At 69.5% G+C, this 55,908-nt stretch carries 56 protein-coding genes and 4 tRNA genes (1 of these 60 running past the window's edge); 38 read left to right on the forward strand and 22 right to left on the reverse strand.

Annotated elements, in window-relative coordinates:
* Positions 1–28 precede the first annotated feature (28 nt).
* On the reverse strand, positions 29–931 hold the full coding sequence (locus BW982_RS02195) for a sulfurtransferase (RefSeq protein ID WP_076490456.1): 903 nt from the start codon (positions 929–931) through the stop codon (positions 29–31).
* 117 nt (positions 932–1,048) lie between these two features.
* Here BW982_RS02195 and zapE point away from each other — a divergent pair, with 117 nt between their 5' ends.
* From zapE to BW982_RS02210, 3 genes are all read left to right on the forward strand, one after another.
* Positions 1,049–2,086, forward strand: coding sequence for a cell division protein ZapE (gene zapE / locus BW982_RS02200; protein ID WP_076490457.1), 1,038 nt, complete (start codon positions 1,049–1,051; stop codon positions 2,084–2,086).
* A gap of 168 nt (positions 2,087–2,254) precedes the next feature.
* Entirely contained in the window at positions 2,255–3,526 is a 1,272-nt protein-coding gene (locus tag BW982_RS02205) for an ammonium transporter (RefSeq protein WP_076490458.1), read from the forward strand.
* Between the two features lie 96 nt (positions 3,527–3,622).
* Positions 3,623–4,159, forward strand: coding sequence for a type II toxin-antitoxin system PemK/MazF family toxin (locus BW982_RS02210; protein ID WP_076490459.1), 537 nt, complete (start codon positions 3,623–3,625; stop codon positions 4,157–4,159).
* Between the two features lie 27 nt (positions 4,160–4,186).
* Here BW982_RS02210 and BW982_RS02215 read toward each other — a convergent pair whose 3' ends face one another.
* Positions 4,187–4,540, reverse strand: coding sequence for a hypothetical protein (locus tag BW982_RS02215; RefSeq protein ID WP_076490460.1), 354 nt, complete (start codon positions 4,538–4,540; stop codon positions 4,187–4,189).
* Positions 4,541–4,621: 81 nt separating this feature from the next.
* A tRNA-Val gene (locus tag BW982_RS02220) sits at positions 4,622–4,697 on the reverse strand.
* Between the two features lie 152 nt (positions 4,698–4,849).
* Here BW982_RS02220 and BW982_RS02225 point away from each other — a divergent pair.
* The 3 genes from BW982_RS02225 (at position 4,850) to BW982_RS02235 (ending at position 5,158) form a co-directional block, all read left to right on the forward strand.
* Positions 4,850–4,922, forward strand: a tRNA-Gly gene (locus BW982_RS02225).
* A gap of 64 nt (positions 4,923–4,986) precedes the next feature.
* Positions 4,987–5,057 (forward strand) — tRNA-Cys (locus tag BW982_RS02230).
* 26 nt (positions 5,058–5,083) lie between these two features.
* A tRNA-Val gene (locus BW982_RS02235) sits at positions 5,084–5,158 on the forward strand.
* A 104-nt stretch (positions 5,159–5,262) separates the two neighbouring features.
* Here BW982_RS02235 and BW982_RS02240 read toward each other — a convergent pair.
* Positions 5,263–5,751 (reverse strand): hypothetical protein, encoded by a 489-nt coding sequence (locus BW982_RS02240; RefSeq protein WP_139327303.1) that lies wholly within the window; start codon positions 5,749–5,751, stop codon positions 5,263–5,265.
* Between the two features lie 92 nt (positions 5,752–5,843).
* Between BW982_RS02240 and BW982_RS02245 the strand changes: the two genes are divergently transcribed.
* Positions 5,844–6,284, forward strand: coding sequence for a hypothetical protein (locus BW982_RS02245; protein WP_076490462.1), 441 nt, complete (start codon positions 5,844–5,846; stop codon positions 6,282–6,284).
* Positions 6,285–6,976: 692 nt separating this feature from the next.
* Here BW982_RS02245 and BW982_RS02250 read toward each other — a convergent pair.
* The 7 genes from BW982_RS02250 to BW982_RS02280 form a co-directional block, all read right to left on the reverse strand.
* On the reverse strand, positions 6,977–7,462 hold the full coding sequence (locus BW982_RS02250; protein WP_076490463.1) for a hypothetical protein: 486 nt from the start codon (positions 7,460–7,462) through the stop codon (positions 6,977–6,979).
* Positions 7,459–7,668 carry a helix-turn-helix domain-containing protein gene (locus BW982_RS02255; protein WP_076491756.1) on the reverse strand — a complete coding sequence of 70 codons (210 nt, stop codon included), beginning with the start codon at positions 7,666–7,668 and terminating at the stop codon, positions 7,459–7,461. Before BW982_RS02255 ends, BW982_RS02250 begins: the two co-directional genes overlap by 4 nt.
* A gap of 37 nt (positions 7,669–7,705) precedes the next feature.
* Positions 7,706–7,894: a helix-turn-helix domain-containing protein gene (locus BW982_RS18630; protein ID WP_083696482.1), complete on the reverse strand. Its 189-nt coding sequence runs from the start codon at positions 7,892–7,894 to the stop codon at positions 7,706–7,708.
* 277 nt (positions 7,895–8,171) lie between these two features.
* Positions 8,172–9,086 (reverse strand): NAD(P)-dependent oxidoreductase, encoded by a 915-nt coding sequence (locus BW982_RS02265; protein WP_303046671.1) that lies wholly within the window; start codon positions 9,084–9,086, stop codon positions 8,172–8,174.
* Between the two features lie 123 nt (positions 9,087–9,209).
* Positions 9,210–9,572: a DoxX family protein gene (locus tag BW982_RS02270; RefSeq protein WP_076490465.1), complete on the reverse strand. Its 363-nt coding sequence runs from the start codon at positions 9,570–9,572 to the stop codon at positions 9,210–9,212.
* A gap of 39 nt (positions 9,573–9,611) precedes the next feature.
* Positions 9,612–10,514 carry an oxidoreductase gene (locus BW982_RS02275; protein WP_076490466.1) on the reverse strand — a complete coding sequence of 301 codons (903 nt, stop codon included), beginning with the start codon at positions 10,512–10,514 and terminating at the stop codon, positions 9,612–9,614.
* Between the two features lie 68 nt (positions 10,515–10,582).
* Positions 10,583–11,404, reverse strand: coding sequence for an SDR family NAD(P)-dependent oxidoreductase (locus BW982_RS02280; RefSeq protein WP_076490467.1), 822 nt, complete (start codon positions 11,402–11,404; stop codon positions 10,583–10,585).
* A 78-nt stretch (positions 11,405–11,482) separates the two neighbouring features.
* Between BW982_RS02280 and BW982_RS02285 the strand changes: the two genes are divergently transcribed.
* Positions 11,483–12,109 carry a TetR/AcrR family transcriptional regulator gene (locus BW982_RS02285; protein WP_076490468.1) on the forward strand — a complete coding sequence of 209 codons (627 nt, stop codon included), beginning with the start codon at positions 11,483–11,485 and terminating at the stop codon, positions 12,107–12,109.
* 132 nt (positions 12,110–12,241) lie between these two features.
* Here BW982_RS02285 and BW982_RS02290 read toward each other — a convergent pair whose 3' ends face one another.
* The gene (locus BW982_RS02290) at positions 12,242–13,429 is read right to left on the reverse strand and encodes a tyrosine-type recombinase/integrase (RefSeq protein WP_076490469.1); all 1,188 of its coding nucleotides are present in this window, start codon (positions 13,427–13,429) and stop codon (positions 12,242–12,244) included.
* Between the two features lie 299 nt (positions 13,430–13,728).
* Positions 13,729–14,085: a hypothetical protein gene (locus tag BW982_RS18090; protein ID WP_076490470.1), complete on the reverse strand. Its 357-nt coding sequence runs from the start codon at positions 14,083–14,085 to the stop codon at positions 13,729–13,731.
* A 162-nt stretch (positions 14,086–14,247) separates the two neighbouring features.
* Here BW982_RS18090 and BW982_RS02300 point away from each other — a divergent pair, with 162 nt between their 5' ends.
* Entirely contained in the window at positions 14,248–14,661 is a 414-nt protein-coding gene (locus BW982_RS02300; RefSeq protein WP_076490471.1) for a PPOX class F420-dependent oxidoreductase, read from the forward strand.
* Positions 14,662–14,832: 171 nt separating this feature from the next.
* Positions 14,833–15,216 carry a DUF7882 family protein gene (locus tag BW982_RS02305; protein ID WP_076490472.1) on the forward strand — a complete coding sequence of 128 codons (384 nt, stop codon included), beginning with the start codon at positions 14,833–14,835 and terminating at the stop codon, positions 15,214–15,216.
* A gap of 11 nt (positions 15,217–15,227) precedes the next feature.
* Here the strand turns inward: BW982_RS02305 and BW982_RS02310 are convergent, their stop codons facing one another.
* A complete protein-coding gene (locus BW982_RS02310) occupies positions 15,228–16,376 on the reverse strand; it encodes an SLC13 family permease (protein ID WP_139327304.1) in 1,149 nt (382 codons plus the stop codon).
* An 81-nt stretch (positions 16,377–16,457) separates the two neighbouring features.
* Here BW982_RS02310 and thrS point away from each other — a divergent pair, with 81 nt between their 5' ends.
* Together thrS and BW982_RS02320 are read left to right on the forward strand one after the other, a co-directional pair.
* Positions 16,458–18,467, forward strand: a complete 2,010-nt coding sequence (thrS, locus tag BW982_RS02315; RefSeq protein WP_076490473.1) for a threonine--tRNA ligase — start codon at positions 16,458–16,460, stop codon at positions 18,465–18,467.
* Positions 18,464–19,030 (forward strand): HIT family protein, encoded by a 567-nt coding sequence (locus BW982_RS02320; RefSeq protein WP_175611011.1) that lies wholly within the window; start codon positions 18,464–18,466, stop codon positions 19,028–19,030. Before thrS ends, BW982_RS02320 begins: the two co-directional genes overlap by 4 nt.
* A gap of 96 nt (positions 19,031–19,126) precedes the next feature.
* On the opposite strand, the gene pdxY is transcribed toward BW982_RS02320, so the two are convergent.
* Both pdxY and BW982_RS02330 read right to left on the reverse strand, forming a co-directional pair.
* Entirely contained in the window at positions 19,127–19,978 is an 852-nt protein-coding gene (pdxY, locus tag BW982_RS02325; RefSeq protein WP_076490474.1) for a pyridoxal kinase PdxY, read from the reverse strand.
* Positions 19,975–21,315 (reverse strand): aminotransferase class I/II-fold pyridoxal phosphate-dependent enzyme, encoded by a 1,341-nt coding sequence (locus BW982_RS02330; protein WP_076490475.1) that lies wholly within the window; start codon positions 21,313–21,315, stop codon positions 19,975–19,977. The genes pdxY and BW982_RS02330 overlap by 4 nt, the downstream gene beginning before the upstream one ends.
* A 95-nt stretch (positions 21,316–21,410) precedes the next feature.
* Between BW982_RS02330 and pdxS the strand changes: the two genes are divergently transcribed.
* The 10 genes from pdxS to BW982_RS02380 all read left to right on the forward strand — a co-directional run bounded on the left by pdxS (position 21,411) and on the right by BW982_RS02380 (position 31,592).
* Positions 21,411–22,295 carry a pyridoxal 5'-phosphate synthase lyase subunit PdxS gene (gene pdxS, locus BW982_RS02335; RefSeq protein WP_076490476.1) on the forward strand — a complete coding sequence of 295 codons (885 nt, stop codon included), beginning with the start codon at positions 21,411–21,413 and terminating at the stop codon, positions 22,293–22,295.
* Positions 22,285–22,905, forward strand: a complete 621-nt coding sequence (gene pdxT, locus BW982_RS02340; protein ID WP_076490477.1) for a pyridoxal 5'-phosphate synthase glutaminase subunit PdxT — start codon at positions 22,285–22,287, stop codon at positions 22,903–22,905. The genes pdxS and pdxT overlap by 11 nt, the downstream gene beginning before the upstream one ends.
* Before the next feature lie 10 nt (positions 22,906–22,915).
* The gene (locus BW982_RS02345) at positions 22,916–23,674 is read left to right on the forward strand and encodes a YebC/PmpR family DNA-binding transcriptional regulator (RefSeq protein ID WP_076490478.1); all 759 of its coding nucleotides are present in this window, start codon (positions 22,916–22,918) and stop codon (positions 23,672–23,674) included.
* Between the two features lie 48 nt (positions 23,675–23,722).
* Positions 23,723–24,328: a crossover junction endodeoxyribonuclease RuvC gene (gene ruvC / locus BW982_RS02350; RefSeq protein ID WP_076491762.1), complete on the forward strand. Its 606-nt coding sequence runs from the start codon at positions 23,723–23,725 to the stop codon at positions 24,326–24,328.
* Positions 24,329–24,337: 9 nt separating this feature from the next.
* Positions 24,338–24,958 carry a Holliday junction branch migration protein RuvA gene (gene ruvA / locus BW982_RS02355; protein WP_076490479.1) on the forward strand — a complete coding sequence of 207 codons (621 nt, stop codon included), beginning with the start codon at positions 24,338–24,340 and terminating at the stop codon, positions 24,956–24,958.
* Positions 24,951–26,000, forward strand: a complete 1,050-nt coding sequence (gene ruvB / locus BW982_RS02360) for a Holliday junction branch migration DNA helicase RuvB (RefSeq protein WP_076490480.1) — start codon at positions 24,951–24,953, stop codon at positions 25,998–26,000. The genes ruvA and ruvB overlap by 8 nt, the downstream gene beginning before the upstream one ends.
* Positions 26,001–26,078: 78 nt before the next feature.
* A complete protein-coding gene (yajC, locus tag BW982_RS02365) occupies positions 26,079–26,528 on the forward strand; it encodes a preprotein translocase subunit YajC (protein WP_076490481.1) in 450 nt (149 codons plus the stop codon).
* A gap of 48 nt (positions 26,529–26,576) precedes the next feature.
* Positions 26,577–28,286, forward strand: coding sequence for a protein translocase subunit SecD (gene secD / locus BW982_RS02370; RefSeq protein ID WP_076490482.1), 1,710 nt, complete (start codon positions 26,577–26,579; stop codon positions 28,284–28,286).
* Positions 28,286–29,272: a protein translocase subunit SecF gene (gene secF, locus BW982_RS02375; RefSeq protein ID WP_076490483.1), complete on the forward strand. Its 987-nt coding sequence runs from the start codon at positions 28,286–28,288 to the stop codon at positions 29,270–29,272. The genes secD and secF overlap by 1 nt, the downstream gene beginning before the upstream one ends.
* Positions 29,273–29,339: 67 nt before the next feature.
* Positions 29,340–31,592: a RelA/SpoT family protein gene (locus BW982_RS02380; protein ID WP_076490484.1), complete on the forward strand. Its 2,253-nt coding sequence runs from the start codon at positions 29,340–29,342 to the stop codon at positions 31,590–31,592.
* Positions 31,593–31,604: 12 nt separating this feature from the next.
* Here BW982_RS02380 and BW982_RS02385 read toward each other — a convergent pair whose 3' ends face one another.
* From BW982_RS02385 to BW982_RS02395, 3 genes are all read right to left on the reverse strand, one after another.
* Positions 31,605–32,144 (reverse strand): type IV toxin-antitoxin system AbiEi family antitoxin, encoded by a 540-nt coding sequence (locus BW982_RS02385; RefSeq protein ID WP_076490485.1) that lies wholly within the window; start codon positions 32,142–32,144, stop codon positions 31,605–31,607.
* Positions 32,145–32,208: 64 nt separating this feature from the next.
* Positions 32,209–33,813, reverse strand: a complete 1,605-nt coding sequence (locus BW982_RS02390; protein WP_368483019.1) for a DUF349 domain-containing protein — start codon at positions 33,811–33,813, stop codon at positions 32,209–32,211.
* 81 nt (positions 33,814–33,894) lie between these two features.
* The gene (locus tag BW982_RS02395; protein WP_076490486.1) at positions 33,895–34,182 is read right to left on the reverse strand and encodes a dioxygenase; all 288 of its coding nucleotides are present in this window, start codon (positions 34,180–34,182) and stop codon (positions 33,895–33,897) included.
* A 107-nt stretch (positions 34,183–34,289) separates the two neighbouring features.
* Between BW982_RS02395 and BW982_RS02400 the strand changes: the two genes are divergently transcribed.
* The 11 genes from BW982_RS02400 to BW982_RS02450 all read left to right on the forward strand — a co-directional run bounded on the left by BW982_RS02400 (position 34,290) and on the right by BW982_RS02450 (position 46,983).
* Positions 34,290–35,669, forward strand: coding sequence for a replication-associated recombination protein A (locus BW982_RS02400; protein WP_083696483.1), 1,380 nt, complete (start codon positions 34,290–34,292; stop codon positions 35,667–35,669).
* 218 nt (positions 35,670–35,887) lie between these two features.
* Positions 35,888–36,517, forward strand: a complete 630-nt coding sequence (rpsD, locus tag BW982_RS02405) for a 30S ribosomal protein S4 (protein ID WP_076490487.1) — start codon at positions 35,888–35,890, stop codon at positions 36,515–36,517.
* A gap of 353 nt (positions 36,518–36,870) precedes the next feature.
* The gene (locus BW982_RS02410) at positions 36,871–37,155 is read left to right on the forward strand and encodes an ATPase (protein ID WP_254845509.1); all 285 of its coding nucleotides are present in this window, start codon (positions 36,871–36,873) and stop codon (positions 37,153–37,155) included.
* Positions 37,156–37,215: 60 nt separating this feature from the next.
* Positions 37,216–39,885: an alanine--tRNA ligase gene (alaS, locus tag BW982_RS02415; protein ID WP_076490488.1), complete on the forward strand. Its 2,670-nt coding sequence runs from the start codon at positions 37,216–37,218 to the stop codon at positions 39,883–39,885.
* A complete protein-coding gene (ruvX, locus tag BW982_RS02420; RefSeq protein WP_076490489.1) occupies positions 39,882–40,355 on the forward strand; it encodes a Holliday junction resolvase RuvX in 474 nt (157 codons plus the stop codon). Before alaS ends, ruvX begins: the two co-directional genes overlap by 4 nt.
* A 1-nt stretch (position 40,356) precedes the next feature.
* A complete protein-coding gene (gene mltG / locus BW982_RS02425) occupies positions 40,357–41,985 on the forward strand; it encodes an endolytic transglycosylase MltG (RefSeq protein ID WP_083696484.1) in 1,629 nt (542 codons plus the stop codon).
* A complete protein-coding gene (locus BW982_RS02430) occupies positions 41,979–42,815 on the forward strand; it encodes a shikimate dehydrogenase family protein (RefSeq protein WP_076490490.1) in 837 nt (278 codons plus the stop codon). Before mltG ends, BW982_RS02430 begins: the two co-directional genes overlap by 7 nt.
* Positions 42,816–42,819: 4 nt before the next feature.
* Positions 42,820–44,046 carry a chorismate synthase gene (gene aroC / locus BW982_RS02435; protein WP_076490491.1) on the forward strand — a complete coding sequence of 409 codons (1,227 nt, stop codon included), beginning with the start codon at positions 42,820–42,822 and terminating at the stop codon, positions 44,044–44,046.
* The gene (locus tag BW982_RS02440) at positions 44,033–44,569 is read left to right on the forward strand and encodes a shikimate kinase (protein WP_076490492.1); all 537 of its coding nucleotides are present in this window, start codon (positions 44,033–44,035) and stop codon (positions 44,567–44,569) included. The genes aroC and BW982_RS02440 overlap by 14 nt, the downstream gene beginning before the upstream one ends.
* Positions 44,566–45,642 (forward strand): 3-dehydroquinate synthase, encoded by a 1,077-nt coding sequence (aroB, locus tag BW982_RS02445; RefSeq protein ID WP_076490493.1) that lies wholly within the window; start codon positions 44,566–44,568, stop codon positions 45,640–45,642. The genes BW982_RS02440 and aroB overlap by 4 nt, the downstream gene beginning before the upstream one ends.
* A gap of 102 nt (positions 45,643–45,744) precedes the next feature.
* Positions 45,745–46,983 carry a heparan-alpha-glucosaminide N-acetyltransferase domain-containing protein gene (locus tag BW982_RS02450; protein WP_083696485.1) on the forward strand — a complete coding sequence of 413 codons (1,239 nt, stop codon included), beginning with the start codon at positions 45,745–45,747 and terminating at the stop codon, positions 46,981–46,983.
* Positions 46,984–47,034: 51 nt separating this feature from the next.
* Here BW982_RS02450 and BW982_RS02455 read toward each other — a convergent pair whose 3' ends face one another.
* The 3 genes from BW982_RS02455 to BW982_RS02465 all read right to left on the reverse strand — a co-directional run bounded on the left by BW982_RS02455 (position 47,035) and on the right by BW982_RS02465 (position 49,999).
* Positions 47,035–48,354 carry an MFS transporter gene (locus tag BW982_RS02455; RefSeq protein ID WP_076490495.1) on the reverse strand — a complete coding sequence of 440 codons (1,320 nt, stop codon included), beginning with the start codon at positions 48,352–48,354 and terminating at the stop codon, positions 47,035–47,037.
* 13 nt (positions 48,355–48,367) lie between these two features.
* Positions 48,368–49,249, reverse strand: a complete 882-nt coding sequence (locus BW982_RS02460) for a shikimate dehydrogenase (protein WP_076490496.1) — start codon at positions 49,247–49,249, stop codon at positions 48,368–48,370.
* 117 nt (positions 49,250–49,366) lie between these two features.
* Positions 49,367–49,999, reverse strand: a complete 633-nt coding sequence (locus tag BW982_RS02465; RefSeq protein WP_076490497.1) for a TetR/AcrR family transcriptional regulator — start codon at positions 49,997–49,999, stop codon at positions 49,367–49,369.
* 50 nt (positions 50,000–50,049) lie between these two features.
* On the opposite strand from BW982_RS02465, the gene BW982_RS02470 reads away from it, so the two are divergent.
* The 5 genes from BW982_RS02470 to BW982_RS02490 all read left to right on the forward strand — a co-directional run.
* Positions 50,050–51,876: a sugar phosphate isomerase/epimerase and 4-hydroxyphenylpyruvate domain-containing protein gene (locus BW982_RS02470; RefSeq protein ID WP_076490498.1), complete on the forward strand. Its 1,827-nt coding sequence runs from the start codon at positions 50,050–50,052 to the stop codon at positions 51,874–51,876.
* A 13-nt stretch (positions 51,877–51,889) separates the two neighbouring features.
* On the forward strand, positions 51,890–52,348 hold the full coding sequence (locus BW982_RS02475; protein WP_076490499.1) for a type II 3-dehydroquinate dehydratase: 459 nt from the start codon (positions 51,890–51,892) through the stop codon (positions 52,346–52,348).
* Positions 52,349–52,429: 81 nt separating this feature from the next.
* A complete protein-coding gene (gene efp / locus BW982_RS02480) occupies positions 52,430–52,990 on the forward strand; it encodes an elongation factor P (RefSeq protein WP_076490500.1) in 561 nt (186 codons plus the stop codon).
* Positions 52,991–52,992: 2 nt separating this feature from the next.
* Positions 52,993–53,403: a transcription antitermination factor NusB gene (gene nusB / locus BW982_RS02485; RefSeq protein WP_076490501.1), complete on the forward strand. Its 411-nt coding sequence runs from the start codon at positions 52,993–52,995 to the stop codon at positions 53,401–53,403.
* A gap of 274 nt (positions 53,404–53,677) precedes the next feature.
* Positions 53,678–55,908: the 5' portion of a DEAD/DEAH box helicase gene (locus tag BW982_RS02490; protein WP_076490502.1), read on the forward strand. The gene runs 718 nt beyond the window's last position; 2,231 of the gene's 2,949 nt are visible here — the first part of the coding sequence; it begins with the start codon at positions 53,678–53,680; its stop codon lies off the right edge, out of view.

Genomic DNA, 55,908 nt, shown 5'->3' on the forward strand with positions numbered 1-55,908 from the left:
CAGTCTCCCACGCCCGCGACGCGCGGGATCAGCGCACCGGGACCTCGCCCGGCTCTGCTCCCGCAACGATCGGCACGCGCACGGCGCTGCCCCATTCGGTCCACGACCCGTCGTAGTTGCGCACGTCCTCGAAGCCCAGGAGGTGCTTGAGCACGAACCACGTGTGGCTGGACCGCTCGCCGATGCGGCAATACGCCACGATCTTGTCGCCGTCTTTCAGACCCGCGCCGTCGCGGTAGATGGCATCCAGTTCTTCGCGCGACTTGAAACCGCCGTCCTCGGCCACGGCCTTCGCCCACGGAACGCTCTGCGCACTCGGGATGTGACCGGCGCGGAGCGCGCCCTCTTCGGGGTAGGCGGGGGCGGAGGTGCGCTCGCCCGAGTACTCCTCGGGGGAGCGCACGTCGATCAGCGGGTTGCCGAGGTGGGCGAGGACGTCGTCCTTGTAGGCGCGGATCAGGGCGTCGTCGCGCTCGACGATCGGGTACTCGACGGGCTCGCGCGTGGTCGGCTCGGTGGTGAGCGGGCGACCCTCGGCGATCCACTTGTCGCGGCCGCCGTCGAGCAGGCGCACGTCCTCGTGTCCGAACAGGGAGAACACCCACAGGGCGTACGCGGCCCACCAGTTGTTCTTGTCTCCGTAGATGACGACGGTGTCGTCGCGGGCGATGCCCTTGCGGCTCAGCAGCTTCGCGAAGCCCTCGCCGTCGAGGTAATCCCGGACGACGGGGTCGTTGAGCTCGGTGTGCCAGTCGAGCTTCACGGCGCCCGGGATGTGACCCGTCTCGTAGAGCAGCACGTCCTCGTCTGACTCCACCACCACGAGGCCGGGCTGGCCGAGGCGTTCCTGCAGCCAGTCGCCGGTCACGAGACGGCCGGGCTCTGCATACTCGGCGAACTTGGGGGAGGTGGTGTCGAACTCGACGGTCACGATGTCTCCTCGGTCGGGGTGGGGGAGCAGGCGGCGTAGGGTGGAAGCCGCCCTTCGACCCTAGATCCGCCGCGTCGGAGCAGGTGTCCCTTTGTAAGACTGCGACACAGGACGGCCATGACCTCCACGCCCGCGACGACCGGTGTCGTCCACCTCATCGATCGCGAGCCGGCCATCTCTGGCGCCGAGATGGTGAGTGCGCTCGTGCCGCCGCCGCAGTTCGACGGTGCGACGTTCGACTCCTATCGAGCGGATGCCGCCTACCCCTCGCAGCAGGAGGCGAAGGAGCTGCTGCAGGCTTTCGCCACCGGCCACAGCGCACCCGTGAAGAAGAGCGGCTTCTTCCGCCGCGCCGAGAAGACCCCGCCGGTCAAGCCCGGGGTGTATCTCGACGGCGGATTCGGTGTCGGGAAGACCCACCTGCTCGCGTCGATCTACCACGCGATGCCCGCCCGTCGGAAGTACTTCGGCTCCTTCATCGAGTACACGGCGCTCGTCGGCGTCCTCGGCTACGCGAAGGCGGTGGAGCTGTTCCGCGGCTCCGATCTGCTGTGCATCGACGAGTTCGAGCTCGACGACCCGGGCGACACGATGGTGATGACCCGGCTGCTCGGCGAGCTCGTGGCATCCGGGACCCGTCTCGCGGCGACGTCGAACACCCCGCCCAACGCCCTCGGCGAGGGACGTTTCGCCGCGCAGGACTTCCTCCGCGAGATCCAGTCGATGGCCGACAGCTTCCGCACGATCCGCATCGACGGCACCGACTTCCGTCAGCGCGCGATCGACGGCGAGGCCCGGGTCCTCACGGACAGCGAGTACGCCGAGGCGATCCGGGATGCCGCGGCGCGCGGCGTCGCGACCGACGACGAGTTCGCGGGTGTGGTGGCGCACCTCGCCCGCGTGCACCCGTCCCGCTTCATCCGTCTGATCGACGGCGTCGACACGATCGGGCTGCGCGACGTCCAGGTGCTGCACGACCAGTCCGCGGCGCTGCGACTGGTCGCATTCGTCGACCGCGCCTATGACGCGCAGATCCCGATCCGCGCCACCGGCGTTCCCCTGAACACGGTGTTCGCCGACGAGATGCTCGCGGGCGGCTACCGCAAGAAGTACCTGCGTGCCGTGTCACGTCTGGTCGCGTTGACGCACTCCTGACCGACCGTTTCATCGCCGCTTCGCGGCAGTCCGAAACGTGATGTTTACACTGTCGTCGCTGCTGTAACGCGTTCGAAACACGAGTCGAACGGCGATGGAAACCGGGACTGTGAACACTGAGGGGACCCGACGCTACACCTGCGTCCCTGCAGAGAGGTTCCCTCCGAGATGGATCAAGGCAACACCGCATTCATCCTGCTAGCAGCGGCACTCGTGCTGCTCATGACGCCCGGCCTGGCGTTCTTCTACGGCGGCCTGGTGAAGGCCAAGAGCGTCATCAGCATGATGATGATGAGCTTCGGCGCCATGGGACTCATCGGAGTCCTGTGGGCGCTGTACGGCTACGCGATCGCATTCCCCGCCACGGACGCCGGCGTCACGCAGGCTCCGTGGGCCATCGACTTCAACGAGCTCGGCCTCACGGGCGTGCTCGAGACGCCTGAGGGCGCCGCCTACCCGCCGCTCGCTTTCGTCGCCTTCCAGGCCACGTTCGCGATCATCACCGTCGCGCTCGTCTCGGGCGCCATCGCCGACCGCGCCAAGTTCGGCTCGTGGATGGTCTTCGCCTTCCTGTGGTCGACGATCGTCTACTTCCCGGTCGCCAGCTGGGTCTTCAACTTCGGCCTCGCCGAGGACGGCTCGTTCTCGTACGGCGGCTGGATCACCAAGGGCATGCAGGACGTCTTCGGTGTCGGCGCGATCGACTTCGCCGGTGGTACCGCCGTTCACATCAACGCCGGTGCCGCAGCACTCGCCCTGGCGCTCGTTCTCGGCAAGCGCGTCGGCTTCCAGAAGGGCGCTCACGCCCCGCACAACCCGCCCTTCGTGCTCCTCGGTGCCGGTCTGCTGTGGTTCGGCTGGTTCGGCTTCAACGCCGGTTCGGAGCTCGCCGCGGACGGCACCGCCGCCCTCGCCTTCGTCAACACGATCATCGCTCCGGCCGCAGCCCTGCTCAGCTGGCTGCTCGTCGAGAAGATCAAGGACGGCAAGCCCACGTCCGTCGGCGCCGCCTCCGGTGCCGTCGCGGGTCTCGTCGCGATCACCCCGGCCTGCGCCGCCCTCGACCCGATCTGGGCGATCGTCCTCGGCCTCCTCGCCGGTGCGGTCTGCGCCCTGGCGATCGAGCTGAAGTTCAAGCTCGGCTTCGACGACTCGCTCGACGTGGTCGGCGTTCACCTGGTCGGCGGTCTCCTCGGAACCCTGTACCTGGGCATCTTCGCCCGCGGCACGGGCCTCATCGAGAGCGGCTCGTTCAACCAGCTGCTCGTGCAGGCCATCGCGGCCTTCTCGGTCCTGATCTACTCGTTCGTGCTCGCCTACGTCATCGGCTTCGCGATCGAGAAGACGATCGGCTTCCGCGTGAAGAACGAGGACGAGATCGCCGGCATCGACACCGTCGTGCACGGTGAAGAGGGCTACGTCCTCACCGACGCCCGCTGATACGCACTCCCCGGGACGGGGCGTCACGGATTCGTCCGTGGCGCCCCGTCCTTCTCTGGGTCCGGGTGCCGCGGGGCGCTGTCTAGGGTTGTGCGTATGGGAACCGCCGCGCGCCTCGTGTCCGCCCTCCTGCGAGCCTTCCGGCCCTCGAGCCGCGCCCTGGCGCCCACGGCGCCGAGAAGCCGCAGCACGGCCTCAGCGCCCCTCACGCCCGGTCAGGGCAGCGGAGAGTCTGCGACCGTCGAAATCGCCCCACCGCGCAGGCTGACCCTCTCGTACGCACCCCAACGGGACGGCGCCCCCGACGGCGGCGAGATCGTATGGACCTGGGTCCCGTACGAGGAACGCGACGGACGCGGCAAGGACCGTCCGGTGCTCATCATCGGACGGGCGGATGCCACCCGCTCCTACGCCGTGCGCCTCACCAGCAAGCCCCACGCCGGCGATCGCGACTACCTGGCGCTCGGCACGGGGGAGTGGGACCCGCAGCGACGCCCGTCGTGGGTCGATATTGAGCAGCTCTATCTGGTGCACGACGCCGGCATGCGCCGCGAAGCCGCGACCCTGGACCGGCGCCGCTTCGACGCCGTGGCATCCGCTCTGCGAGCCCGCTACGGGTGGACGCAGGGCTGAGGGGCGCGCGTCGCCCCGCGAGGGGCGTCAGACGCCGACGGAAAGCCGCTGGAGCAGCATGTCCGCGGCGAACGAGAGGTTCGACACCTGCCACGCGACGATCATCGCCGCGAACACACCGAACCAGACGGTGTCGCGGAGAGGACGACGGCGGATGATCCGGTGAATGAAGAGGCCCACGGCCGTGATCATCGCCACCACCGCTCCCGCGACCTGAGCGAAAGCCATGCGGACGTAGTCGTGCGCATCCGGCGAGGTCCAGCTGGTGAAGGCGACGGTGATGGCCATCGGCACGATGAGGACGCCGACGACGAGGACGACCGCCGAGGAGAACCCGCGCAGTCGAGAGCCGGGCACGGGACGGGCGGCGGTCTGCTCCATGGGCAGAGCCTAGGGGAGCGGATGCCGTCAGCCCAGGCAACGCCAAGAAACGACGAAGCCCCCGGCGAACCGGGGGCTGTGTGGTGGGCGATGCCGGACTCGAACCGACGACCTCTTCCGTGTGAAGGAAGCGCGCTACCAACTGCGCCAATCGCCCATCGTCCCGAACGGGACTCGACCACCTTACCCGATCCGCGCGGCCCGATCGGACCACCCGGGCGGACACGCGCGGGCCGCGTCCGGTTTTGCGGACGCCCGGGAATCGGGTAATGTCTTACGAGTGCTCGGGGCAAGCCCCGGGAACGAAATGCGGATGTAGCGCAGTTGGTAGCGCACAACCTTGCCAAGGTTGGGGTCGCGAGTTCGAGTCTCGTCATCCGCTCGAGTGTGAAGATCATCGTCAGGTTCATGACGGAAGATCACGACACGTGGGTCGAACCACACACGGTGGCGTGGCCGAGCGGCTAGGCACCGGCCTGCAAAGCCGTTTACACGGGTTCGAATCCCGTCGCCACCTCGCCTACAACTGAACAGCCTTCATAGGCGCGATTGGCGCAGCGGTAGCGCGCTTCCCTGACACGGAAGAGGTCACTGGTTCGATCCCAGTATCGCGCACCACCTGAAACCCTCGGTTTACCGGGGGTTTCTTGCATTGTGGGGGGAGGGGTGCACCCGTCGCGTGGGACATACGTGGGGCATCGCGAATGAGGCTTCCCCTCCGCTCAACGTGGGATGCGCACCGCCTCGCGCATCGCTGCGACAACGGGCGGGAAGTCTCTGCCGAAGTTGCGCCACGATGTCGGCTCTTCACGAGCGCCTCGCGCGAACGCCTCCACAGCATCGCGCACCGCATCCGGACCCACGACGATGACCGGCGCAAGCTCGCCGTCGATGCGGCTCAGGTGGTCGTGATAATCCGCCGCCTCGGTTGCGTACTGCTCTCGCAACTCACCGATCTGCTCGGCGGTCGCGCCGCGCGGTATGGAATCCTCGACTCGGCCCATGAGGTCGAAGTAGACCGACGCGCGATACTCGAACTGGCGCAGGAATGAAACCGCAGGCATGTAGGCCGCCAGACGCTGCTGCCGAATCCAACGATCGTCGTCCTGCTTGGCCTGAGCAGAAGCAATGAAGGCGGTTGTCAACGATCCGATAAGGGCGCCCATTAGTCCAATCGCTCCACCCACGATGACGGGCCACAACTCATTCATGACGGGAGTCTGGCCCTCGTCGGCTGTAGCGCAGCCTCTCGACACGCGGCGTGCCGTGCACCACCCTTCCTCTCCCTCGATATCGTTCGCTTGTGGACGTCGGGTGGTGGGCGCTGATCCTGTCGGGCGCAAGCTTGCTCGTCAGCAGTGCGACGTACTGGCGGAACCGCACCGCCACTCCACGGTGGGTTACCGATATCGCGATCAAGGAAGACAGCGATGGCGAACTGCGCGTGACGGGCACCGTGGCGAACAGGGGGCGCGGTGCAGCGCGCGATGTACGGTTCGAGCAGGAGGGTGATCGCTTGCTGTCCGCGTCCTCACGTCGGACTGCGGAGCGAATGGAATTCGGCGACAAAATGTCGATAACCCTGATTTATCGGCCGGGCACGGTCGGTACGGCAGCGTTCGTACTGTCCTGGAGCCAGGAACCCAACTTGCATCGCCGGCGTTCTCGGCGGTTGCGGTACTCAGTCGGACACGGCCGTGGCCGCCTGCCCGAGCCCAAGCGCGAGCTCGGCATCGAGTTCTGAGTCCTGATAGTTCGGCACTGAGTTGTCGGGCCGTGAAATTGCGGGGTGCCCCAAGAAGGGCGCCCTCGGGCGACGGGACCCGTACGCTGCACGCATGTGATCGCCGCCGCGATGTCGGCATCGAGTAGTTGGCGCGTCTCGTCCACCCGGCTGGATGCAGCAGAGGATCGCCACGAGATGCGGCGGGCAATGCGATATCTGTTGGCGAATCTTCACTCGTGGCGTGAACACGAGGCGCGGGCTGCCGGCCTAAACCATTTCTGGAAGGTCCCGGACGGCGGTGCACGATTGCGCGGAGCGCCGCCGTTTCAGTGACGGCGGTCCTCTACGCGAGGCGGAGACTTATCAGAGCACGCTGAGACTCCCGACGAATGGCGCCCGAGGTGAGGGACAGGCCTAAAGGGTCCAGAGAACTCCGGCGTGCAGTGAACTGACCGCTGCCAGTGAACATCCTGTCTGAACGCAATGTTCAGGATGGATGTTCGAAATCATGGGTTATGACGGCACCCGTAGACATTTTGACCAAATACGTGCGGATAATTGCGCTTGATTCCGCAGAATGACGAAGCGAGAGCTAGCTCAACTACCAACTCTTGTGAACATCTGAATTGTTCATATATCCATATGTTCAGTGATGGTGACTAGATCGGCTTCGCCCTCGAGGTGCAGCCCATGTCGACGAGATGACGCGATCACGACAGATTCATAGCCAGACGCAGGTCAGCTTCGATCCGACGTGCTCGCGCGCCCATCAGGATCGCCACGCTCTTCCAGTGCTGCCGCGCTCCCTCGGTCTCGGCCGAGGAGATCTGCCGCTGAGCGTCGTGGAGGTGCCGGGCTGAGATGGCTCGATCCGCGATGAGATCGGCGTGGGAGTGAGCAGCCTTCACTACACACTCGATTAGCTCGGCTTCGCTCTCGAGCCAATCCCGTTGCTGGTGCATGCGGCTCCAGCCGACTCGGATGCAGGTCTCCCAATCCTTCTGGCCGATCGCGTAGCCGATTTCGTCGCCATCCCTGACAAGCTGCCCCTGTTCAGTGCGGATAACGTCTGAGGAGCGACGAGCGAGTCTGATGATGTCTTCCGCGTTGACTAGCTTCCGCGGGATCGCGGGTGTGGTGTGGTCCTCGAACAGTCGGCGTGCGCCATCTGGGGCGGAGTGAGGTCCCTGGGTCACGCCTGATCCTCCGTCAGCACGACGGGCTCACGGGCGGCCTCGAGGAGGTTCATGTCGATCCGGATGAGTCGAGGCCCGAATCGGCGTGCTGGGATATCGCCTCGGGCGATCATCCGCCGGATCGTGTCGTCGGATACGTCAAGGTACTCAGCGACGGTTTGAATTGAGGCCCAATTGGGTTTATGAAGACTGTCGCCCGTGCGCATGTCGGTCACCTTTCGCCGTGCTCTTCGCAGAATCGGATCATGAGCTCGGGCTCCAGTTGCCGACCTGTCGACCAGTTTGGGCAAGGCCGGCGACGGGGACCCGCAGCAGACGTGGACCAATACGTCGCGCCTCTAGCACGCCTCTGGAGATCATCCTCCGGACGGTCTTGGTGGAGACGCCCAGGGTGCCCGCGGTTTCTTCTACAGAGATCATTAGAGCTTCCATCGTTGACTCGCTAGGCGGATACCGGGTCCAGGTTGATTGAATGCGGATCTAGTGACGATGGAACGCGCAGGCGCCCTCTCTCTCCCGGAAGAGCCGACTCGATCGTAAGAGATAAATGGACCCAAAAGTGACTCCGTCAGGTCGCCCGTGGACTCGGGGGGCTGTCAGACGAAAGCGAGATAGACTCCGGGCGCTGGGAGGAAAGCGAGATGGGTGTATTTCGTCTTCTGACAAGTCCTCCTCCGCCGCGTCAACAGGGGCATCCGAGAGCGTGCTCTCACCGCGCGCCTTGGATCGGTTCCGAGAGGATTTCGGCGATGGCGGTGCCGTCCTTTTGCGCGTAGCCGTTCGCCGCGGCGCGGGTGTAGAGGTCGCCCATCGCGTCGAAGACGCTGGCGTCCATATCCAGGGTGCGCGCGGCATCGGCTGCGGTGCGGGCGACGGTGGTGAAGCTGTCGACGGAGGCCATGACGGTGTCGTAGTCGCGAGCGAAGAGGTTATCGAGCATGTGCGCGGATGCGGGGAGTGCGGCTTCGATGAGTTGGCGGCTCATGTCTTGCGGAAGTCCCATGCGCATGGTCATCGCGGCGGCGTAGCTGGCGGCGACGTTTCCGAAGACGGAGGCGATGAGGATGGGGATCTCGGCGCGGCTGGCATCGCCTACGCCGCCCGCGACCTGGACCTGGCCGCCGATGTTCCCGAGGAGGTCGGTCCAGAATGCCTGGTCTTCGTCGCGGGCGCCGAGGATGAAGAAGCTGCTGCCGTCGCGGAGCTGATCGGGGCCGACCATGATGGATGCCTCGGCGAGGGCGCCACGATGTGCGGTGACGATCGCGGCGAGCTTCTCGATCTCGTCAGCTGAGGTGGTAGAGGCATTCAGCAGGCGCTTACCGGCCAGCGCCGCGCGGGCGTCGTCCGAGGCGAGCATGGTTTCGAGGCTGGCTCCGTCGGCGAGGACGAAGATGACGGCGTCTGCGGCGTGGATGGCCGCGGCGGCGGTGGCGACGGGGGTGGCGCCGAGGGCGGCGAGGGGGACGGTCTTCTCGGCGGACCGGTTGTAGACAGTGACGTCGTGTCCGGCCCGGAGGAGGGCTTCGGCGAACGCCGATCCCATCAGGCCGGTGCCGATGATCGCAGTCTTCATGGTTCTCCTTCTTTGGGCTGTGAGGTGATGGGAGGTCAAGGAGGGCACGCCACAAGGCGGCTCGGGCCGCGGTGGCGCGTCGCCGGGAGCGGGCGCGAGAAGTGGTGTTCCTCGGTCGAGCGCGGTGAATCGGCCGCGTTGACGGGCGACGCGGCCGATTCGGTCCGGTGGTCAGAGGGTGATGAATCCGATGACAGCGCTGGCGATGGTGAGGATGCCGGCGACGACGGCCGGTGCGGGCGTTTCGTGGCGGCGTACGTGTACGGCGCCGGCCACGATCATCGCGAGGGTGAGGCCGATGGCGGCGATCGGGGCGAGAAGGGGCGCGATCCCAGTGAGGAGAGGGAGGACCAGCCCGAGTCCACCGAGCACTTCGGCGACACCGATCAGCCGCACGGTGGTGGGGGCGAAGTCGGCGGCCCAGGGCATGAACCGGGCTGCCAATGCGTCGCGGGATCGGAGCACCTTCATGCCGCCGACGCCGAGGAAGATGACGGCGAGCAGGATGTTCAGGATCCAGAGCACAACGATCATCGCGTGCCTCCCGCCGGAGTGCTCCGCGCGGTGCGGGTCTCAGAGCGCATAGTCCACCCCGGTGAGCTCTTCCGAGACCGTCCAGAGCCGGTCTTGGAGGGCGCGGTCGTGGGAGAGTTCGCTGGAGTCGACGCGTCCGGCGGGGCCGGTGGTCTGCATCATCCGCAGCGGACCGTAGTAGTCCTCGCCGTGGGCGTCGGGGTCGGTGGCGGCGCGGAGGGTGGGTTCGGCGCCCTGGGCGGCGCTGCGCCCGACACGGGTCATGATCCGCATCATCGGCGAGTGGCGCTGCAGGTCGGTTCCCGCCCCTCCCGGGTGCGCACCGAGGGAGATGGTGGGGAGCTTCTTCGCGGTGAGGCGGTGCTGCAGCCCGTAGGCGAAGAGGAGGTTGGCGAGTTTGGACTGGGCGTAGGCGGCGGAGGGCTTGTACTTCTTCGTCCATTGGAGGTCGTCGAAGTGGATGTCCGCCCCGACCCGGTGGCCGATGCTGCTGACCGTGACGATCCGGGAACCGGGGACGTCGGTGAGAGTGTCCAGCAGCAGGCCGGTGAGGGCGAAGTGGCCGAGGTGGTTGATGCCGAACTGCAGTTCGAAGCCGTCTTCGGTCACTCCATATGGGGGGTACATGACGCCGGCGTTGTTGATCAGCAGGTCGATGCGGGGGTGCGCGGCGTGCAGGTCGTCGGAGGCGGCGTGGATGGAGGCGAGCGAGCCGAGGTCGAGTTTCTGCACGTGCAGCTTCGCAGTCGGCGCTTTCGCACGTATGTCGGCCGTGGCGGCCGCGCCCTTGCCGGTGTCGCGGACGGCGAGGATCACCTCAGCGCCGGCGATCGCAAGGGCGCGGGCTGTCTCCCGGCCCAACCCCGTGTTCGCTCCGGTGACGACGGCGACCCTCCCGGTCTGGTCGGGGATGTCGGCGGTGGTCCACTTCGGTGCAGCCATGCGTGTCTTCTTTCTGGAGGAGGGCGGCCGGCGCCGAGGGGAGCGGCGCCGGCCACAGGGGGTGTTGGTCAGCCGTTGGCCTGGATGGAGAGTTCTTTCCAGGCGTCCCACTCGGTGAGACGCTGCTGGTAGATGTGCTGCACGAACTCCACCGGGAACGATCCGAACAGCAGTCGCAGCGGCGGGTTGTCCGCGTCCACGATCTTGAGCAGCACCTGGGCGCCTGCGGCGGGGTCGGCCGGGCGCGTCGCCTCTTCGCTGAACCCTTCGGCCTGCGCGGCACGCACCCCGTCGTAGGCGGGAAGCGGGGCTGCGCCGATCGCGCTGGGGCCCGCCCAGTCGGTGGCGTAGGCGCCGGGCTCGATCATGGTCACCTTGATGCCGAAGCCGGCGACCTCCTGAGCGAGCGCTTCCGAGAAGCCTTCGAGAGCCCACTTGGACGCGTTGTAGGCGCTGATGCCGGCGAACGCGCCGATCGCGCCGACGGTGGAGATCTGGACGATGTGACCGCTGCCCTGCGCGCGAAGCTTCGGTAGCACGGCCTGAACGACGTGGAACACGCCGAACAGGTTCACGTCGACCTGGTGCCGGAACTGCTCCTCCGAGAGCTCCTCCGCCATCCCGAAAAGGCCATACCCGGCGTTGTTGACGACGACATCGAGACGCCCGAACTGATCGAAGGCCTTCTCCACGCCGGCGAACACCGCAGCGCGATCGGTGACATCCAACTCGATGGGAAGGATCGCGTCGCCGAACCGCTCCACCAGGTCATCGAGCGTCGACAGATCGCGCGCTGTCGCTGCGACCTTGTCGCCGCGCCCCAACGCCGCGAGGGCAAACTCCCGTCCAAAACCTCTGCTCGTTCCTGTGATGAACCACACCTTGGCCATGACAACTCCTTTCGAGGGCATCACTCTACGCCATACGTGTCACTTGATGTCAACTTTTGCGGCGAGTACCATAGAGGAATGACAGGATCACCGAGAGCGATGGGGCTTCGTGAGCGCACCCGCCGGGCGGTGCAGGCGGAGCTGATCGATGTCGCGCAGCGCCTGTTCGTCGAGCAGGGGTACGAGAACACCACGATCGAGCAGATCGCCGACGAAGCCGGCATCTCCAAACGGAGCTTCTTCCGCTACTTCGCCACCAAGGAAGCCGTGGTGCTCGCCAAGTACGACAAGGTCGGCGACGACCTCGTCGAAGCCCTCGAGGCGCGTCCCATCGAGGAGCCCCTCTGGCTATCGCTTCGCCACATCTTCGACGCCTTCGTCGAGTACGCCGAAGACGAAGACCGCGCCTCGCGCAGCGCCGAGATCGACCGTGTGGTCAACAGCTCCGACGCCCTCCGCGGTGCCTACCTCGGACGCCTCGAACATATCCAGAACCGACTTACCGAGGCCGCTGCACGCCGCGCACGGCTTGACGGCGCTGAGCACCTCCCCAATATCGCACCGCGGGCGCTCGTCGGTGCCGCCTTCTCCGCCATCTACGCCGCCGGCGCCGAGATGCAGCGGTGTGGCAGATCATTCGGCGACTGCATGGACCTCGCCATGAACGCGATCGACACCTACACCATCACCATCACACGCGCGTGATGCGCGTAGGCAACGCCATAGTCATGACCCGCGCATTTTGGCGCTACCTTTTCCGCTGCTCATCGCTACACCTACGAGCAGAGCGCGGGCTTCGCGGTAACGTGAGAGGTGCTTGTAGCCGAAGCCGACCCCCTAGGCGGTCGAGCGGCGACGCATTCGCGCGGCCAGCTCGTCGGCACGATCTGTCGCGTGTTGGTAGCGCAGGCCGACGGTAGCCGTACTCCAGCCATGCCGGGCGTTGTTCTCTGCCGCCGTAGCACCTGCTTCAGCGTACGCGGTAGCACGATAGTGCCGGAGGGCGTGAAACGGCATGTCAGGGCGTCCTGCGGCAATTCTGGCGGCATCCCAGTGTCTGTGAAACGCAGACTGCGCGAGGAAGCTGACGCCGTCTGCTGCGGGGAAGAGGAGTGCCTCACCGATCAAGCCGTGCACGTGCTGGGCGATCACCCCGGCATCCTGTCCGAGGATCCCCACGCGACGCACACCGTTCTCGCTCTTGGTCGATCCGGGGACAATGCCGTCAGAGGTGCGAGCGACGGCTCGCTCCACGTTGATCCGGACTGCCGACACCGTGCCCGCGTCGCTCCGCTCGACTGCGACGTCTTTCGCCCGGAGCGCGGTTGCCTCGCCATAGCGAAGGCCGCCGAACGCCGCCACGGTCACCAGCGCCCGATACTCGGGCTTGATCGTTGTCAGGATCTCGTCGAGCTCGGAATCGGTAGGCGGAATCACCTTCCGGCCCGTGTGCGTGGCCTCACCACCCTTTACGGTGCACGGATTCGCGTCGACTAGCTTGTCGATTACTGCAGTGGCCATGATCGCATTGAGGAGACCGTACGCGCGCGAAGTCTGCGTCTTCTTGCCGGTCGCTAGCTGCGCTGCACGCCACGCGCGCACCTTGGCGGGTGAGATAGCACCTAGAAGCATCGATGTCAGCTCGGCAAGCGGCCCGCCAGCGTCGCCAGACTTTTCGGGGTCTGGAGAGCGGAGGAGTCGCCGATACTCCTCGAGGGTGCGCGGTTTGAGGTGGTCACCTCGGCTGTTCGTGCGCGAGGCTAGCCAGGTCTCCGCGTAGGCGGCGAGCGTCTGGTTACGCTGAGCCTCGGCGGCGGCGAGCACCGCGGGTGGCATCCACTTACCCGTCGCGATCTCGGTGCGACGCGCAGCCAGCCAGGCGCGAGCGTCAGTGAGATTGTCGAACGTGCTCGGAGCGGGGTAGCGCTCACAGTCCGGGCCGGTGTAGCGCGCCCAGTGACGCCCGCTCGGCAACTTGTCGATCTGGCCGAACGTCTCGCGCCGCTTGCTCTGCCTACCGGCCATGCCGCCATCCTCCGTCGTGGGACTTACGTGGGACATCTCACGGCGTTTCGTGGGACATCGTGTCCACTTCTGTCCACCTAGCGAACCAGCGCGATCCCGACTCTGGAGCGGGATAATGGCGATATCACGTGGCTGAATGCGTCGCCTCCTGTACTGGTTCGATCCCAGTATCGCGCACCACCTGAAACCCCCGGCTCGCCGGGGGTTTTGGCTTTTCCGGCCACGGCCGCGGGTCGGGGCAGCCGCCGATCAGCCGCCCCGTCCGCGCTTCGCGCACTGCGGCCGAACGCCTCGTCCTCCTACTCGTCGCCGCTCGTGCGCTGCCGGATGCGCCGCGTCGACGGGCGCACCGGATCGGACCCGTCGGGGGCCGGCTCGGCATCCACCGTGTCATCCAGACGCTCGCGCAGTTTGGCGGACTGCTCGGCGGGCGAGACCGGAATGCGGGAGTGCCCGGAGCCGTCTGCGTCCACGCGCCGCAAGTACCAGCTGAGGGGAAGCTCTCGGGTTCCGAACCAGCCGCGTCGGGAGCGGACGATCGTGAATCCCTGATCCCGCAACGACGACGCGTGCTCGTGCGTCAGTGCGGTCGGTGGAACACGCACCCATCCGCGGCGGAAATCGTAAGCGTGGGTCGCGATGTGGTGGCGAGACATGCGGACCTCCTCACCTCGAAGAATCGCATGTCGGTCGCAAGAGGCTCATGCACGACGTGTTCCATTCGTGTGAACAATGCTCAACGTTTCATATGAACGCAGCGATGATTCCCGAGACGCAAGCCGGAACCCCGAGGATTCCGATCGCAGTAGCGTGAAGGCATGACCGTCCCCGACACCTCCTGGCGAGAGATCGCGTCCTCCCCGTTCGTCTCGCTCGCCACATTCCGCCGCGACGGCACCGCGGTCGCCACCCCCGTATGGATCGCCCGCGACGGCGACGAACTCGTCGTGACGACCGAACGGAAGACCGGGAAGGTCAAGCGCGTGCGCAACGACGATCGCGTGACATTGCGTCCGTGCTCGCGGATGGGGAAGATCGAACCGGATGCCATCACCGTGCACGCCCGGGCACGGATCGGCGGCCCGAGCGCGGACGATCGTCGGGCAGAGGTCGCGCTGCGACGCAAGTACGGGTGGCAGTTCCGCGCCATCATCGGGTTCGAGGCGTTCCTGCGCCGCGTGCAGCGTCGGCCCGGCGATCGGGTCATCCTGCGGATCTCCCGCGCCGACTGATATCCGCGCCGAAAAGCGCATAGACGTAAACCGCCCGCACCGCAACCGGGTTTGCGTTTCCCGGGGATTCACGAGAGGTTGCACGCAAGAGCGGTGGCATCCCCCTCCATCCGCGTTCGTCATTTCTCGCCAGGAATGCGCGGCCACCGGGGTGCTCCCCGGGAGGCTTCCATGGGCAAATTCATCTACGACGGCAACATCAAAGTGGATTTCGAGGACCGTCTCCTCGCGCATCTGCAGGCGGTGATCATGGCGAAGGTGCGGCGGGGGGAGAGCTTCCCGTTCACGTGGAAGGACGACATCAGCATCGGCGGCGGCCGGACCACGGTGTACATCCACCCGAACGTGTCGATGGTGTTCAAGTACCACGGCAGCCGCAACCCGCAGCTCAGCAGCACGTGGCTGCACGCTCTGACCTACAACGCCAACTCGGGACGTGGCCTCTATGTCATCCCCGAGCCGGACGACGCCGCCGTGCGCGAACAGCCGCCCCGCGAGGAGATGGTGTTCCGCGAGGTGCCCAACGATCAGTCGCCGCTGGCCGCCCGGTCGTGAGGCGCTGAGGCTCAGAGCGCCAACGGCAGCACGGCGAGCACCAGGATCAGCGGAGCGATCACCGCACCCAGCAGGATGAACCGACTCCACCGCACCTCGATGCCGGCCGCGACCAGACGGTCGTGCCACAGCAGCGTCGCCAGCGACGCCCACGGCGTCACGATCGGTCCGGCGTTGACCCCGATGAGGAGAGCCGCGAGGCGCGCCGGAGAGCCGGCGACCGACTCCATCGCGAGGTACGCCGGGAGATTGTTGATCCCGTTCGCCGCCAGGGCACCGGCACCCGCGACCTGCCACAGCGACACCAGGTCGTCGCCGGAGCCGGCCAGCACCGACGTCACACGGCCGATGCCCACGGCTTCCAGAGCGCCGACGGCGAGGAACAGCCCGCCCGCGAACACCAGCAACGACCACGGCACCAGACGGATGCCGAGAGCCCGCGGCGCGCGCAGGGCGAACGCGACCACGAGCACGACGGCGGCCGCGAGGGCCGGCATCCACGGATCCAGCCCGATCACGAGCAGCGGCAGCAACGCCACCGTGACGACGGCGGACACGCGCAGCAGCACGGGATCCGCGACGGCGGGGGAGGCGGCATCCGGGTAGGTCGTCGGCAGTTTCCGCAGGAACACCGCCGTCAGCACCGCCACGGACACCGCGATGGCGATCAGCGCGGACGGCCCCAGCAGCGCCAGGAACGCCACCGGGTCGTGTCCGCCGAGCGCGTCGGATGCCAACAGGTTCGTGAGGTTCGACACGGGCAGCACGAGCGAGGCGGTGTTCGCCAGCACCACCGTCACGAACGCGAACGGCAGCGGATCGAGCCTGCGGGCGACCGCCATGGCCACGACGACGGGGGTCAGCAGCACCGCGGTCGTGTCGAGCGACAGGAACGCCGTGGCGACCGTCGCGAGTGCCACGACCAGGACCCACAGCCAGACCGTGCGTCCCCGTGCGATCCGGGCGAGGCGGGCGGCGACCACATCAAACAGTCCGGCCTTGGATGCCAGCTCCGCCACGATCGTGACGGCCACCACGAACAACAGGATTGGCCAGACGCGGTCGGCGACGGCGAGGGCCTGGTCGGCGGGGAAGATACCGACGAGGAGCGCGATGATGCCGAGGATCCACAGCACGCCGCCGATGATGGCCAGAGTCACCGCTCCACTATGCGGCACTCCACGTGCCGTCGAGGCCACGCCCGGCGGGTAGCCTGGAATCGACCCATCCAGGAGACCGCCTTGACTGATGCCGCCCTGCCGTCGGAGCAGAACCTTCCCGCCGACGGCTTCGCCCTCTTCCCCGACCGTTCGGTCGTCGCCCTGCGCGTGAACGGTGAGCTGAAAGACCTCGCGACGACCGTGCACCCGCACGACGAGATCGAACCGGTCATGATCGACAGCCCCGAGGGTCTGTCGATCCTGCGGCACTCGACCGCGCACGTGCTCGCGCAGGCCGTGCAGCGCGTCAAGCCGCAGGCGAACCTCGGCATCGGACCGCCCGTCACCGACGGCTTCTACTACGACTTCCAGGTCGACGAGCCCTTCACCCCCGATGACCTGAAGGTCATCAAGAAGGAGATGGAGCGGATCGTCCGCGAGAACCAGCGCTTCGTGCGCCGCGTGGTCACCGACGACGAGGCCCGCGCCGAGCTCGCCGACGAGCCGTTCAAGCTCGAACTCATCGGCCTCAAGGGCGGGTCCGCCGAGGCCGCCGAGGGCGCGTCCGTCGAGGTCGGCGCCGGTGAGCTGACGATCTACGACAACGTCACCCGCGACGGCGAGACCGCGTGGAAAGACCTCTGCCGCGGACCCCACGTCCCCGGCACCCGCCTCATCGGCAACGGCTGGGACCTGACGCGCATCGCCGGCGCCTACTGGCGCGGGAGCGAGAAGAACCCGCAGCTGCAGCGCATCTACGGCACCGCGTGGGCGACCAAGGACGACCTGCGCGCCTACCAGCACCGACTGGAGGAGGCCGCCAAGCGCGACCACCGCAAGCTCGGAAAGGAGCTGGATCTCTTCTCGTTCCCCGACGAGATCGGCCCGGGCCTGAGCGTCTTCCACCCCAAGGGTGGAATCATCCGGTACGAGATCGAGCGCTACATGCGCGAGCGACTGCTCGCCAGCGGCTACCAGGTCGTGAACACGCCGCACATCACCAAGGGCGACCTGTTCATCACGAGCGGTCACCTGCAGTGGTACGCGGACGGCATGTACCCCCCGATGGTGCTCGACGAGGTCGTGGATGCCGACGGGCACGTGTCGCGCGAGGGCCAGGAGTACTACCTGAAGCCCATGAACTGCCCGTTCCACAACCTGATCTTCCGCTCGCGCGGGCGCAGCTACCGCGAGCTGCCCCTGCGCCTCAGCGAGTTCGGGTCGGTCTACCGCTACGAGAAGAGCGGCACGCTCGCGGGCCTGACCCGCGTGCGCGGCATGACCCAGGACGACACGCACATCTACGTCACCGCCGACCAGGTCAAGGGCGAGCTCACCCACAGCCTCGACTTCGTGCTGCAGACGCTCCGCGACTACGGCCTCCACGACTTCTACCTCGAGCTGTCGACGAAGGAGGAGGGCAACCCCAAGTTCATCGGCGACGACACGCTGTGGACCGAGGCGACGGAGACCCTCCGCGAAGTGGCCGAGGCCTCGGGCCTCGAGCTCGTGCCCGACCCGGGTGGCGCGGCGTTCTACGGTCCGAAGATCTCGGTGCAGGCGCGCGACGCGATCGGCCGGACGTGGCAGATGTCGACCATCCAGCTCGACTTCAACCAGCCCGAGCGCTTCGAACTCGAGTACACCGGCCCCGACGGCGAGAAGCACCGCCCGGTGATGATCCACCGCGCGCTCTTCGGTTCGGTGGAGCGCTTCTTCGCGATCCTGCTCGAGCACTACGCCGGGGCGTTCCCGGTGTGGCTCTCCCCGGTGCAGGTCGTGGCCGTGCCGGTCGCCGCCGAGTACGGCGAGTACCTCGACGGCATCGTCGCGGAACTCCGCACCCGCGGCGTGCGTGCCGAGGTCGACCACAGCGATGACCGCATGCAGAAGAAGATCCGCACGCACACCACTCAGAAGGTGCCGCTGCAGCTCATCGCCGGCGAGGCCGACCGTGCCGGGGGCACCGTGTCGTTCCGTTTCCGCGACGGCACGCAGCTCAACGGCATCCCGGTCGACGAAGCCGTCGCGCGCATCACCGGCGCGATCGCGACCCGTGCGCTCGTCGACACCGCCGAGGATCTGGCGTGACGACAGAACAGGATGCCTCCGTCGGCGGCGATGTCGAGATCATCGCCGCCGCGGAGCTCCCGGGGGTGCCGGACGAGTTCCAGCGCCTGTGGACCCCGCACCGCATGGCCTACATCCAGGCCGGGCGCGAGCCCATGGAGCAGAACTGCCCGTTCTGCGCTGCGCCGGGGAAGTCCGACGAGGACGGCTTGATCGTCGCGCGAGGGAAGACCGCCTACGTGCTGCTGAACCTGTTCCCGTACAACTCCGGGCACCTCCTCGTGTGCCCGTACCGCCACATCGCGACCTACGACCAGGCGACCGACGAAGAGGTCGCCGAGATCGGCGCGCTGACCCAGCGGGGGATGCGCGTGCTGCGCGCGGTGTCACGCTGCGACGGATTCAACCTCGGCATGAACCAGGGCGCGATCGCTGGCGCCGGCGTCGACGCGCACCTGCACCAGCACATCGTTCCGCGGTGGGCATCGGATGCCAATTTCTTCCCGATCATCGCGAAGACCAAGGCGCTGCCGCAGCTGCTGGGCGACGTGCGTCGCACTGTGGCCGAGGCCTGGAACGCCTGACGCCGCGCTTCACTTGCCCCAGATCGTCGGCAGCTTCGAGCTACACCGACGATGTGGGGGCAAACGAACCGCTCGTGCGGCCGGCCTCCGCGTGCCTCAGCGCACCTGCCGGACGGCGAACTGCAGGCGCGGGTGCGCGTACGCTTCCTGCGACTCGATGAGCAGCAGCTCGCGCGACCCCGCCGCGTAGGTGTTCGACAGCAGGTCGAAGACGCTGGACGCCGTGCGCGCGAGGGCGTCGGCGGCATCCCCGGTTCGGCGGTAGTGCGCGGTGAAGAGGGCCGCGGTGACGTCGCCCGAGCCGTTGGCCTTCATCGGGATGAGGGGCGTCTGCACGATCCACGCGCCGGCGTCGTCGACGACCATCATCTCGATGGTGTCGGGCTCGCGGTCGGGTCGCTCGACACTCGTCACGAGCACCGTGCGCGGACCACGCGCGCGCACAAGGTCGGCGGACTCCAGTGTCGACTCGATGCTCCCGGGCTCGGTGCCCGTGAGGAACCCGAGCTCGAATTGGTTCGGCGTGAGGATGTCGGCCACCGGCACCACGCGCTCGCGCAGGAGCTCGGGGATGGCCGGCGCCACGAAACACCCCGACTTGGCGTTGCCCATGACCGGGTCGCAGGCGTAGACGGCATCCGGATTCGCCTTCTTCACCCGAGCGACGGCGTCGATGATGACGTCGGCGATGCCCTCGCCGCCCTGGTAGCCGGACAGGATCACGTCGATCTCGCCGAAGACGCCGCGCTCCTCGATGCCCGTGATGACGTCGGCGACGTCGGCCGGGGAGATGAGCGGACCGCGCCAGGCGCCGTACCCGGTGTGGTTCGAGAAGTTGACCGTGTACACCGGCAGCACCTCGACGCCGATGCGCTGCAGCGGGAAGACGGCGGCGGAGTTCCCGACGTGACCGTGGGCGACGGCGGACTGGATCGACAGGACCTTCATGCCTCGATCCTCCCACCTCGGACGGAGGGTCGGAGCGCGGCCACGGCCGTGGCGAGGTCGTCGGCGAGCGCGCTCGCCTCGACATCGTCGAGCTGGTGGACGGTGAGCCGCAGGTAGTCGCCGGCCGCGTCGGAGGAGAGGAAGAAATGGTCCCCGTCGCGCACGAGCCAGCCGCGACGCATCAGGTCTTCCCGCACGCGGGCCGCCGCGACCGGCAGCGGAACCCACAGGTTGAGTCCGTCGCCGACGGCGACCGGCAGCCCGCGCGCCGCGAGCCCGGCGGCGAAGACGGCGTTGCGCTCGGCGTAGTGCACGGCGGCGCGCTCGATGTCGGCGCGCACGTCGGGGTCGGTCACCAGGGACAGTGTCAGACGCTGCAGGATGTGGCTCACCCACGTCGTGCCCGGCGTGAGACGCAGCGCCAGCCGTTCGGCGGTCTCCTCATCGGATGCCACGACCGCGAGGCACATGTCGGGCCCGAGGAACTTCGACACCGACCGGATCCGGGCCCAGCGCTGCTGCGGACGTCCGATGATCGACTGCAGGGGGGCGCGGGAGAGCAGCGAGAAGTGGTCGTCCTCGATGACGAGGACGTACGGGTGGTCGGCGAGGACCGCGCGCAACTGCGCCGCGCGCTCCGTCGTGAGGCTCGCCCCGGTGGGGTTGTGGGCGCGCGGCGTGCAGATGACCGCGCGCACTCCGTCGGCGAGCGCCGCCCGCAGCCCCTCGACCGTCATGCCCTCGGCATCCACCGCCACCGGCACCGCCCGGTATCCGCCCTGGCGCACCGTGTGCAGCGCCGAGAGGAAGCAGGGATCTTCCAGGGCCACCGCGTCATCGCGCTGCAGCGCCTGCGCGAGCAGCCGCTCGATGGCGTCGCTCGCCCCGCTGGTGACGGTGATGCGCGGGGCGGGGTCGGGGAGTTCGTCGGCCATCCATGCGCGCGCCCAGGCTTCGAGCCCGGGATCGACGACCGGTTCCCCGTACAGCACGGGTCGACCCGAGCGGGCGAGGGCGGCGGCGGGATCGGGGATCAGCGTGGGGTCGGGGTTTCCCGTGCCGACGTCGCGGAGCACGGTTCCGGCCGCGTATCCCTCCTGCGCGACCGGGGCGTGACCGGCGACGCGGGTGCCGCCGCGGCCACGGGCGATCACGAGCCCGGCCTGCGCGAGAAGCCGGTAGGCCGCGACGACGGTGTTGCGGTTGACGCCGAGGTCGACCGCGAGGGTGCGGACCGGGGGGAGCGCGTCGCCCGGCTGGAGCTGTCCGCGCTCGATGCGTTCGCGGAGCCCTGCGGCGATCTCGGATGCCGAGCGCCCGGTGATGTCGACGTCCATGCGCCCCCTCTCGCTTCCTCCAGCCTATGTCCTGCGTCGTGCTACGGTTTGGCCTAAGCCAAACGAAGCGCCCCGAAGCGCGAAGGGAATCGACAATGACCGAGACCGGAACCTCCCGCGTCAAGCGCGGACTCGCCGAGATGCTCAAGGGCGGCGTCATCATGGACGTCGTCACCGCCGAGCAGGCCCGTATCGCCGAGGACGCCGGCGCCGTCGCCGTCATGGCGCTCGAGCGCGTCCCCGCCGACATCCGCGCACAGGGCGGCGTGGCGCGCATGAGCGACCCCGACCTGATCGACGACATCATCGCGAGCGTCTCGATCCCGGTGATGGCCAAGGCCCGCATCGGACACTTCGTCGAGGCGCAGATCCTCCAGGAGCTCGGCGTCGACTACATCGACGAGTCCGAGGTGCTCTCGCCCGCCGACTACGTGAACCACATCGACAAGTGGAACTTCGACGTTCCGTTCGTCTGCGGCGCCACGAACCTCGGTGAGGCGCTGCGCCGGATCACCGAGGGGGCGGCGATGATCCGCTCGAAGGGCGAGGCCGGCACCGGCGACGTCTCCGAGGCGACCAAGCACATCCGCACCATCACGGGCGAGATCAACGCCCTGCGCGCCAAGACCAAGGACGAGCTGTACGTCGCCGCCAAGGAGCTCCAGGCGCCGTACGAGCTCGTCGCCGAGATCGCCGAGACCGGAAAGCTCCCCGTCGTGCTCTTCACCGCCGGGGGCGTGGCCACCCCCGCCGACGCCGCCATGATGATGCAGCTCGGCGCCGACGGCGTCTTCGTCGGCTCGGGCATCTTCAAGTCGGGCAACCCCGCCCAGCGCGCCGCCGCGATCGTGAAGGCCACCACCTTCCACGACGACCCGAAGATCGTCGCCGAGGCCTCGCGCGGTCTCGGCGAGGCGATGGTGGGCATCAACGTCGCCGACCTCCCCGCGCCGCACCGCCTGGCCGAGCGTGGCTGGTAGGAGCCCCCGCGTCGGCGTCCTCGCCCTCCAGGGCGATGTCCGCGAGCACCTCCGCGTGCTCGCGGACCTGGGCGCCGACGCCCGGCCCGTCCGGCGCGCGGCGGAGCTCGCCGAGGTCGACGGACTCGTCCTCCCCGGCGGCGAGTCGAGCGTCATCGACAAGCTGGCGCGCGCCTTCGGTCTCTTCGACCCGATCCGGGCGGCCGTCGCCGACGGCCTGCCCGTGCTCGGCACGTGCGCGGGCCTGATCCTCCTCGCCGATCGCATCGACGGAGCGATCGAGGGCCAGCGCACCTTCGGAGGTCTCGACGTCCGCGTGCAGCGCAACGCCTTCGGCTCGCAGACGCAGTCGTTCGAGACCGACCTCGCCGTCCCCGTCCTGGGCGATCCACCGGTCCACGCCGTGTTCATCCGCGCACCCGTGGTGACGGAGACCGGACCGGATGCCACCCCCCTCGCGGCTCTGTCCGACGGCCGTGTCGTCGCGGTGGAGCAGGGTGCACTCCTCGGCCTCGCGTTCCACCCCGAATCCACCGGCGAGACGCGTTTCCACGCGCGGTTCCTCGATCGCGTCCACAGTCGCACCGGGGGACGGGCGCCCGCGCTCTAGACTGGAACCCATGTCCGGACACTCCAAATGGGCCACGACCAAGCACAAGAAGGCGGTCGTCGACGCCCGCCGCGCCAAGTCGTGGGCCAAGCTCATCAAGAACATCGAGGTCGCCGCCAAGCTCGGTGGAGCGGACCTCCAGGGCAACCCGACCCTCTTCGACGCGGTCCTGAAGGCCAAGAAGACCTCGGTCCCCAAAGACAACATCGACCGCGCGATCAAGCGCGGGGCGGGCATCGGCGGCGAAGCGGTCGAGTACCTCTCGATCATGTACGAGGGCTACGGCCCCAACGGCGTGGCATTCCTCATCGAGTGTCTGACCGACAACAAGAACCGCGCCGCGGCCGAGGTGCGCACCGCGCTGAGCCGTAACGGCGGCACGCTCGCCGATCCCGGCAGCGTCGCCTACAACTTCAGCCGTAAAGGCGTCATCGTGGTGCCCTCCGAGGGCACCACCGAGGACGACGTCATGCTCGCCGCCCTCGAGGCCGGCGCCGAGGAGGTCGAACCGCACGGTGAGGGCTTCGGCATCATCACCGAGGCGAGCGACCTGGTCGCCGTCCGCTCCGCGCTGCAAGAGGCCGGCATCGAGTATGACTCCGCCGACGTGGAGTTCGTGCCCTCGCTGAAGATCGAGGTCGACGCCGACACCGCCCGCAAGGTCTTCCGTCTCATCGACGCGCTCGAGGACAGCGACGACGTGCAGAACGTCTACACCAACTTCGACCTCACCGCCGAGGTGCAGGCCGAACTCGAGAACGACGAGTAAGGGCGCGCCCTGCCGCACTCCACGACCCCTGCGCCTAGCGTGGGGGTCGTGTCTCGTTCTCTGCGCGTTCTCGGAATCGACCCCGGGCTGACGCGCTGCGGCATCGGGGTGGTCGACGTCTCGCCCGACCGCACGGCATCCCTCGTCCACGTCGGGGTGGCCCGGTCGGCCGTCACCGACCCGATCGAGAAGCGCCTCGCGGCGATCGCGGCGGGGATCCGCGCGGTCCTCGAGGCGCATGACCCGCAGGTCGTCGCCGTCGAGCGGGTGTTCGCGCAGAACAACCGCCACTCGGTGATGGGCACCGCCCAGGCCAGCGGCATCGCGCTGCTGCTCGCCGCCGAGCACGGCATCCCCGCGGCCACACACACGCCCAGCGAGGTGAAGGCCGCCATCACCGGCTACGGCTCCGCCGACAAGCTGCAGGTGCAGACGATGGTCGCGCGGGTGCTCCGGCTCGACGCGCTGCCGCAGCCCGCCGACGCCGCCGACGCCCTCGCGATCGCCCTGTGTCACGCCTGGCGCGGGGGAGCGGCGACAGCGGCGACCGGGGGCGCGCTGACGCCCGCGCAGAAGGCGTGGCGGGATGCCGAGAAGCGTCAGTCGCCCACGGGCATGCGTGTCGCTCGAACAAAGGTCCGAACCGGCGCGTAGGCTCGTCGCATGATCTCTTCGCTGCAGGGTGTCGCCGCGCACATCGGCGACGACACGCTCGTCGTGGTCGTCGGGGGAGTGGGGCTGTCGGTGGCGGTGACGCCCCAGGTCGCGCGCACGACCCACGTCGGCGACCAGGTGCACCTGCACACGCACCTCGTCGTGCGCGAAGACGCCCTGTCGCTGTTCGGCTTCGAGTCGCGCGAAGAGCTCGTGGTGTTCACGCAGCTCATCGGTGTCACCGGCGTCGGCCCGAAGTCCGCGATGGGGGTGCTGTCGTCGCTGACGGTGCCCCAGATCGCGCAGGCGGTCGCCGATGACGACGACGCCCCCTTCAAACGCGTGTCGGGCATCGGGCCGAAGACCGCGAAGCTCATCGTCGTGCAGCTGGCCGGCAAGCTCGCCGTGCCCGCGGCGCAGGCACCGGTCGCGGTCGCGCCGCACGGGCAGGTGCCGCTGCAGGTGACGCAGGCCCTCATCGGTCTGGGCTGGAGCGAGCGCGTCGCGGCCGAGGCCGTGGCATCCGTCGCCGAGAACGCCGCCGACGCCGACCGCGCGTCCGTGCAGTCGCTGCTCCGGCTCACGCTCGCGCTGCTGGGACCCGCGCGGAAGGAGCCCGTCGGTGGCTGACGTCGTGCGCGACGCCGGCTCGCCCGACGACGAGACCGAACTCGCGATCGAGGGGGCACTGCGCCCGACATCCTTGAGCGAGTTCGTCGGCCAGCAGAAGGTCCGCGGACAGCTGCAGCTCCTCCTCGACGCAGCCCGGATCCAGCAGCGCTCGCCCGACCACATCCTGTTGTCCGGCCCGCCGGGCCTCGGCAAGACGACCCTCGCGATGATCGTCGCGCACGAGAGCGGTCGTCCCCTGCGCCTCTCCAGCGGTCCGGCGATCCAGCACGCGGGCGATCTCGCGGCCCTGCTGTCATCGTTGACGCCAGGAGAAGTGCTCTTCATCGACGAGATCCACCGCATGGCGCGCTCCGCCGAAGAGATGCTCTACCTCGCCATGGAAGACTTCCGCATCGACATCATGGTCGGGAAGGGCGCCGGCGCCACGAGCATCCCCCTCGACCTCGCGCCTTTCACCCTGGTGGGCGCGACCACGCGTGCCGGGCTCCTCCCCAACCCGTTGCGCGACCGCTTCGGCTTCACCGCCCACCTCGAGTACTACGAGCCGGAAGAACTCGAGCAGGTCGTCTCGCGCTCGGCATCCATGCTCGATGTCGGACTCCCCGGCACCGCCCGCACCGAGATCGCCCGCCGGTCGCGCGGCACGCCGAGAATCGCCAACCGCCTCCTCCGTCGCGTGCGCGACTACCTCGTCGTGCACGGGCCCTCGACGGGGACGGATGCCGGCGACGCCGACGTCCGCACGGTCGACGCCGCCCTCGACCTGTACGACGTGGATGCCATCGGCCTCGACCGGCTCGATCGCGCCGTTCTCGACGCCCTCGTCCGACGCTTCCGCGGCGGACCCGTCGGCCTCAGCACGCTCGCGGTCGCCGTCGGCGAAGAACCCGAGACGATCGAGTCGGTCGTCGAGCCGTATCTCGTGCGGATCGGGTTCATGGGACGCACACCGCGCGGCCGCGTCGCCACGCCCGAGGCCTACGATCACCTCGGCGCTCCCCACCCCGACGGCCTGCTCCGGTTCAGTCAAGGGGGATGACCTATACTCGGCGAGGGATTCCCCGCCCCCACAGGCAGTGCCGCCCGGCGCGCCTGAATCGAAAGGTGCACCGCCTCCATGGATTTCGCGAGCTTCTTCGCCAACTACGGCCTGATCATTCTTCTGATCGGCCTGCTGGTCTTCATGTTCTACAGCTCGCGTCGCCGCATGCAGAAGCAGAAGCTCGAGCAGGAAGAGAAGGCACGCCAGACGGTTCCGGGATCCGAAGTGCTGCTGCAGGGCGGTCTCTACGGCACCATCGTCGAGTACGACGGTGAAGACCTCGACAAGCCCGCGCAGGTGGAGATCGCCCCGGGTGTCGTCATCAAGGTCCACAGCCAGGCGGTCCTCCGTGTCGTGAACCCCGCCGAGGGCTTCGTGACCGAGGACGAGCTGATCGAGGCCGAGGAGTCGCAGGCCGAGTACGTCGCCGGCGTCGCCGACGGCGACATCACCTCGCTCAGCGACGACCACCGCGCCCGTGAGGCCCAGGCCGAGCGCGACGACAAGGATCGTCCGCAGGCCTGACGCCTCTCCACACCTTTTCCGTTCACCGCCGCACAGAAAGCCGACTCCGTGGCGCCCTCGACTCCCGTCCGCCATGCCTGGCGCGTGCTGACCGGACTGCTCGCCATCACCGGCGTGCTGTTCGGCATCAACGCGCTCGGCGTGTACGCGTTCCAGGCCAGCTCCTGGACCCCCGACCTCGCCCTCGACCTCCAGGGCGGCACGCAGATCATCCTGGCCGCGCAGACGACCGACGGGGCGAACCCCGACGCCGACCAGCTGGCTCAGGCCGTGACGATCATCCGTCAGCGTGTCGACGCCTCGGGTGTCGGCGAAGCCGACGTGGCCACCGAAGGCGGCCGAAACATCGTCGTGCAGATCCCGGGCCAGGCGGATGACGCGACGCGTCAGCGCATCCAGAGCTCGGCGCAGCTGCAGTTGCGGGCGGTGCTGTTCACCGGCTCGCCGGCGACCTCCTTCGTCGGACAGGACGGCCAGAACACGCCGTACCCGACGCCCGACCCGTCGCTCCCGGCCACGCCCACCGCGTCGCCGACCAACGGCAGCGACACCTCGTGGATCACCCCCGCTCTGCAGGCGCAGTTCCTCGCGTACGACTGCGCGAACCCGGCGAACAACCCGGCGCAGGCCCCCGCGGATCAGCCGCTCATCACCTGCAGCGACGACGGCTCCGTGAAGTACATCCTCGGCCCCGTCGAACTCGACGGCACCGACATCAGCAACGCCACGAACGGCCAGGAGCAGAACACCGGCCAGTGGGCCGTGAACCTCGTCTTCAACGACAAGGGCACCGACACCTTCGGCAAGATCAGCCAGCGCCTGTACGGTGCGCAGCCGCCGCTGAACCAGTTCGCGTTCGTGCTGGACGGGTCCGTGCTCTCCGCACCGTCGATGAACGGCATCATCGTCGACGGACGCCCGAGCATCACGGGCAGCTTCACCCAGGAGTCATCGAAGGCCCTCGCCGACCAGCTCAAGTACGGTGCCCTGCCGCTGAGCTTCACCGTCGTCAGCTCGGACACGGTCTCCGCGACCCTCGGTTCGCAGCAGCTGCAGGTCGGCTTCATCGCCGGTCTCATCGGCCTGGGCCTCGTCGCGATCTACTCGCTGATCGTCTATCGAGCGCTCGGGACCGTGATCATCGCGTCGCTCGGCGTGATGGCGGTGCTGACGTACGTGACGCTCTGCATCCTGGCGTGGCGGATGGGCTTCCGACTGTCGCTCGCCGGCGTCGCGGGTCTGATCGTCACGATCGGGTTCACCGCGGACTCGTTCATCGTCTACTTCGAACGCATCCGTGACGAGTTGCGCGACGGCAAGTCGATCACGGCCGCCGTCGAGGACGGATGGTCGCGCGCCAAGCGCACGATCTACATCTCGAAGTCGATCAACATCCTCGCCGCCGTCGTGCTCTACATCCTCGCGGATGCCACGGTGAAGGGCTTCGCGTTCACGCTCGGCCTCACGACCGCGATCGACATCCTCATCTTCATCCTCTTCACCCACCCGGTGATGCAGCTGCTGGCGCGCACGCGGTTCTTCGGCTCGGGCCACCCGCTCTCGGGCATGGACCCCGAGGCCCTCGGCGCCGTCTACCGCGGTCGTGCACAGTTCCGTGCCCCCGCTCCCGCCGTCTCCGGCCGGGCGAACCGCTCGCGCGGGGAGGCCCAGCGCCGCCAGACCATCGCGGAACGCAAGCGCGCAGAGCTCGCGGCCGCACAGGGCAATAGCCGCTCCACGAAGGAGGGAGACGACTGATGCGCTCCATGTCGCAGCTCGGTAACGACCTCTACTCCGGGAAGACGTCCTTCCCGTTCGTGCAGCGTCGTCGCCTGTGGTTCATCATCGCCGCGGTGCTCGTGATCGGCGCGGCCCTCGTCCCGCTGTTCCGCCCGATCCAGTTCTCGATCGAATTCACCGGTGGGTCGCAGTTCACCGTCTCGAACCCCGCGTCGTTCGACCAGTCCATCGCGACCGACGCCGTGGCATCCGTCGTCCCCGGCACGACGACGCGCGTGACCACGATCAGCGGTCAGGCCGTGCGCGTGCAGACCGACCAGCTCGACGACGCCCAGACCCAGGCGGTCTCGGAGGCGCTCGCCCAGGGGTACGGCGTTCCGACGAGCGAGATCACGAACTCGTTCATCGGCCCGACCTGGGGCGCCGACGTCACCCGCCAGTCGCTGTGGGGTCTGTCGATCTTCCTCGCGCTGACCTTCGTCATCCTCGCGCTGTACTTCCGCACGTGGAAGATGTCGGTCGCCGCGATCATCGGCCTGGTCGACGTGCTCGTCATCACCGTCGGCATCTACGCCGTCTTCGGCTTCGAGATCTCGCCCGCCGCCGTCATCGGGTTCCTCACGATCCTGTCGTACGCCCTGTACGACACCACGGTCGTGTTCGACAAGGTACGGGAGAACACCCGGCAGGACGGCGAGATCTCGGGGCGCACGTTCGCCGAGTCGGTGAACCTCGCGGCCAACCAGACGCTCATCCGCTCGATCAACACCACCGTGGTGGCGATCCTCCCGGTCGGTGCGATCCTCTTCATCGGCGTGCCGCTCGGCGCCCGCACGCTGAGCGACATCTCGCTGTCGATCTTCGTCGGCACGATCGTCGCGGCCTACTCCACACTGTTCGTGGCGGTCCCGCTGTACGCGCTCCTGCGCGAGCGCGAGGCCCCGATCAAGCAGCGGGACAGCCGGGTCGTGTCCGCGCGCGAGAAGGCCGGTGTCCCCGCCTGACGGCGGGCACCGGCCCCGCGCGGCGTAGGATGGGAAGACTGATCGCAGCGCCCGGGGGAGGGGATCGATGACCGAGACCACGTCCCCCGCGCCGCCGCCGTCGTCGCTGCGACGACTGGTTCCGCGCATCTTCTCGCGCGCCGCGCGGCGCGACGACGTCGACAAGCTGCTGCGCACGGTCCGCACGCATCACCCCAAGGGCGACCTCGGCATCATCGAGCGCGCCTACGCCGTGGCCGACAAGGCCCACGAGGGGCAGAAGCGCCAGAGCGGTGAGCCGTACATCACGCACCCGCTCGCGGTCGCGCAGATCCTTGCCGAACTCGGCCTCGGCCCCAAGGCGATCGCGGCGGCGCTGCTGCACGACACGGTCGAAGACACCGGGTACCCGCTCGACGAGCTCGCCGCCGACTTCGGCGACGAGGTCGCGATGCTCGTCGACGGCGTGACCAAGCTCGACAAGGTCAAGTACGGCGAGAGCGCGCAGGCCGAAACCGTCCGCAAGATGATCGTGGCGATGTCCCGCGACATCCGCGTCCTGCTCATCAAGCTCGCCGACCGCCTGCACAACGCCCGCACCTGGGGTTTCGTGCCGCCGCACAAGGCGGCGAAGAAGGCCACCGAGACGCTCGAGATCTACGCGCCGCTGGCCCACCGACTCGGCATCCAGGCGATCAAGAGCGAGCTCGAAGACCTGTCCTTCGCCGTCCTGCACCCCAAGCTCTACGCGGAGATCGAAAGCCTCGTCCGCCAGCGCACGCCGCAGCGCGAACAGTACGTCCAGACGGTGATCGAGAACATCGACGCCGACCTCCGCGAACTCCGCGTCCGCGGCCGTGTCATGGGACGCCCCAAGCAGCTGTACTCCGTGTACCAGAAGATGGTCGTGCGGGGTCGCGAGTTCGACGACATCTACGACCTCATCGGCATCCGGATCCTCGTCGGCACGGTGCGCGACTGCTACGCCGTGCTGGGCGCGATCCACGCGCGGTGGACCCCGCTGCCCGGCCGGTTCAAGGACTACATCGCGACCCCGAAGTTCAACCTGTACCAGTCGCTGCACACGACCGTCATCGGTCCCAGCGGCCGGACGGTCGAGATCCAGATCCGCACGCACGAGATGCACCAGCAGGCGGAGTTCGGCGTCGCCGCGCACTGGAAGTACAAAGAGCGCATGGCCGGCGGGAAGACGGATGCCAAGGCCTCCGACACCGACATGGCCTGGATCGCCCGCATCTCCGACTGGCAGGCCGAGACCGCCGACCCGGGGGAGTTCCTCGACTCACTGCGCTTCGAGATCGGCGCGAAAGAGGTCTACGTCTTCACGCCGAAGGGCCGTGTCATCGGTCTGCCGACGGGCGCGACCCCGGTCGACTTCGCCTACGCGGTGCACACCGAGATCGGTCACCGCACGATGGGCGCCAAGGTCAACGGGCGGCTCGTCCCGCTCGAGACCGAGCTGCAGTCCGGCGACGTCGTCGAGGTGTTCACGTCGAAGAACCCCGATGCGGGGCCGAGCCAGGACTGGCTGGGCTTCGTCAAGAGCACCCGGGCCCGCAACAAGATCCGCGGCTGGTTCACGAAGGAGCGTCGCGAAGAGGCCATCGAGCAGGGTAAGGACTCCATCGCCCGCGCGATGCGCCGCCAGAACCTGCCGTTGCAGCGCCTGATGAACCAGGACTCCTTCACCGAGGTCGCCCGCGGGTTCCACTACGAGGACGTCTCCGCGCTGTACGCCGCGGTCGGCGAGGGCCACGTCTCGACGCAGTCGGTCATCGAGAAGGTCACGGCGCTCGTCAGCGCCGACGACACCTCCACCGGCCCCATCGATCTGCCGCAGGTCGGCCGCAGCCGCGCGCCGCGCGGGGGCGACTCGGGCGTGCTCGTCCGCGGTGCCCCCGACATCCTGGTCAAGCTCGCGAAGTGCTGCACCCCGGTGCCGGGCGACGAGATCGTCGGGTTCGTCACGCGGGGCAGCGGAGTGTCGGTGCACCGCGCGGACTGCACGAACGTGAAGTCGCTGCGGGAAGACCCCGAGCGGTTGATCGACGTCGAGTGGGCGCCGACGACCAAGAGCGTCTTCCTCGTGCAGATCCAGGTCGAGGCGCTCGATCGATCAGGGCTGCTGAGCGACGTCACCCGCGTGCTGAGCGAACACCACGTCAACATCCTGTCGGCCACCGTGTCGACGACGAACGACCGCCTGGCCCTCAGCAAGTTCGTGTTCGAGATGGGCGACACCGTGCACCTCGACCGCGTGCTCAACGCCGTGCGACGCATCGACGCGGTGTACGACGTCTATCGCGTCACCTCGTCCTGACGTCCGCGCGGATCACCGCCGCGCCGTCGTCGCGAGCACCTCGTCGGCGCGGCGCCCATAGGGGAACCGCGGATGCCGGGACAGCCACGCGCGCGCGGACGCGACGAGGGCGGGGTCGGACCCGCCCCAGGCTCGCGCCGCGGCGAGATCGTCGGCATCCGCGGAACGGGCGAGGTCCACGAGGGTACGCTCGGGGCTCGCGACCCGGACGCCGGCGATCACCAGGACGTCGGCGGGCGCGATCCGCACGTCGTGCGTGATGACCCCCGACGCACGTGGAGCACGCGCACGCTCGGCGGACGCTCGCTGAAGGTGGTGCCGGGACGGCTCGAGCTCGACGGCGCCGTGGACCCAGGCCGCAGTCACTCGCACCGCCGCCCATCTGTCACCGATCAGGGGCGCGAGGCTCCGGGCCCGCATCCACGAGGTCTCCACGGCATCGGCGGGCATGAACCCCTCACCGATCGGCGTGAGCAGACCGTCCAGGCAGGCCGCGGTCAGCTCCGCCAGCGACAACCGTTCACCGGGGAAGTACAGAAAGGGAGAGACCATCCCGCCAGTGTGCCGGGATGGTCTCTTCCTGTGGGTCGTGGGGACGCCGAGCTGTGGAGAACGCTCAGCCGCCGAGCGCGCGCAGCCACGTGCGACGCGCCTCGAGGGCTTCGGAGGCCTGGGCCGCAGCGCGCTTGTCGCCCTTGGCCTGGGCGGCGGCGAGTTCGGCCTCGAGCTTCTCGATCGCGTCGGTCAGCTGCCGCGTCATGTCGTTGGCGCGGGCCTTCTGCTCGGGGTCGTTCCGCTTCCACTCGGCGTCTTCGCGGGTGCGCACGCTCTGCTCGATCTTGCGGAGCTCGTCGTCGAGGACGCGCTCCTTGTCGCGGGGGAAGATACGCCCGATCTCGTCCCACTGCCGCTGGATCGCGGTGAGCTTCTGGCGAGCTGTCGCGAGATTCTTCTCGTCGACGATCGGTGCGGCCTCCTCGAGGAGAGCGCGCTTCTGCTCGATCTTCTCCTCGGATGCCTCGGCGTCGGCGGTCTCGCGCTCGATGCGTGCGCCGTACAGCGCGTCGCCCGCGGCCTTGAACCGGGCCCAGAGCGCGTCGTCGACCTTGCGGCCGGCACGGCCGGAGGCCTTCCACTCGTCGAGGAGGTCGCGATAGGCCGGGATGCCGTCCTCGCCACGGGGAGCGAGGGCCTCGGCGCGCTCGACCAGGCGCGTCTTGGCGTCGCGCGCGACCTTGTGGGTCTCGTCGAGCGCGGAGAAGAACTCGCGGCGGTGGCGGTCGACGGTCGCGCGCGCGTCGCGGAAGCGGCGCCACAGCTGCTGGGCGGTCGACTTCGGCAAGCGGGGACCGTTCTGCTGGTGGGCCTGCCACCGGTCGAACAGGTCCGACATGTCGGCGGTCATCTGCTTCCACTGCACCGACTGCGGGTCACGGGCGGCGAGGGCCTCGGCGTGCTCGACGATCTCGGTGCGCTCGCGCACGGCGTCTTCGACGGCTTCCTTGGCCGCGGCCGCTTCGGTCTCGGTCGCCTCGGCCAGCTCGGCGGTCAGGGCGTCCAGACGTTCGAGGAGGGCGGCGAGGTCGCCGACAGCGGCGGCACCGTCGACCTTGGCCCGCACCGTCGCGGCGGTCGAGCGCAGGTCGGAGGCGGATGCGCCGCCGCGGCGGTGACGCACCTCGAGCAGGGTCACCTCGCCGGCGAGGTCGGCGAACTTGCGCGTGAAGTAGGCCAGGGCTTCGTCGGGCGTGCCGTCGGGATACTGCCCCACGACCCGCCATTCGCTGCCTTCGCGCACGGAAACGGTGCCGTCCTCGTCGACGCGGCCCCACGGTTCGACCGGGGCCGCGACGCGCGCACCGGGGCGCGGACCGGGCCGGGGACCGGGTGCGGGGGTGGCCTGGGGCGCGGCGGGCGCCTCAGCGGCGGCCTCCTCGGCGCGAGTCTCCTCGGCGGGGGCATCCTCGGCGGGCGCCTCAGCGGCGGGAGTCTCCTCAGCGGTGGATGCCTCCGCCGAGAGGGCATCCTCGGCGGGGGCCTCCTCAGTGGGGGCGTCGGCGTCGGCGGACGACTCGGTCGGCTCGTCCGCGGCGACCGGAGCGGCCTCCGCGTCGATCGTGGTCTCGTCCGCGGCGGGCGCGGTGGGCTCTTCGACCACGGCGTCGTCGTCGGCGACGGCGGGGGTGGTGTCGGGGGAGTCGGAGGAGGGAACGCAAGTCACGGGAAGCACCTCATCGCGGCAGGGCCGCCTGGGGGAGAAGGACGCTTCGAGCCTAGTACGACGGATGCCGTCGTCACAGGTTCACGGCGTGGACGAGACCTCGGGGTCGGGCAGAACCGGCCCGCTCGGCACCGGGCTCGGCGTGTCGACGACGGTCGGCTCCGGTGCGGGAGCGCCGGGGCCGGCGACGAAGTAGACGGTCTGCAGACCGATCGCGGCGCCGATCACCACGACGCCGACGACGAGCGCGAGGACGTTGTCGCGCGTGCGCCGTCGCCCTTCGCGACGGTGGAGCTCCTGGCGGGCCTGATACGCCCGCGTGCGCTCGCGCTGCTCGCGGCCCTGCCGGTCCTTGCCACCCGTCGCCACATCGACCTCTCTTCACCGCCTGCGGAACGCCCCGATCCTACGCACCTCGCCGATGACGTCACAAAGACGCCCGATCCGGTGTCGGCGGTCGCGATTAGCCTGGATCCGTGACCAGTGCTTCCGCCCTCTTCCAGGGCCAGACACCGCTCGCCGTGCGCATGCGCCCGACGAGCCTCGACGAGGTCGCCGGCCAAGGTCATCTCCTCCGTCCCGGCTCACCGCTGGTCACCCTCGCCGGCGCCGACTCCTCGGCATCCGGATCCGCCGTCTCGGTCATCCTGTGGGGGCCGCCCGGCACGGGCAAGACGACGCTCGCACAGGCGATCGCGCGGTCGTCGGGTCGCCGCTTCGTCGAACTCTCGGCGATCACCGCCGGGGTGAAGGACGTGCGCGAGGTCATGCAGGAGGCCCTCACCCAGCGCGATCTCTACGGACAGTCCACGATCCTGTTCCTCGACGAGATCCACCGCTTCACAAAGGCGCAGCAGGACGCACTGCTGCCGGGCGTCGAGAACGGCTGGGTCGTGCTGATCGCCGCCACCACCGAGAACCCCTCGTTCTCGGTCATCTCGCCCCTGCTGTCGCGGTCGTTGCTGCTCACCCTCCGACCGCTGGGCGACGACGATCTCGGTGCTCTCGTCGACCGGGCCGTGACGGATCCCCGCGGCCTCGACGATCGTGTGGTGCTGAGCGACGACGCCCGCTCATCGCTCGTGCGACTGGCCTCCGGAGACGCGCGCCGCGCGCTCACCGCCCTCGAAGCCGCGGCATCCGTGGCCGCCGACCACGCCACGTCCGGCGCAGACGACGAGGACGCCGACGAAGACGACGCGGATGCCGACGACCCGCGTCCCGTCATCACCGGCGACCACATCTCCCAGGCCGTCGATCGCGCCCTGCTGCGCTACGACCGGCAGGGCGACGAGCACTACGACGTCATCAGCGCGTTCATCAAATCGATCCGCGGATCCGACGCCGACGCCGCGATCCACTACCTCGCGCGCATGATCGAAGCCGGGGAAGACCCCCGGTTCATCGCCCGCCGGCTGGTCGTCTCCGCCGCGGAAGACATCGGTCTCGCCGACCCGCAGGCGCTGCAGATCGCGGTCGCCGCCGCCGACGCCGTCGCCTTCATCGGGATGCCGGAAGGGCGCATCCCGCTCGCCGAAGCCACGGTCTACCTCGCCACGACGGCGAAGTCGAACGCCGCCTACACCGCGATCAACGCCGCGATCGCCGATGTGCGCGCCGGCGGGTTCGGTCGCGTCCCCGTGCACCTGCGCGACGCGCACTACGCCGGGGCGAAGCGGCTCGGGCACGGGAAGGGCTACAAGTACGCGCACGACAGCGACATCGGCATCGTCACGCAGCAATACCTCCCCGACGAACTCCGCGGGAAGCGCTACTACCAGCCGACCTCGCACGGCGCCGAGCGCGACGTCTCCGCCCGGCTCGAGAAGATCCGCCGCATCCTCGACGGCGGGTGAGATCCGCCGTTGTCGGCGAGCCGGGCCCGTCCTGGACCGCGTACGTCGCGACCGCGGTCTGATAGCCTTAGTCGGTTCGAAACCGAGTTTTCGGGCATCCCCTCTCTTCTTCACCGACCTTCCGGCATGCCCCGGCGTGCAGTCCGGACAGGGCGAAGAGAGCGTGATACGTCCGTGAGCCGCGAAACGCGCGGCCACGTCATCGGAAGGAGTACTTCGTGGCAACGAAGTCCCAGGACCGCCGCAAGGTCCGTCTGTCGCGCGCCCTCGGCGTCGCGCTCACCCCCAAGGCCGCCCGCTACCTCGAGAAGCGTCCCTACGCTCCCGGCGAGCACGGCCGCACCAAGCGCAAGGCCGACAGCGACTACGCCGTGCGTCTCCGCGAGAAGCAGCGTCTGCGCGAGCAGTACGGCATCCGCGAGAAGCAGCTGCGCATCGCGTTCAACGAGGCCCGTCGCACCGATGGCCTGACCGGTGAGAACCTGGTCGAGCTCCTCGAGATGCGTCTGGACGCCCTCGTCGTCCGTGCCGGCTTCGCCCGCACCACCGCCCAGGCCCGTCAGCTCGTCGTGCACCGCCACATCCTGGTCGACGGCCAGCTCGTGGATCGCCCGTCGTTCCGCGTGAAGCCGGGTCAGCAGATCCACGTCAAGCCGAAGAGCGAGGGCCTCGAGCCCTTCCAGGTCGCCGCCGCCGGTGGGCACGCCGAGGTGCTGCCCCCCGTTCCCGGTTACCTCGAGGTCGACCTGGCCACGCTGCAGGCGAAGCTCGTGCGTCGCCCCAAGCGCGCCGAGGTGCCCGTCACGTGTGACGTGCAGCTCGTCGTCGAGTACTACGCCGCTCGCTGAGTCTCCGACTCACGAGCCGAAGGGCGCCGGGTTCTCCCGGCGCCCTTCGTCGTTTGCGGTCGCGCTCTCGCGCGGCCTGGCGTCGTTCCCGGTCGCGCTCTCCGCGCGAACAACGAAAGCGTCGGTTCATTTGCCCCAGATCGTCGATGCGCCGTCGAGCCAACGACCATCTGCGGCAATCGAACGTGGAGGCATCGGTTCGGGAGCCCCGGACCGCCCGGCGTGGGTGGGGGGCACGCCGACAGGGAACGGATGCCGAGTCCGGCGGCATCCCGTCGGGCGCGCGCTCGCGCGACCCTGTCGCCTACGATGAAGGGATGCCGCGCCCGCGGCGCTCGCTCGAGGAAGAAGTGGTGAACGTGAGAAGCCTCGTCTGGTTCGTATTGGGCATCGCCGGAGGCTTCGTCGCCGCGCACCTGGTCAACAAGGACCCCCGCGGTCAGGAGCTGCTGGCGCAGGTCGACGCCCGCATCGGGGAGTTCGCCGACCGGATGAGCGATGCGTACCACGAGCAGGAGACGCGCCTCTCCGACATCCTCGACGACGCCAAGAGCGTCGCGGCCTCCGCCGTCGACGCGACCGCCGACGCTGTCGGCTCCGTCGCCGACGCGGCGAAGAAGGCCGCCCCCACCGACTGACCTCCCGGCATCCCGCCCCGCTCGCCGGGGCGGATCCGCACGCCCACGGAAAGACCCCACATGAAAACCGCCGAGATCGCTCAGCGCTTCCTCGACTACTTCGAGAAGAAGAACCACACCATCGTGCCGTCGGCCTCGCTCGTCACCGACGATCCGGCCCTCCTCTTCACCGTTGCCGGCATGGTGCCGTTCATCCCCTACCTGAGCGGTGTCGTGCCGCCGCCCTATCCGCGTGCGGCGGACGTGCAGAAGTGCATCCGCACCAACGACATCGAAGAGGTCGGCAAGACGCCCCGTCACGGCACCTTCTTCCAGATGCTGGGCAACTGGTCGTTCGGCGACTATTTCAAGGAAGACGCGATCCGCTACGCGTGGGAGCTGCTCACGTCGTCCGAGGCCGAGGGCGGCCTCGGCTTCGATCCGAAGGACCTGTGGGTCACCGTCTACGAAGAGGACGACGAGGCGCACGACCTCTGGCGCACGCTGACCGACCTGCCCGAGGAGCGCATCCAGCGGCTCGGCAAGGACACGAACTACTGGTCGACCGGCCTCCCCGGCCCCGCCGGTCCCTGCTCGGAGATCTTCTTCGACCGCGGTCCCGCGTACGGCATCGACGGGGGACCGGCGACCGACGACGACCGCTACGTCGAGATCTGGAACCTCGTGTTCATGCAGTACGAGATCACGAACGTGCGATCGAAGTACGACTTCGACATCGTCGGCGAGCTGCCGGCGAAGAACATCGACACCGGCATGGGCCTGGAGCGCATCGCGTTCATCAAGCAGGGCGTCGACAACATGTACGAGACCGACCAGGTGCGTCCGGTGCTCGACCTGGCGGCGAAGCTGGCGGGCAAGGCGTACGGCGCCGAGTCGCACGAGGACGACGTGCGCCTGCGCATCGTCGCCGACCACGTGCGTTCGTCGCTGATGCTGCTCGCCGACGGCGTCACCCCCTCCAACGAGGGCCGCGGCTACATCCTCCGCCGCATCATGCGCCGCGCCATCCGCTCGATGCGCCTCCTGGGCGTCGAGGGGCCGACGTTCCCCGAGCTGTTCGCCGCGTCGCGCGACGCGATGAAGGGGTCGTACCCGGAGGTCGAGTCCGACTACGCCCGTCTCTCCGCGTACGCCATCGCCGAGGAGCAGACCTTCCTCCGCACTCTCGCGGCGGGATCGGCGATCCTCGACCAGTCCGTGGCGGATGCCAAGAACGGCGGCGCCACGACGCTGTCCGGCTCCGAGGCGTTCCTGCTGCACGACACGTACGGCTTCCCGATCGACCTGACGTTGGAGATCGCCGAGGAGGCCGGGCTCGCGGTCGATCGCGGCGCCTTCGACACCCTCATGCAGGAGCAGCGCGCCCGCGCGAAGGCCGACGCCCGCTCCCGCAAGGGCGCGATCGCCGACCAGAGCGTGTATCGCGAGTTCCGCGCGCTCGGTGAGACGGTGTTCACCGGCTACACCGATCTCGAGACCGAGTCGAAGGTGCTCGGCATCCTCGTCGACGGGCGCAGCGTCGACCGCGCCTCCGCGGGCCAGATCGCCGAGGTCGTCCTCGCCGAGACGGCGCTGTACGCCGAGTCCGGCGGCCAGGTCGCCGACAAGGGCGTCATCGTCGGACCCGGGTACGAGCTCGAGGTGCTGGATGTGCAGCGTCCGGTGCCGGGGCTCATCAGCCACACCGTCGAGGTGACCAGCGGCGAGGTGTCGGTCGACGCCCCCGCGACGACGGTTGTCGATGCCCTCAACCGCCACTCGGCGCAGCAAGCGCACTCCGCCACGCACCTCGTGCACGCCGCGATCCGCGACACCCTCGGCAAGACCGCGACGCAGACCGGATCGCTCAACCGCGCCGGCTACATGCGCTTCGACTTCAGCTGGGGTGCGGCGCTCTCGCCCGAGACGCGCACCGAGATCGAGGACATCGCCAACAACGCCGTCCGCGACAACCTGGAGGTCACGACGCGTGTGCTCTCGCTCGACGAGGCGAAGGCCTCGGGGGCGATGGCGCTGTTCGGCGAGAAGTACGGCGACACGGTGCGCATGGTCGACATCGGCGGCCCCTGGTCGCGCGAGCTCTGCGGCGGCACGCACGTCGCGCGCAGCGCCGAGATCGGCCTGGTCAACCTCGTCGGCGAGTCGTCGGTGGGGGCGTCCAACCGCCGCGTCGAGGCGCTCGTGGGCCTGGACGCCTTCCGCGATCTCGCCGCCGAGCGGGCGATCGTCTCGCAGCTGACGTCGTCGCTCAAGACCCCCCGCGAACAGCTCACGACCCGCATCGCGGAACTCGCCGCGAGCCTGAAGGCCGCCGAGAAGAAGATCGCCGCGTTCGAAGCGCGGGCGCTCTCCGACAGGCTGCCGCAGCTCGTCGAGTCCGCGACGTCGGTCGGCACCGTCCGCGTCGTCGCGCAATCGCTCGGCGAAGGGGCGTCCGCGGACGATGTACGCACGCTCGCGCTCCAGGTGCGCGATCGGCTCGGCTCCGACGCGGGCGTCGTCGCCCTCGGCTCCGTCGCCGGTGGCCGCGCCACCGTGGTCGTCGTCACGAACGACGCGGCTCGCGAACGTGGCCTCGCCGCCGGCGCCCTGGCCAAGAACGCGGCGGGCGTGCTCGGCGGTGGCGGCGGCGGTCGTCCCGATGTCGCCCAGGGCGGTGGCACGGATGCCGCGGCACTGCCGCAGGCGCTCGAGGGCATCGTCGCGGACGTGCGGGCGATCACGGCGTGACGGAGTTCCGGCGCGGGATCCGGCTGGGCATCGACGTGGGCCGCGCGCGCATCGGCGTCGCACGCTCGGACCCCGACGGTCTCCTCGCCGTGCCCGTGGAGACGGTGCCGCGCAAGGGGGAGCCCGCGCGCCGGATCGTCGCCCTCGCCGCGGAGTACGAGGCGTTCGAGGTGCTCGTCGGGCTGCCGCTCAACCTGCGGGGCGATGACACCCCGTCGACGACGGACGCCCGCCGCTTCGCCGGAGAATTGGCGGCGGTCCTGTCGATCCCGGTGCGGCTCGTGGACGAGCGGCTCAGCACCGTGTCTGCCCACGGCGTGCTCCGCCAGGCAGGACGCTCCCAGCGGGATTCTCGTAGCATTGTGGACCAAGTCGCCGCTGTGGTTCTGCTGCAGCAGGCGCTCGACGTGGAGCGACAGTCCGGTGAGCCGGCCGGACCCGCCGTAGCACCGGGACAGGAGCCCGCCTGACATGCCCGAAAACGACCCGACCGACCCCTTCGCCGAGCTGTACGGCCGTCTGCCCGACCCTCGTTCGGGGGCGACCGGCGCCACAGGCCGCGACAGCGAGGGCGCCGACGCCCCGGCCTCGGACGGCCACGCACCGTCGTCCCGCCGTGCCGCGCGCGAGGCTCGCCGGGCGCAGACCGGCCCCACGCCGGCGGCCACGCCCGCGGACGGCGGCTCGATCGCCGCCCCCGCCGCCGGGTCGCCTGCCGCGGCGGCGCCCGAGCCGCGCCCTGCCGTCGACCCCCGATCCGCGGGGGAGCCGCGCCTCCGCGACACGGCCCGCGCCACCGAACCGCGTCCCGCCGAGGACGCCCCTCCCGCCGGCCCGCGGCGCACTCCGCAGGCCGATCCCGAACCGACCCGCGAGCCCGTGCTCGTCGGCGCCGGAGTCGCGGCCGCCGGCGCCCCCGAGGCCGCTCGGCCCGTGGCATCCGGGTCGCTCGACGACCTGTTCTCGGGGCAGGCGCACACCGACGAGGTGCGCGGCGCCGCCCGGCCACCGAAGCGACGTCGCCGCGCGGGCGGCTGGATCGCCCTGGCGGTGGTGCTCGTCATCCTGGGTGGGCTCGTCGGCGGCGGGGTCGTGGTGTGGAACACCTACGGCGACCGCGTCCGCGAGTTCCTCGGCACCGGTGAGCCCACGGACTACGCCGAGGGCATGGCCACCGGCGAAGCGCGTGTCACGATCTCGTCCGGCGACACCGGCGAGTCCGTCTCTCCGAAGCTGTTCGAAGCCGGGATCACGAAGGAGTCGGACTCGCTCTACAAGTACATGGTGAAGAACGCCGTGGCATTCACGTTCCAGCCGGGGGTGTACAAGCTGCAGCAGCAGATGTCGTCCGCGGCCGTGCTCGCGGCACTGAGCGATCCCGCGAACCGTCTGAACCTCACCGTGCAGCTCCGCGAGGGGCTGACACTCGAACAGTCGCTCGATGCGATGTCCGAGCAGTTGGGCATGCCGCGGGCGGACTTCGAGGCGGCGACCGCCGACCCGTCGCAGTACGGCGTGCCGGCCTCGACGCTCGAAGGGTGGATCTTCCCCGCGACCTACGACTTCGATGAGGGAGTCACGGCGACCGAGATCATCCAGAGGATGGTGCAGCGCACGGTCCAGTCCCTGGATCAGGCCGGGGTTCCCGAGGCCGACCGGGAGCGCATCCTGATCATCGCGTCGATCATCGAGCGCGAGGCGCGCAACTCCGATGACTTCTACAAGGTCTCGCGGGTGATCGAGAACCGTCTGCAGCCCGACAACGACGAGACCCACGGTCTGCTGCAGATGGACTCGACGGCGCAGTACGGCGTGGGCGAGATCGGTGCGGGGAGCTCGTCGTCGTCGGAGAACGCCCTGACGAGCGATAACCCCTGGAACACCTATGTGCGCCCGGGGCTCCCGATCGGTCCGATCTCCAACCCGGGCGATCTCGCGATCGACGCCGCCATGCACCCCGTCGACGGCAGTTGGTACTACTTCACCACGGTCAATCTGGCGACGGGCGAGACGGTGTTCTCCACCACCTACGCCGACCAGCTGAAGGCCGTGGACCAGTTCCAGGAGTGGTGCCGCGCGAATCCCGACGGCGGATGCTGAGTCCCGTCCGGCTCGCGGTGTGGGGCGACCCGATCGACCATTCGCGGTCGCCGGCGCTGCACGCGGCGGCGGCCCGCGCGTTGGATCTGCCGTGGGAGTACGGGCGGAAGCGGGTGACCGAGGCCGAGTTCCCTGCGGCGATCGGGACGCTGGATGCCACCTGGCGCGGCCTCTCGCTGACGATGCCGCTGAAGAACGTGGCGGCGAAGAACGCGGTGTCCCTCGACGATGCGGCACGACGAACGGGTGCGGTGAACACGTACCTGCTGACCGATGACGGGCCGCGCGGCTTCAACACCGACGTCGGGGGACTGGCCCGTGCGCTCCGCGAGGCCGGGGTGACGCGACCCCGGAACGCCCGGATCCTCGGGGCCGGCGCGACCGCCACCTCGGCGGTGCTGTCACTGGCCGAGCTGGGCGCCGAGCGCGTCGAGGTGGTGGCCCGGCGTCCGGAAGCCGCCGCCGCTCTGCGCGCGTTGGGACACTCCGTCGGCGTCGACGTCGTGTCAGCCGCCTTCGACGCCCCCGGCACGCCGGACGCCGTCGCCGTCACCATCGGGGCGCTCCCCGGAGGAGTGGATGCCGGTCCTGGCATCCGTCCGTTCGCCGAGAACGGCGGTCTCCTCGTCGACGTCGTCTACGGAACCTGGCCGACCCCGCTCGCCGAACAGTGGCACGCGGCGGGGAACACGGCGATCAACGGCCTGCCCATGCTGCTGCACCAGGCGCTGCTCCAGGTGCGGGTCTTCGTCGGCGGCGACCCCGCGGTGCCGCTCGAGCGCGAAGACGACGTGCTCGCCGCGATGCGCGCCGCGGTCATGGGAGGATAGGGGCATGCTTCGCGTGCTCACGGCCGGGGAATCCCACGGTCCCGAACTGGTCGCCCTCATGGAGGGGATGCCGGCCGGCGTCCCGATCTCTCCCGCGCAGATCCGCGCGGACCTGGCTCGTCGCAAGCTCGGCTACGGCCGCGGCTCGCGCATGAAGTTCGAGGAGGACGAGCTCACGCTGTCGACAGGCATCGTGCACGGCTTCACGATCGGCAGCCCCATCGCGCTGCGCATCGGCAACACCGAGTGGCCCAAGTGGGTCGAGGTCATGAGCCCCGAACCCGTCGAGCTGTCGGACCGCTCGCGCGGTCGCGGTGCGGCGCTCACGCGCCCCCGTCCGGGCCACGCCGACCTCGTCGGCATGCAGAAGTACGGCTTCGATGAAGCACGTCCGATCCTCGAGCGCGCGTCCGCGCGCGAGACAGCCGCGCGCGTGGCGCTCGGCGCCGTCGCCCGCGCGTTCCTCGGGGAGCTCGGCATCCGACTCGTCAGCCACACGCTCTCGATCGGCCCGGTGCGCGTGCCCGAGGGCTCCGCGCTGCCGACGCCCGACGACGTCGAGCTGCTCGACGCCGATCCGCTGCGCTGCTTCGACCCCGAGACCTCCGCGGCGATGGTCGCCGAGGTCGACGACGCGAAGAAGGCCGGTGACACGCTCGGCGGCATCGTCGAGGTGCTCGCGTACGGCCTCCCGCCGGGGCTGGGCTCGCACGTGCAGTGGGACCGTCGACTGGATGCCAAGCTCGCCCAGGCCCTGATGAGCATCCAGGCGATCAAGGGCGTCGAGATCGGCGACGGCTTCCTCACCACGACGCGACGCGGTTCGCAGGCCCACGACGAGCTGTTCGCGACCGGAGACGGGATCACCCGCTCGTCCGACCGCGCGGGCGGCACCGAGGGCGGCATGTCCACCGGCACCGTTCTGCGGGTGCGCGCCGGCATGAAGCCGATCGCCACGATCCCGCACGCGCTGCGCACCGTCGACGTCGCCACGGGCGACACCGCCGCGGCCCACCACCAGCGTTCCGACGTCTGCGCCGTCCCCGCGGCGGGCGTCGTCGCCGAGGCGATGGTCGCGATCACGCTCGCCGACGCGGTGCTGGAGAAGTTCGGCGGCGACAACGTCGCCGAGACGCGCCGGAACCTCGAGACGTACCTCGCGCACCTGCCGGAGACGCTGCGCACCACCGACGCGTCCGACGCGGCGTTGCTCGCGCATGACCTCGGCTGACGCCCGCGACGGCGCGCTCGTGCTCATCGGACCGATGGGCGCGGGCAAGACGAGCGTCGGGCGGCGCGTCGCGCGCGCGTTGGGGGAGTCCTTCAGCGACACCGACAAGATCGTCGTACGTGACCACGGCCCGATCCGCGACCTGTTCCTCGCCCACGGCGAGGCGCACTTCCGGGCGATCGAACGGGATGCCGTGGCGGAGGCGCTCGACCGCGGAGGCGTCGTCGCGCTCGGCGGGGGAGCGGTGCTCGACCCCGTCACGCGCGAGCGCCTGACGCAGCATCGCGTGGTGCTGCTGACCGTGGCGCCGCACGTCGTGGCATCCCGGATCCACGGAGACGAGCGCCCGCTGCTGGGCGGCGAAGACCCGGCGGAGCGCTGGCTCCGCATCTACGAGGAGCGGCGCCCGATCTACGAGGCCGCCGCCGACATCGCCTTCGACACGTCGTCGGGCCCGCTGGCCCGCGTCGTCGACGACATCGTGGCCTGGGCGCGACCCGTCCCGGCCCAGGAGACCCCATGAGCGACACCACCACCATCACCGTCGCCGGCGACCCCGGATACGACATCACGATCGGCCGCGGCCTGCTCGCCTCGCTCGGCGAGAAGCTGCCCGCGGCGGCGCAGAAGGTGCTCGTCGTGCACCCGCCGACGCTCGCGGCCCAGGCCGAGGCGTTGCGCGCGCAGCTGGTCGGCGACCGCCAGGTCCTGCTCGCCGAGATCCCGGATGCCGAGGCGGGCAAGCGCATCGAGGTCGCGGCGTTCTGCTGGCAGGTCATGGGCCAGGCCGACTTCACGCGGACGGACGCCGTCATCGGTTTCGGCGGTGGCGCGGTCACCGACCTGGCCGGTTTCGTCGCCGCGACGTGGTTGCGGGGCGTCGCCGTCGTCCAGGTGCCGACGACCGTGCTGGCGATGGTCGACGCGGCCGTCGGAGGCAAGACGGGCGTCAACACCGCGGAGGGCAAGAACCTGGTGGGCGCCTTCTGGCCGCCCCACGCGGTCGTGTGCGACCTGGACCTGCTCGACACCCTGTCGAAGAACGAGGCCACCGCGGGCTTCGCCGAGGTCGTGAAGGCCGGGTTCATCTGGCATCCCGAGATCCTGGACCTCATCGAGGCCGACCCGTCGGGGATCGTCGACCCGCGGGGCGACGCGTTCCGCCGCTGCATCGAGCTCGCGATCGACATGAAGGCGCGTGTCGTCGGCGAGGACCTGCGCGAGGCGGGACTCCGCGAGGTGCTGAACTACGGTCACACCCTCGGCCACGCGATCGAGCACGCGGAGCGGTACCGCTGGCGTCACGGCGCCGCGATCTCGGTGGGCATGGTGTTCGCCGCCGAGCTCTCGCGTCTGGCGGGCCGTCTGTCCGACGACGTCGCCCAGCGCCACCGCACGGTGCTCGAGTCGCTGGGCCTTCCGACGACCTACCGCGCGGGCGCGTTCCAGACGCTCAAGGCGACGATGCAGCGCGACAAGAAGTCGCGCGGCAGCATGCTGCGCTTCATCGTGCTCGACGACCTCGCCCGCCCGACGGTGCTGCAGGCCCCCGACGAGTCACTGCTGTTCGCGGCGTACCAGGAGGTCGGGGCGTAACGACACCTGTGTCCACAGGTGGTTTCCGCGTCATCCTCGGGGCGCGCTGTTACACCCCCGGGTCGACGCGGGCGGGCGGACCCGCTGCGTAGCGTCCATGTCATGGACATTCGAACCGCTCTCGCACCGCCCGCCCGTCGGGTCGGTTCCCCTCGTGTGTGGGGTATCGACATCGCCCGGTTCCTCGCGCTCGCGGGAATGATGATGGCTCACGTGTGGCAGATGAACACCGACGGCAGCGCATCAGTGCTCTATCCGTTCGTCTCGGGGCGGGCAGCCGCACTCTTCGCCGTCCTCGCCGGCGTTGGCATCTCCCTGACCACCCACACCGACCTCGCCGCCGGGAGGTTCGGCGCCGCCCGCGCCGCGGTGTTCGGTCGCGGTATGGCTCTCATCGTCCTGGGGCTGACCCTGGGGTTGATGCCCTCCGGACCGTTCATCATCCTCGCGTACTACGGGGTGCTGTTCTGGGTTCTCGTGCCGCTGCTGCGGGTGCCGTCGCCGATCCTCCTGACCCTCGCGGGCGTCCTCGCCCTCGCCTGGCCACCCGTGTCGATGATGGTGCGCACCGGCTTGCCGCCGTTCGAGCTGGGATCACCGAGTTGGCTCAGCCTCGCAGACCCGGCCATGTTGTTCCGTGGACTGTTCCTGACGGGCATCTATCCGGTCCCCACCTGGATCGTCTATGCCCTGGTCGGCCTGGTGGTCGGGCGTGCGGTCCGCGCGGCGACCGATACGGGGGCGGTGCAGCGGTTGGCGTGGCGCATGACGGCGATCGGCGCGGCATCGACGCTCGTCGCGTGGGGTGTCGTGCGCGCGATCGCAGAGCCGACGATCGCGGGGATCGCCGAAAGGCTGCACGCCGACCCGGCGACGGTCACCAGTCTGTACTTCGGTGACTCCTACGGCACCGTGTTCGCGGGGGACTCGGCGATGCTGCTGTCTCCGTCCGCCCACTCGGGGACCACTCTCGATCTCGCCCTCACCGTGGGGATCGCCCTCGCCGTGCTCGGCCTCTGCCTGCTCCTGGGCACGGTCCTCAGCGCCAGGGTGCGCCGTGTCTTCGAGCCGCTTCGACGCGCGGGGGCGGCACCTCTGACCATCTACGCCCTGCACGGCACCGCCGTGGGCATCGCCATGCTCATCGCCCAGGGCAACGGCAACGGCCCGCTGCAGTGGTACACCGAAGGCGCGGGCATCTGGGCGCTGAACGTGGCCGGGGCACTCCTCATCGGCACGATCCTGATGATCACCGACCGGCGCGGCCCGCTGGAGGCCGCCGTGACGTGGACCGGACGGCAGGTGTCACGCCCCTGGCGGCGCGCGGCCGTTCCCGCCTGATCAGCGACGAACGGCCCCCTCCCGAAGGTGGGGGCCGTTCGCGTTGCGGGGTCAGACCGCCGCGGGGACGCGCTCCTCGGCGACCTGACCCAGGCGGCCCGTGGGCACGTCCTTGGTCTCGCGGGCGGTGAGCGCGCTGACCGAGGCCACGATGGCGATCACCGCGGTGAAGACACTGATGACGATCCAGCCGTTCTCGCCGCTCCCGCCGAGGGCCGCGACGATGCTGGGGGCGAAGCCGGCCATGAGGAAGCCGAGCTGCGTCCCGATCGCCATGCCCGAGAACCGGACGCGCGTGGAGAACATCTCGCCGTAGAACGACGGCCAGACGGCGTTCGCGGCGGCGTAGCCGAACGAGAACGTGAGGATCGCGAGGCCGAAGGTGAGCAGGTCGTTCCCCTTGCCCATAGACAGGATGTAGAAGGGCATGAACGCCGCGGATGACAGTGCGCCGTAAATGAAGACGGGCTTGCGGCCGATGCGGTCGGCGAGTCGGCCGAACAGGGGCTGGGTGCCGAGGGCGACGATGTTGGCCACGACCACGAGCCACAGGGTGACACTCGCGGCGAGCCCCTGCTCCTTGCCGTAGGCGATGGCGAGGGTGCCGAAGACGGTGGAGACCGCGGCGATGAACGCGCAGCAGATGACGCGCAGCACGTCGCGCCAGTGGTCGCGCAGCAGCGGGACGAGCGGCATGCGGGCGATCTGTCCGGTCGCCTTGGCTTCTTCGAACTCGGGCGTCTCGTGCAGGCTCCGCCGGATGAAGAACGCCACGATGACGACGACCGCGCTCAGCCAGAACGGCACGCGCCAGCCCCAGCTGAACTTGATGTCGTCGGGCAAGGCGACGACGGGGATGAAGATGAGGGCGGCGAGGATCTGCCCGCCCTGGGTGCCGGTCAGCGTCCACGACGTGAAGAACGAGCGACGGTTCTCGGGGGCGTGCTCGAGGGTGAGCGAGGACGCGCCCGCCTGCTCGCCGGCGGCGGAGAGCCCCTGCATCAGACGGCAGACGACGAGGAGCGCCGGGGCGAACCACCCGATCTGCGTGAAGCCGGGGAGGCATCCGATGATGAAGGTCGACAGGCCCATCAGCAGCAGCGTGAACATCAGCACCTTCTGCCGACCGATCCGGTCGCCGAAGTGGCCGAGGATCACCGCGCCGACCGGGCGGGCGACGTAGGCGAAGCCGAAGGTCGCGAACGACATCACCAGGGCCGCCTGGTCTCCCGACGGGAAGAACACGGTGGGGAAGATCAGCGCGGCCGCCGAGCCGAACAGGAAGAAGTCGTAGTACTCCACGGCGCTGCCCATGAAGCTCGCGGCGGCGGCCTTCACGGGAGTCTTCCGCGTCGTTGCGGTGGTGGTCATGGACGTGTGCTCCTTAGCGGGCGAGGACGTCGCCGGCGGCGACGAGGTCGAGGAAATGGGCGGTCATGCGGTCGGGATCGGGTCGCGTCCCGGTGATGAGGGCGAAGGCGTCGACGGCCTGGTGGACCGCCATCCGTCCGCCGCCCAGGGTGCGGCAGCCGCGTTCGCGCGCGGTGATCAGCAGCTCGGTGTCGAGCGGCCGGTAGACGATGTCGGCGACCCAGAGGTCGGGCCGCAGCAGGTCGGCATCCAGGGGGAGTCCGGGGTGCTCGGCCATCCCAACGGGCGTGCAGTGGACGAGACCGTCGGCTCCCGCGAGCACGGCCGCGAGATCGGCGGGCACGGCGGAGTCGACCACGGCGGACGGATGCCGAGCCGCGAGGTCTCCGGCGAGGGCACCGGCGCGAGGGGCGTCGAGGTCCACAACGGTGAGGTGCGCAGTACCGAGGCGGAGGAGCGCGTCGGCGACGGCCGACCCCGCCCCACCGGCGCCGAGCTGGACGACGCGGTCGATCGCGGCATCCGAGAGTCCCTCGCCGAAGGCGGCGGCGAACCCGGTCGTGTCGGTGTTGTAGCCGACGCGGCCCGAGGGCGTGAACAGGACGGTGTTCACGGCGCCGAGCGCGGCGGCCACGGGGTCGATGCGGTCGAGGTGCGCGATCACGCTCTGCTTGCAGGGATGCGTGACGTTGACCGCGTCGTAGCCGAGGCGTTCGGCCCACGCGAGGACATCGCCGATGCGCTCCGGGTCGATGCCGAGGGTGGGGAGGTCGAGCGGCCGGTAGACGTAGGTGAGCCCGAGCGCCCGCGCCTCGGCCATGTGCATCGGCGGTGTCAGCGAGGGCAGGACCCCCGCGCCGATGAGGCCCACGAGATAAGGGTGCGAGTCGATCACGGTACTCCTTCGTCTCCGGATCCCGGTCAGTCGCGGAGATCGCAATGTACTAACCGGTACGTTCACAGAAAAGCACGACGAACCACGCCTGTCAACACGGGCGTGGATGCCGGCGGCTCAGGCCGTGGGGGAGGTGAGCCACCCGACGACGACGTCGCCGATGACCGACCGCAGGTGCGCGCGCCGGGCCGGTTCGGCCAGATCGACGTCGAACAGGTGCCCGAAGGTGTAGCGGTTCGCGACCTGGAAGACGCAGTAGGCGCTGATCACGAGGTGCACGTCGATCGCCTCGACGTCGTCACGGAAGAGCCCCGCGGCGCGACCGCGCTGGAGGATCTCGTCGAGCACGTCCTTCGCGGGCTTCGAGGCCTCGCGCAGCCCGTCGATCTGGCGGATGAACTCACCGCGGTGGATATTCTCGATCGCGACGAGCCGGATGAACGCGTCGTGCTGGACGTGGTGATCGAACGTGACCTCGGCGAGCGCGCGCACGGCCTGCACGGGGTCGGAGTGGTCGACGTCGATGCCGCGCTCGGCCTCACGGATGCCGCGATACGCCTCTTCGAGGACCGCGCGGTACAGGCCTTCCTTGCCGCCGAAGTAGTAGTAGATCATCCGCTTGGTGGTGCGGGTGCGGGCGGCGATCTCGTCGACGCGGGCGCCGGAATAACCGTCTTCGGCGAAGACCTCGGTCGCGACGGCGAGGAGTTCGGCGCGGGTGCGCTCGGCGTCGCGACGGACCTCGGGCATCGGCCCAGACTAGTGGACGCGCTATGTACCGGATGGTACATTCGGCGCCCATGAAGACCTCGATCGCAACCGTGTGCGTCAGCGGCACCCTCGCCGACAAACTCCACGCCTGTGCCGCCGCCGGGTTCGACGGCGTCGAGATCTTCGAGCCCGACCTGCTGGCAGCCCCCGAAAGCCCCGAGGAGATCGCCGCCCTCGCCGCGCGCCTCGGCCTGAGTCTCGACCTGTACCAGCCCCTGCGCGACGTCGAGGGCGTGGACGAGGAGACGTTCGCCGGCGTCCTGCGGCGGGCCGAGGCGAAGTTCCGCCTCATGCGGCGCCTGGGCATGGATCTCGTGCTGTGCTGCAGCAACGTCGCCACCGCGACGATCGACGACGACGCGGTGTCGGCGAGCCAGCTCCGACGTCTCGGGGATCTGGCCCAGGGGTATGGCATCCGGATCGCCTTCGAAGCCCTCGCGTGGGGACGCTACGTCGACGACTACCGCCGTGCCTGGCGCATCGTCGAGCTCGCCGACCACCCCGCGGTCGGCATCTGCCTCGACTCGTTCCACATGCTCTCGCGGGGCCATGACCCCGCCGACATCGCCGACATCCCCGGCGACCGCATCTTCTTCGTGCAGCTCGCGGATGCACCGCTCCTGACCATGGACGTGCTGTCATGGAGCCGGCACCACCGGCTCTTCCCCGGCGAGGGCGGCTTCGACCTCGCCGACTTCACCGCGCGTGTGGTGGCGGCGGGCTACACCGGCCCGTGGTCGCTCGAGGTCTTCAACGACACGTTCCGGCAGACCGACCCGCGCCGCACCGCGCTGCACGCGCGTCGGTCGCTCCGGTGGCTCGAGGACGCGGTCGCTCGGTTCGCTCCGGATGCCACGGCCGACCGCCCCGACATCGCGATGCTGCCCGACTCGGCTGCGCCGTCGGACGTCGACTTCGTCGAGATCACGGCGGAGGACACCTCCGCCGTGGAGGAGCTGCTCGCGCAGCTCGGCTTCACCCCGCGCGGTCGGCACCGCACGAAACCCGTGACGCTGTGGAGCGCGGGGGAGGCGCGGGTGATCCTCAACGAGCAGCACGCCCGCGGCCGGGCGCCCCGGCTCGCGGCGATCGGTTTCGAAGTCGACGACGCCGAGGCGGTCGACCTGCGCCTGCACGACCTGCGCGTACCGCGGGCCTATCGACGCACCTACGCCCGCGAAGAGCGTCTCGACGGCGCCGTCGCCCCCGACGGCACCGAGATCTACTGGGCACAGGCCGCCGACGAGGGCGACCCGGCGTGGGTGCGCGAGTTCGAGCACGGCGAGCCGCCACGCGAGAGCCCGATCCTCGCGGTCGATCACATCAGCCTCACCCAGCCCTGGCAGGTGGTCGAGGAGTCGACGCTGTTCTACACCGCCGGATTCGCCCTGTCGCTCGACAGTCGCACCGAGGTGCCCGGACCCGAAGGACTGGTGGAGAGCCGCGTCCTCACGGCGCCGAACGGTGCGATCCGCATCCCGTTGAACGTCGCGCCGCCGATCCTCGCCGAGCGGGGTGCCGAAGGGAGCGCGGTGCTGCCGCAGCACGCCGCGTTCCGCTGCGCCGACGTGCGCGCTCTGGCCCGTGCGGCCCGCGCCCGCGGGTTCCAGCCGCTCACCATGCCGGCGAACTACTACGACGACATCGCCGCCCGCTTCGACCTTCCCGACGGGTTCGTGGACGAGCTCCGCGACCTGCATCTCGGCTACGACCGGGATGCCGCGGGCGAATACCTGCACTTCTACACCGAAACCCTCGGCGAGGTGTTCCTGGAGTTCGTCGAACGCATCGGGGACTACACCGGGTTCGCCGCGGGTACCGCGCCGGTGCGCCTGACCGCGCAGCGGGGACGCTGATAGCGTGCCTCGGGTGAGCACGCCGCGCCGCCTCCTTCTCGTCAACGGTCCGAACCTCAACCTGCTCGGGACACGCCAGCCCGAGATCTACGGGCACGACACCCTCGCCGACGTGGAGCGCGTGACCACCGAGGCGGCCGACCGGCACGGCCTCGAAGTCCGCGCGATCCAGAGCAACCACGAGGGCGTGCTCATCGACGCGATCCACGCCGCCCGGCTCGACTGCGCGGGCATCGTGATCAACGCCGGAGGGCTGACGCACACCTCGGTCGCGCTGCGCGACGCGCTGGCATCCGTCGCCCTCCCCATCGCCGAGGTGCACATCTCGAACATCAAGGAGCGCGAGAGCTTCCGGCACTTCTCCTACATCGAGGACGTCGCCGCCGTGCACGTGATCGGCGAGGGCGTCCCCGGGTACGCGCGGGCCGTCGACCTCCTCGTCGACGTCATCAGCGGCCGCGCCGACGGCTGAGCGACCCATCGCGTAGACTCGATCGCTGGGCGAGCGCCGACGCGACGCCCCACCGACTCACGAAACGGAACATCGAAGCTCATGGCATCCACCGCAGACATCAAGAACGGCGTCGTCCTGAACATCGACGGTCAGCTCTGGAGCATCGTGGAGTTCCAGCACGTCAAGCCCGGCAAGGGCGGCGCGTTCGTCCGCACGAAGATGAAGAACGTCATGTCGGGCAAGGTCGTCGACAAGACGTTCAACGCCGGCGCGAAGATCGACATCGAGAACGTCGACCGTCGCGACTTCACGTACCTGTACAACGACGGCGAGGGCTTCGTCTTCATGGACGTCGCCGACTACGACCAGATCACCGTGGGTGCCGCCACCGTCGGCGACGCCGCCAACTTCCTGCTCGAGAACCAGCAGGTGCAGATCGCGCTGAACAACGGCAACCCGCTCTACATCGAGCTCCCGCCGTCCGTCGTGCTCGAGGTCACCTACACCGAGCCGGGCCTCCAGGGCGACCGCTCCTCGGCCGGCACCAAGCCCGCCACCGTCGAGACCGGCTACGAGATGCAGGTTCCGCTGTTCCTCGAGACCGGCACCAAGATCAAGGTCGACACTCGCACCGGCGAGTACCTCGGCCGCATCAGCTGACGTTGAGCGCCCGTAGCAAGGCGCGCAAGCGCGCCCTCGACATCCTGTTCCAGGCCGACGTCCGCGGTGAAGAGCTCCCCGTGATGCTCGCGGTCGAGGCCAAGCGCGCCGCGTCCGAGCCCGACCGTCAGGCATCGTGGCTGTACGCCCGCGACATCGTCGACGGTGTCATCGACAACCGCGACGCCATCGACGAGCAGATCACGACGTTCGCGAAGGACTGGTCGCTGCAGCGCATGCCCGCCGTCGATCGCGCCCTGCTGCGCATCGGCACGTGGGAGATCCTCTACAACGACGAGGTGCCCACGGCCGTCGCGATCGACGAGGCCGTGGAGCTCGCGAAGGAGTTCTCGACCGACGACTCCGGCTCGTTCGTGCACGGCGTCCTCGCCCGGATCGCCCGCGCGTCCTGACCCCCGTCGACGTGTTCCGACGCGGCCCGCGTTCCTCGCGGGTCGCGTCGTCGCGTCTGCGGCTACCGGCCGCGGCCCGGGCGGTGGCGCGGCGTCTGCGGGCGGCGGCGTGGCATCCCCAGATGCCGATAAACGCGATCCACGGCGAGAAACGCGACGGCGGCTTGTGTCTCGTCGCCGATCGCGTTTATCGACGCTCGCACGCCCCCGCGACGCTGACGCCGAGGCGGAGCCGGTGCCTCGCGATGTCGGACGCCTGCGACAGGATCGCCGCATGAGCGACTGGCGTGGCCTCCTGCCCGACACCGAGCGAGCGGCCTTCGACGCCCTGGCGCTCGGCATCGAGCTGCGCCAGCGCGAGGCGTACGACCCGTCCCGCTGGGAAGCGCGCTCCGTCGACCCGGTCACGCCCCGCATGCTCGCGCGGCGGCAGGACGAGTTGCAGCTCGTCGCCCGGCCGCTCGTCCGCGGCGCGCGTGAGACGTGGATCCGTGCGGATGCCACGTGGGACGCGGTCCGCCGGTCCACCGGCCGCTTCGACCCGGCGCACGTCGGCTGGTTCGCCGAGCTCCACGCGCTCGCGCAGGCGATGCGCACGACCGGGCCGTTCGTCGCCGCCAACGACACCGTCGCGCTCGACGCGATCGCCTCGCCCCTGCTCTGGCCGCACCTGCGCGCGGCGGCGAGGCTCGGCATCCCGCTCGTGGCGATGCACCCGCAGCAGAGCGTGCGGCTGACAGACGAGGCGGCGGCTCGGGTGTCGGTCGAGTCCGGCGGTGAGGGCGCACTCCGCCTCCGAGCGACGGTCGAGATCGACGGACGAGAAGTGGATGCCGCGCACGTGCGGCCGCTCGGAACGGCGGGGGTCTTCGCGTTCGAGGTCGACCGCGACCCGATTCCGGTGACGCTCGCCCCGGTGTCGTTGCCCGCCCCGCTGTCGGCGCTGCTCGTCGACGGCCCCGTCGTCGTGCCCGCCGAGGACGCGGGGGAGTTCCTCGCCGGCACGTACGCGCGGCTCGCGCGGCGGGTGCCGCTGGCCGTGGCCACGGGCGTCCCCGCACCTCCGCCGCCGCGACCGACGCTCGAAGTGACGGTGTCGTACCGCGACGACGAGTCCGTCGAGTACGCGCTCGACTGGGTGTATCCGGGCGGCATCCGCGCGGCGTACGGCACGCCCGCCGACGCCGAGCGCGATTCCCGCGCCGAGGGCGAGATCGCGGGCCGGGTCGAAACGACGTGGGCCGAGCGCGCCGACCTCCCCGTCCGAGCCCGGGCGCTGCTGCGCGACGCCGATGCCGCCGTCCTCGCGACGCGCGTGCTGCCCGCGCTCGACCTCCTCGACGACGTGCGGGTGGTGACCCGGGGGAGCGTTCCGGCATTCCGGGAGTTGCGCGGCGACCCGTCGCTGACGATCACGGCGGTGCCGTCGCCCGACCGCGACTGGTTCGACCTCGGCATCGTCGTCGTGATCGACGGGCGGACGATCCCGTTCGGAACCCTGTTCACGGCGCTCTCGCGGGGTCGCACCCGCATCAAGCTCTCCGACGGGGCGTGGTTCTCGCTCGCGCACCCGTCGCTGCAGAGGCTGCGGGATCTCCTCGAGGAGGCCGCGGAGCTCGACGAATGGGAGACCGGTCCGCGCATCCCGCGCCGCCACCTCGCTCTCTGGAGCGACTTCGAAGACCTGGCCGATGAATCCACCGCCGCCGGCGAGTGGCGCGACCTCGCGCGGGCGCTGCGCGACGTGGCATCCGTCCCCGCCGTGTCGACCCCGCCCGGCTTCCGCGCCGAACTCCGTCCGTACCAGCGCGAGGGTCTCGCGTGGCTCGCGCTGCTGCACGCGCACCGGCTCGGCGGCATCCTGGCCGACGACATGGGGCTCGGTAAGACCGTCCAGATCCTCGCGCTCATCGCCCATGCGCGGGCGGCCGGGGAGCGGCGGCCGTGGCTCGTCGTCGCACCGACGTCGGTGCTGCCGACGTGGAGCGCCGAGGCCGCGCGCTTCGCCCCCGCCCTGCGCGTGGTGACGATCGAGGCGACGGCCGTCCGCCGGACGCGCGCGGTCGCCGAACTCGCCGGCGACGCCGACATCGTGGTCGCGCCGTACGGGGTGGTCCGCACCGACGACGTCGAGTTCGCGGTGCCCGAGTGGGCGGGCGTGGTGCTCGACGAGGCCCAGTTCGTGAAGAACCCCGCGACACGGATCCACCGTGCGGTGGCGGCGCTCCGTGCGGACTCGGTGTTCGCCGTCACCGGCACGCCCATCGAGAACGGCCTCGACGACCTGTGGGCGCTCCTCGCCCTCACGGCTCCGGGACTCTATCCCTCGGCGCGTCGGTTCCGCGAGGAGTACGTCCGCGCGATCGAGCAGCTGCCGTCCGACGCCCCGACCGAGCTGTCGGCCGCCGCGGCCGAGGCCCACCGTCGCGGGAGTCTCGCACGGCTGCGTTCGCGCGTGCGCCCGTTCCTGCTCCGCCGGACGAAGGACGTCGTGGCCGCCGATCT

This window comes from Microbacterium sp. RURRCA19A (assembly GCF_900156455.1).
Taxonomy (GTDB): Bacteria; Actinomycetota; Actinomycetes; order Actinomycetales; family Microbacteriaceae; genus Microbacterium.

What these genes read in the sequence shown, in the direction of transcription:
- zapE (WP_076490457.1), top strand. Translation starts at nt 1,049, where the DNA reads ATGACCTCCACGCCCGCGACGACCGGTGTCGTCCACCTCATCGATCGC.
- BW982_RS02205 (WP_076490458.1), top strand. Translation starts at nt 2,255, where the DNA reads ATGGATCAAGGCAACACCGCATTCATCCTGCTAGCAGCGGCACTCGTG.
- BW982_RS02210 (WP_076490459.1), top strand. Translation starts at nt 3,623, where the DNA reads ATGGGAACCGCCGCGCGCCTCGTGTCCGCCCTCCTGCGAGCCTTCCGG.
- BW982_RS02215 (WP_076490460.1), bottom strand. Translation starts at nt 4,540, where the DNA reads ATGGAGCAGACCGCCGCCCGTCCCGTGCCCGGCTCTCGACTGCGCGGG.
- BW982_RS02240 (WP_139327303.1), bottom strand. Translation starts at nt 5,751, where the DNA reads ATGAATGAGTTGTGGCCCGTCATCGTGGGTGGAGCGATTGGACTAATG.
- BW982_RS02255 (WP_076491756.1), bottom strand. Translation starts at nt 7,668, where the DNA reads ATGCGCACGGGCGACAGTCTTCATAAACCCAATTGGGCCTCAATTCAA.
- BW982_RS18630 (WP_083696482.1), bottom strand. Translation starts at nt 7,894, where the DNA reads ATGGAAGCTCTAATGATCTCTGTAGAAGAAACCGCGGGCACCCTGGGC.
- BW982_RS02270 (WP_076490465.1), bottom strand. Translation starts at nt 9,572, where the DNA reads ATGATCGTTGTGCTCTGGATCCTGAACATCCTGCTCGCCGTCATCTTC.
- BW982_RS02275 (WP_076490466.1), bottom strand. Translation starts at nt 10,514, where the DNA reads ATGGCTGCACCGAAGTGGACCACCGCCGACATCCCCGACCAGACCGGG.
- BW982_RS02280 (WP_076490467.1), bottom strand. Translation starts at nt 11,404, where the DNA reads ATGGCCAAGGTGTGGTTCATCACAGGAACGAGCAGAGGTTTTGGACGG.
- BW982_RS02285 (WP_076490468.1), top strand. Translation starts at nt 11,483, where the DNA reads ATGACAGGATCACCGAGAGCGATGGGGCTTCGTGAGCGCACCCGCCGG.
- BW982_RS02290 (WP_076490469.1), bottom strand. Translation starts at nt 13,429, where the DNA reads ATGGCCGGTAGGCAGAGCAAGCGGCGCGAGACGTTCGGCCAGATCGAC.
- BW982_RS18090 (WP_076490470.1), bottom strand. Translation starts at nt 14,085, where the DNA reads ATGTCTCGCCACCACATCGCGACCCACGCTTACGATTTCCGCCGCGGA.
- BW982_RS02300 (WP_076490471.1), top strand. Translation starts at nt 14,248, where the DNA reads ATGACCGTCCCCGACACCTCCTGGCGAGAGATCGCGTCCTCCCCGTTC.
- BW982_RS02305 (WP_076490472.1), top strand. Translation starts at nt 14,833, where the DNA reads ATGGGCAAATTCATCTACGACGGCAACATCAAAGTGGATTTCGAGGAC.
- pdxY (WP_076490474.1), bottom strand. Translation starts at nt 19,978, where the DNA reads ATGAAGGTCCTGTCGATCCAGTCCGCCGTCGCCCACGGTCACGTCGGG.
- BW982_RS02330 (WP_076490475.1), bottom strand. Translation starts at nt 21,315, where the DNA reads ATGGACGTCGACATCACCGGGCGCTCGGCATCCGAGATCGCCGCAGGG.
- pdxS (WP_076490476.1), top strand. Translation starts at nt 21,411, where the DNA reads ATGACCGAGACCGGAACCTCCCGCGTCAAGCGCGGACTCGCCGAGATG.
- BW982_RS02345 (WP_076490478.1), top strand. Translation starts at nt 22,916, where the DNA reads ATGTCCGGACACTCCAAATGGGCCACGACCAAGCACAAGAAGGCGGTC.
- ruvA (WP_076490479.1), top strand. Translation starts at nt 24,338, where the DNA reads ATGATCTCTTCGCTGCAGGGTGTCGCCGCGCACATCGGCGACGACACG.
- yajC (WP_076490481.1), top strand. Translation starts at nt 26,079, where the DNA reads ATGGATTTCGCGAGCTTCTTCGCCAACTACGGCCTGATCATTCTTCTG.
- secF (WP_076490483.1), top strand. Translation starts at nt 28,286, where the DNA reads ATGCGCTCCATGTCGCAGCTCGGTAACGACCTCTACTCCGGGAAGACG.
- BW982_RS02380 (WP_076490484.1), top strand. Translation starts at nt 29,340, where the DNA reads ATGACCGAGACCACGTCCCCCGCGCCGCCGCCGTCGTCGCTGCGACGA.
- BW982_RS02385 (WP_076490485.1), bottom strand. Translation starts at nt 32,144, where the DNA reads ATGGTCTCTCCCTTTCTGTACTTCCCCGGTGAACGGTTGTCGCTGGCG.
- alaS (WP_076490488.1), top strand. Translation starts at nt 37,216, where the DNA reads ATGAAAACCGCCGAGATCGCTCAGCGCTTCCTCGACTACTTCGAGAAG.
- mltG (WP_083696484.1), top strand. Translation starts at nt 40,357, where the DNA reads ATGCCCGAAAACGACCCGACCGACCCCTTCGCCGAGCTGTACGGCCGT.
- BW982_RS02430 (WP_076490490.1), top strand. Translation starts at nt 41,979, where the DNA reads ATGCTGAGTCCCGTCCGGCTCGCGGTGTGGGGCGACCCGATCGACCAT.
- aroC (WP_076490491.1), top strand. Translation starts at nt 42,820, where the DNA reads ATGCTTCGCGTGCTCACGGCCGGGGAATCCCACGGTCCCGAACTGGTC.
- BW982_RS02440 (WP_076490492.1), top strand. Translation starts at nt 44,033, where the DNA reads ATGACCTCGGCTGACGCCCGCGACGGCGCGCTCGTGCTCATCGGACCG.
- aroB (WP_076490493.1), top strand. Translation starts at nt 44,566, where the DNA reads ATGAGCGACACCACCACCATCACCGTCGCCGGCGACCCCGGATACGAC.
- BW982_RS02450 (WP_083696485.1), top strand. Translation starts at nt 45,745, where the DNA reads ATGGACATTCGAACCGCTCTCGCACCGCCCGCCCGTCGGGTCGGTTCC.
- BW982_RS02455 (WP_076490495.1), bottom strand. Translation starts at nt 48,354, where the DNA reads ATGACCACCACCGCAACGACGCGGAAGACTCCCGTGAAGGCCGCCGCC.
- BW982_RS02465 (WP_076490497.1), bottom strand. Translation starts at nt 49,999, where the DNA reads ATGCCCGAGGTCCGTCGCGACGCCGAGCGCACCCGCGCCGAACTCCTC.
- BW982_RS02470 (WP_076490498.1), top strand. Translation starts at nt 50,050, where the DNA reads ATGAAGACCTCGATCGCAACCGTGTGCGTCAGCGGCACCCTCGCCGAC.
- efp (WP_076490500.1), top strand. Translation starts at nt 52,430, where the DNA reads ATGGCATCCACCGCAGACATCAAGAACGGCGTCGTCCTGAACATCGAC.